This is a genomic window from Streptomyces fuscichromogenes (genome assembly GCF_014645815.1).
Taxonomy (GTDB): Bacteria; Actinomycetota; Actinomycetes; order Streptomycetales; family Streptomycetaceae; genus Streptomyces; species Streptomyces fuscichromogenes.
Genome location: NZ_BMML01000018.1, coordinates 1 through 57671, shown reverse-complemented (window position 1 = coordinate 57671; position 57671 = coordinate 1). Strand labels below are relative to the sequence as shown.

Genomic DNA, 57671 nt, shown 5'->3' with positions numbered 1-57671 from the left:
GCGATCACCTCCAAGGCGGTGAAGGACGGCGACGAGTACGTCCTGAACGGCCAGAAGATGTGGCTGACGAACGGCGGCACGTCGTCCCTCGTGGCCGTCCTCGTACGAAGTGACGAAGGACACCCCGAGGGCACGGCCCCCCACAAGTCGATGACGACCTTCCTGGTCGAGAAGGAGCCCGGCTTCGGAGAGGTCCGCCCCGGCCTCACCATCCCCGGCAAGATCGACAAGATGGGCTACAAGGGCGTCGACACCACCGAGCTGATCATGGACGGGCTGCGGATCCCGGCCGATCGGGTGCTCGGCGGGGTCACCGGCCGAGGTTTTTACCAAATGATGGACGGAGTCGAGGTCGGCCGGGTCAACGTGGCGGCCCGCGGCTGCGGCGTCGCCCAGCGCGCGTTCGAGCTCGGTGTCCGGTACGCCCAGCAGCGTCACACTTTCGGCAAGGCGATCGCCCAGCACCAGGCCATCCAGTTCAAGCTGGCGGAGATGGCCACCAAGGTCGAGGCCGCCCATGCCATGATGGTCAACGCCGCACGCAAAAAGGACTCCGGGGAGCGAAACGACCTGGAGGCGGGGATGGCCAAGTATCTCGCCTCCGAGTACTGCAAGGAGGTCGTGGAAGACGCCTTCCGCATCCACGGCGGCTACGGCTTCTCCAAGGAGTACGAGATCGAACGTCTCTACCGTGAGGCGCCCATGTTGCTGATCGGCGAAGGCACCGCCGAGATCCAGAAAATGATCATCGGGCGCAGGCTGCTCGAAGAGTATCGGTTCCAGGGCTGATTGTCCCGGTACGGGGTGTTTTCTTCGAGAAGAAGATCACACCCCGTCAACGGTCTTCGGCCGCCGACTCGTCTTCCTGGCTTGCCCAGTTGTGGCCCCCGACCGGTACGATCCCGGAAAGCCGCCGTCCCCGTATCCTGCGCGGCATCATCCGCTACGAAGGTCATCCATGCCCCACAGCCAAACCTCTGCACATCGAGACAGCCTGGCCGGCGTACGCCTCGCGCGCGGAGCATCGCCGTGGCTTCTCCCGACCGTCGCCACCGCAGCAGTCAGCCTGCTCCGCGCCCGCCGCTCGGGCGCCGCCAAGGCCGTCGCCGTGCCCGCCACCGCGCTCGCGGCGGGCATGCTGTGGTTCTTCCGCGACCCCGAGCGTGAGATCGCCCAGGGCCGTGTCATCTCGCCCGCCGACGGTGTGGTGCAGAGCATCATGCCGTGGAAGGACGGACGCACCCGCGTCGCCATCTTCATGAGCCCGCTCAACGTCCACGTCAACCGCGCGCCCCTGTCGGGCCAGGTGACGTCGGTGGAGCACATCCCCGGTGGCTTCGTTCCCGCCTTCAACAAGGAGAGCGAGAACAACGAGCGCGTAGTCTGGCACTTCGACACCGAACTCGGCGACATCGAGATGATCCAGATCGCCGGCGCGGTGGCCCGCCGTATCGTCCCCTACGTCCCGCAGGGCACGAAGGTCGAGCAGGGCGACCGCATCGGGCTGATCCGCTTCGGCTCGCGCGTCGACATCTACCTGCCCGAGGGCGTGGAGGTCGCGGTCGAGGTCGGCCAGAAGACCGTGGCTGGGGTGACTCGCATTGACCGTGATTGATCCTGAGACCCAGGCGGGCTGGGTGCCCGAGGCCGACGAGATCGGCGAGGACGAGGAGGAGATGCCCCTCTCTCTGCGCCTCTCGATAGCGGACACCCTCACACTCGGCAACGCCACGTGCGGCTTCATGGCGGTGTACTTCACCACCACCGGCATCCTGATCCCGCACCTCACCGGGGACGACCAGTCGGCGGGCATGGCCCGCCACAGCGCCGCGACCGCGGTCATCCTCATGCTGTGCGCGGCCGTCTTCGACCTGTTCGACGGCCTGGTGGCACGGAAGCTGCGCTCCTCCCCCATGGGCGCGGAGCTGGACAACCTCTCCGACCTGATCAGCTTCGGCCTCGCGCCGGCGTACTTCGTGCTCGTCTACGGCATGGTCGCCGACGACGCGTACCAGAAGGTGGCCGCCGTCGGGGCGGTCGTCGTGCTGCTCGCGGTGGTGCTGAGACTCGCGCGCTTCTCGTGCGTGACGCCGCGGAACGGCATGTTCCAGGGCATGCCGAGCCCCTTCGGGGCGCTGACCGTCGTCTCCATCGTCCTGCTGGAGCTGCCGTTCTTCGCGACGCTCCTGGCGATCCTCGGCACCGCGTGGCTGATGGTGAGCCGGGTCGAGTACCCGAAGCCGCGCGGCCGCCTCGCCGGGGCGATGCTGGCCTGGATCGTCCTCTCCATGGGCCTCCTGGCGGCCTGGGCCTTCGACGCCCCCGGCGGCCAGCTGCTCCTCCAGACCGGCTGCGCGCTGCAGCTGGTGATGGGCGCGGTCATCCCGCTGTTCGCCACGGCCCGCCGGGTGAACAACTTCCGCGACAACCGGCGCGAGGCACGGGCGCAGCTGCCCTGACCCTCGTGACGATCTCAAACGGGTGTGGCCCGAGCCTCGCAGGCTCGGGCCGCACCCGTTTCGGGTTCAAGGGCATACGGCGTTGGCCTTTGACCGGTCAACCACCCCTGGCAGGGGCCGAGTTGCAGTGGGCGACGCAAGGGAGGACGGTGGAATTGGGTTGAATTTTACGGGGATTTGTCCCCATTCGGGGATGGGGATTACCCCCCTCTTACGGATCGGAGGACAGTCATGCCCGCACCCATCGCCAAGGACTACTCGGTCCCGCACATCTCGAAGCTTCCGGCGAACGAGGGCGACACCGTCAACCTCTTCGTCCGGGAGTACGACGGCACGCAGGGCAACCAGCCCCACGAGGTGGTGCTGATGCTCCACGGCAGGAGCGTGCCGGTTCTCGCCGGGTACGACCTGACGGTTCCCGGGTCCGCCATCGACTACAACTGGGCCCAGGACCTCGCCAAGCACCACTTCGACGTCTTCCTGATGGATCTCCAGGGCAACGGACGGTCGCCCCGCCCGAAGATGGACGAGCCCCGCAACGCCAACCCGGCGCAGCGCGGCGTCCTGTCGCCCAATCCGCTGTCGCCCCCGTACACCGGCCTGCCCCTGTACCCGCACCAGCTGGGCAACACGGAGAGCGAGTGCGCGGAGCTGGCCACCGTGGTCGACTTCATCAGGGCGCTGCCCCAGCGGGACAAGCCCATGGACTTCATCGGCTGGTCCGCCGCGGCACCGTCCATGGGGCCGTACACCCTCCAGCACCCCGAGGACGTCAAGAGCCTGTTCCTGCTCGCCCCGATCTTCCCGCCCGACGGACGGTGGTCGGGCGACCTCGCGGACCCCTTCGCCCTTCCGGTGGGCACCTTGCTGCCGGTCTCCACCCCGCCCACCCTGTACGGCTTCCCCATGTTCGTCAGCGACAAGAAGAGCTTCGTGAACGCCTGGAACAACGAGCAGGGCACCCCGCCGCAACGCGAGCCCGGCATGGAGGACAGGGCATGGGCCGCCATGATGGCGAACGACCCCGTCGGCAGCACCTGGGGGCGGGAGCTGTCACCCGGCGTGTACGAGGGCATCCACCGGTTCCGGAACTCCTACTTCTGGGGCTGGGCCGACCAGACGGTGCCCTACCAGGACGCGCTGGGCAACTACATCCTCGGTGACCGGGTGCCCGTCGCCATCGTCTACGGAGAGCTGGACAAGACGGCCAACACCGCACCGAACGTCCCCGTCCCGCCGCCGCTGCGCTTCTCCGTGCCGGCCCTCTACAGGGCCATCGGCGGCCCCGAGAAGCTGATGTTCGAGCTGGAGGGTGCGGGACACTCCGTGGTCTGGGAGCGCCCCGCCGAGATCGTGCACGACATCGCCTTCCAGTGGCTCCACAACAAGCACAAGGTGTGGGGCCTCACGAGCGGCAGCTACTACCGCGACTCGACGGGCGTGCTGACGCCGAACTAGGGGCCGCCCTCAGCGGAGAAAGTCCCGCGCGATCTGCTCGGCGACCCGTTCCAGGATCGGTCCGGCGTCCGCGATGCACTTCACCACGTCGGGTTCGAGCTCGGTCAGCGGGTAGGCACGGCGGATCCCGGCCCGGCCGAGCGCCGCGGGCGGCAGGGCCAGGCGGCCGCACACCGCCACGACCTCCTTGTCCGCGGCGCGCGCCGCGGCCGCCACTCCGGCCGGCGCCTTCCCGTGCAGGGTCTGCTCGTCCAGCGAGCCCTCGCCGGTGATCACCAGCGACGCCCGCTCCAGCGCGGGCGTGAAGCCCAGGACGTCGAGCATGATCTCGATACCGGGCCGGAAACGGGCGCCGAGCAGCAGGGCACCGTACCCGATGCCCCCGGCGGCCCCGGCGCCCGGCGCGGTCGCGTACCCGGCGGCGCGCGGGCCGGCCTCGGCCTCCACCACCTTGGCGAAGTGGCTCAGCGCCTCGTCCAGGGCCGCCACGTCGTCCGGCGAGGCCCCCTTCTGCGGGCCGTACACGGCGGGCGCGCCCTTGGGGCCGGTGAGCGGGTTGTCGACGTCACTGGCGAGGATCAGGTCGACGGCGGCCAGCCGCGGGTCCAGGCCGGACAGGTCCGCGCGGGCCAGGCCGGCGAGGCCGCCGCCGCCCGGCGGCACCGGTTCGCCGTCCTCGTCCAGGAACCGTGCCCCGAGCGCCGACAGCATCCCGGCACCGCCGTCGGTCGTGGCGCTCCCCCCGACACCGAAGACGATCGTGCGCGCACCGGCGTCCAGCGCGGCCCGCAGCAGCTCTCCGGAGCCGTACGTGGAGGCCGTCAGGGGCGCGAAGACGCCCCGGGGCAGCCGCTGGAGACCGCTCGCCTCGGCCATCTCCACGACCGCGGTGTCGTCGCGCAGCGCGAACGCGGCGGTGACCTCCTGCCCCAGCGGGCCGGCGACCTCCCGCTCGTGCCGCTCGAATCCGGCCGCGACGGCCGCGGCCACCGTGCCGTCCCCGCCGTCCGCGACGGGCAGCGCCTCGACGTCGAGGCCGGGCACGATCCGCCTGAGCCCCGCCGTGACCCGCTCGGCGACCTGTACGGCCGTCAGCGAGCCCTTGAACTTGTCCGCGGCGATGAGCACGCGCTGTGTCACCTGTATCCCCTTGCTCTACGGGCCTCGCGCACGTCAAGGCCGGTCGCGCCGCTGTGACCTTAACCGGAGGACACCCTCCCCGTCATGCTCCGCCCGAACCCTGGGCAGAAGCCGTCAACCGCCTGGGAGGCAAGGCCGGAAAGCGGGTAGAGCACAGCCATGAGCAGTCCGGGGCAGGAGTTCGCCGACCGCGTGCTCGGCGGCTGGCTCGGCCGGATCGCGGGCAACATGCTCGGCAAGCCGGTCGAACGGGGCGATCTGTGGACCCGTGAGCGCATCGACGGCTATCTGCGGCGGGCCGCCGCCCTGCCGCTCGACGACTACCTTCCCGAGCCCGCCGACGAGAGCGACGCCCTCGCCCTGCGCCCCGAGTGGCGGCAGTGCGTGCGCGGCCGCGTCCACGGCAGCTGCCGCGACGACGACATCGACTACGCGATCCTCGGCCTGCACCTCCTGGAGACCCACGGCTTCGGCTTCGGCACCGAGCAGGTCGGCGAGCTGTGGCTGCAGAGGCTGCCCTACCTCCAGACGTTCACGGCGGAACGGGCCGCCTACCGCAACCTCGTCAACGGGCTGAAACCGCCGCTCACCGCCACCTACGACAACCCCTGCCATGAGTGGATCGGCGCACTGATCCGGGCCGACGTCTTCGGCTGGACCTGCCCCGGCGCCCCGCACCGGGCCGCCGCCCTGGCCCGCCGCGACGCCGTGCTCTCCCATTCGGGGAACGGGGTGTACGGGGCGATGTGGGCCGCCGCACTGATCTCCGCGGCGTTCACCGCGCCGACGGTGCGGCAGGCGGTCGACGCCGCGCTCACCGTCGTACCGGCGAGCTGCCGCCTGGCCAGGACCGTGCGCCGGGTCGTCTCCCTCCACGAGACGCGGCTGAGCTGGGAGGACACCCTCGGCACGGTCTCCCGCGAGACCTCCGGCCTCGGCTGGATCCATGTCGTCCCGAACGTGGCCGTCCTCACCGCCGGGCTGCTCTACGGCGACGGCGACTTCACCCGGACCATCGCCCTCACCGTGCGCGGCGGCCTGGACACCGACTCCAACGGGGCGACGGCGGGTTCGGTGGCCGGGGTGCTGACCGGCGCGGCGGCCGTCCCGGACCGCTGGAAGACCCCGCTCGAGGACACGGTCCGCAGCGCCGTCCTCGGCTTCGACGGGGCCCGTGTCAGCGACCTGGCGGAGCGCACCGTGCGCCTCGCCCGGACGAACACGGCCTGCGCACTGGCTACGCTTCCCGAGTGACCACGACTGACGCCTACGCCGCGTACATCGCGAGCCTCCCCCGGATCCTCGCCGGGGCCGCCGCGCTCTTCCGGGACGCCGAGGGACGGGTGCTGCTCGTCGAGCCCAACTACCGGGACGGCTGGGCCCTGCCGGGCGGAACCGTCGAGTCCGACGACGGTGAGACCCCGCGCCAGGGTGCCCGGCGGGAGACCCTGGAGGAGATCGGTCTGGATCGCGAGATGGGGCGGCTGCTCGCGGTGGACTGGGTGCACGGCACCGGCCGACCGCCGATCGTCGCCTATCTGTACGACGGTGGCGTGCTCTCCGACGCCGACCTCAAGGCGATCCGCCTCCAGGAGGAGGAGCTGCTGTCCTGGCGCCTGGTCCCGCACACGGAACTGCCCGCCCTCCTGCCGGGCTCACTGGGCCGCCGCGTACTGGCCGCACTGGACGTACTGACCGAGGGCTCCGGCACCGCCGAACTGGAGAACGGCGACCGGGTGGGCTGAGCGGACGGGGTGACATCCACTCGTGGTCCGCGGTGGAGGGGACCGGGGCGTGGGCAGTCCCTCGTACGGGGGCGGTGGGGCGTGGGCAGGGATATTGCGCTGTCGCCTGCGAGTTGGGACGTGCGACCACCACAGGAGTAGGGGTGCCTGCCGGAAGACGCCCAAGGCTGGGGCGCCTTGTGGGTCCCGACGCGCTCGCGGTGCCGATGCAGGAGCCGGGCCAGGTGCCCGGCGGTCGCTCTGTGGGCATCGAGACAGCCGTGCGGTGATCGCGTAGGTCACGTGGAGCCTCCGGTCGCGGTACGTAACGTGAGGAGCGTCGCGTTGCCGAGAAGACTTCACTCCGGCCGCCTTGCCGGCTCCCTTTGAGCGACAGATATCGCGCGAGTCGCACCTCGTCACCGCCGCAGACGAGCAACGACGAAGACACCGGGGTCGCATTTCGAAATTTTATGCGCGCCCTTTTAATCTCACACGCCGGCACCTGACCCATCCTCCAGGGTTGACCATTCTTGTAAGGTCGGAGGATTGGATGATCTCAAAGGAAACAATCAGAGATTGCCGTTAGTAATTCACGCCCTCACGGAGGCAGTGATCGCATGTCACCTCGGTTCATCAAGTGGGCAGGCGGGATGTTGGCAGCCGGTGCGACCGCAAGCGTGATCTTTTGCTTCGCGAGGGTCGGCTTGTCCAGGGCTCGACGTTGCGGCGTTCTCCTTCAATGCCGTCGGCTGGGCTCCCGCGGGTCCGGACTGGTCACCTCCCGCAGGCGATCCATGGTCCGCTTCTGGGGGTCCCCAGGGATTTGGTCTGCTTGCTGCAGGAATTGCATTGACGTAGGTGAGCGCACCCATATCAGGGTGGAGCGAGGACAAGCAGGACACGACGCTCAGGCATCAACAGTCATCATAAGGCCTTCAGGGAAAACATCGGGGACGAAAGCGAATGCATCTGAAGGCGGCCGATCGGTTCGCTCGTCAGGAGAGGCCTGAGCCGTCGCACAGGGTCTTCGGGTGACAGTCCCTCGGCGGGCGGCGGAGTACGACCTTCGAGGGCTCGGAACCTTGCGCCTTGGTCGGTGCTGTCCGCGTGGTGCTCTGGAGTCCCCCTCCCCCATGCGCGCGACGGCGGGCCACCCCGTGCACCACTGGCATGGGCTCGGATTAGCAACTTTCTTTCCAGTTCGATCAGTTGATGGCTAGCATGCGGGCTGACCAGTGCCAGACGGGGAAGGCCAGACATGCAGGCGCTCAAGTTCTTCCAGTTCAACCGGAGCCGGGCGGTGGCGATCGTCTCGGTGCTCGCGATCGCCGGGATCGCTAGTCCCACCCCGGCCTACGCCGGCCCGAACTGCAGCATCGCCGGATGCTCGTCCACGTACAACGACACAGGGGCGACCGCGACCGCACTCTTCAACTGGTGCACCTCCAGCGGTTCCACCGGAGACGCCACCACCACGCGGCCGAGTTGCAGCAGCGACGGCGTGGCTCAGAAGCAGTATCTGTTGCTGGGCCACGAGCACACTCCGGAGAATCAGGACTGGGACGTCCTGCAGATCGACGCCGGCTGGTGCTACAAGGTCTACTTCGACAGCATCACCAACTTCACCCGCACGTACGACCGCCGCGGCAAGACCACGGAGTGGGTGAAAATCGCGGACTACGCGGACGCCCACATCCAGGGTCAGTCGAACACCACCTGCCCGTGACAGTGCGGTGGCGCTTCGCTGTCGGGTCGACCCCGATGAACTCGGTTCCGGCAGCTTCTGCGCGGTGCGCCCGCCCAGGCGGTGGGGGCACGTCTGCCATGACGCTGATACCGCGTGCCCCTCGGTCCCTGATATCCGTTCGCCACTCTCCGCGCAGGCGTCCTAGTCTCGGCCCATGAACAAGCCTCTCGTCGCCATCCTGAGTGGCGCAGGCATCTCCACCGATTCCGGGATCCCTGACTATCGCGGGCCCGACGGGCTGTGGCGGAAGGATCCCGGGGCCGAGAAGCTCGTGACGTACGAGTACTACATGAACGACCCGGAGATCCGGCGCCGGTCCTGGCAGATGCGCCGCAGGAACCGCACGCTCCAGGCCGAGCCGAACGCCGCGCACCGGGCGGTGGCCGAGTTGGAGTGGTCCGGCGTGCCGGTCAGAGTGATCACGCAGAACGTCGACGGACTACATCAGCTCGGTGGTATGCCCGCCCGCAAGGTGCTGGAACTGCACGGCAGCGCGCGGAGTGTCGTGTGCACGAAGTGTCAGGCGCGGGGTCCGATGGAGGACGCCCTCGCCCGGGTCGCGGCCGGCGAGGAGGATCCGCCGTGTCTGGAGTGCGGCGGAATCCTGAAATCGGCGACGGTGATGTTCGGGGAGCAGCTGGATCCGGCCGTACTCGGTGAGGCCCTCGTCATCAGCAAGGCCTGCACGGTGTTCATCGCGGTCGGCAGCAGCCTCCAGGTGCAGCCCGCCGCCGGCCTCGCCGGTGTCGCCGCCGACCACGGGGCCCGGCTGATCATCGTCAACGCCGAGCCGACACCGTACGACGACCGCGCCGACGAAATCGTCCGAGAACCCATCGGCACCGCGCTGCCGAAGCTGACACGACGGCTGAGCACGGAGAACGGCTCCTAGGCTCCGACGATGCCCACCTGCACCACGGCCACACCCGCTTCTTCCAACGCCGTCCGGACAGCGGTGCCGGAAGGCGCGTTGGTCACGACGACATCCAGGTCCTCCGGACCGCAGATCCTGACCATGCCGGTTCCGGGGAACTTAGTGTCGTCCACAAGGAGAGCCACCCTGTCGCTGGCGGCGATCATGGCCCGTCTGGCCGGCACTTCGGCGACCGTGGTGTCCATGACCTGGGCGCCCGCGCGGACGCCGCACGCTCCCATGAAGAGCCAGTCGGCGTGCACCTGACGCAGGTTGTCCTCCGCCATGAAGCCGTCCAGCATGCGCGACTCTCGTACTACCATGCCGCCGAGCAGCATGAGTTCGACGCTCTCGTCCCGGACGAGTTCCTCGTACACCGCCAGGTTGTTGGTGATCACGGTGATCCGGCGCCCGTGCAACCGGCGGGCCAGACGGTAGACGGTCGATCCGGAGTCAAGGATGACCGACTGACCGTCCTCGATCATCGTGGCCGCCTGGGCGGCTATGGCGTCCTTCGCATCCGGCTGGGCTTCGGCGGCCTCGGTGAACGGCGCGGGATCCTCCTCGACGACCGCCCCGCCGTGGACTCGCGTGAGCAACCCGTCCTCCTCCAGCTTGAGGAGATCACGACGGACGGTCGCGGCACTGGCTTCCAGACGATCCGCAAGTTCGGTCACGGTGACGGTGCCACCGGATCTCAACGCCTGCAGGATGAGTTGATGTCGTTGTTCAGCCAGCACACGACAGGACATTACACGGCCTCTGCTGAACAACTCCCATGCCCTCGAGCCACTTTGAGCCGAAGTGGCGCCGGCGCCGATACCGGTTCGGCACAGACTCGGACCTCGTCGTGTCACAGACGCCCACACCTTGAGACGCCGGTATTCGACAGCAATCGGAATCTTCCAGTACAAAAGTGTTATGCGTCGCGGGCAGCCAGGGAACGCGCATCGGAAGCCTCGGCGTGAGCTCCGGCGGTCTCGAAGGCCGACGCTGCCCGGTTCCAGGCGGCACGCGCTGAAACCACGTCATCCACAGCGTGCAGTCCGCATGCCAGATCGCGTAATATTTCACCCAGGTAGAAGAAGTCTTCCAAGCTGGTGGCGATCTCGGCGGCCTCTTCGTACGCTGCGCAGGCTTCCTCCATTTGACCGCACGCAACCAGATCTAGACCCAAGTTGTGGCGAGCTCTGCACTTGCCCAGGTCATTGTAAATTGAATTACATATTTCGTAGGCCCGATGATGAGCCGCTTTCGCTTCGACGGTCCTGCCTTTCATTCGCAGCGACACTCCGAGATTATCCCAGGTTCCCGCCTCCCCTATACTCATTCCTTGATCATGGAACTGGTCTCGCGCACGCTCGTGAGCCGCTATAGATGAATCCAGCTGCCCAGCCTCTCGAAATGCGACACCCAGATTGTTCAGCGCACTTGCCTCTCCAATGCCATTCGGCATCGCCCGGAGAATGTCGCGCGCACGGCTATGGGCATCAATGGCTTTCTGCACGTGCCCAAGCTCCAGAAAAGCACATCCCAGGTTGTTCCACGCCTTGGCCTCGCCATCCACGTCTCCCACGCGGCTGGCGGCCTGCTGGGCGGCGGAGCTCACCGTCGCATAGTCCTCAAAGTACCGACGAAAAACCAGGTAACGCCACATCCTGAGAGCCATATGAACGACTTTTTCCGAATGAACGATATTACCGGACAGCTCGGTCGCCGACACCAATCCTGTACGCTCACGATCCAGCCACTCCAAAGCCTGGGCTCGGCTGTTGAATATAACGGGAATCGCATCCGTAGGGAGGGGTCGAACATACGAAACGGCTTCACACATACATCGGTCATAATAATCCAGTATGCGCCCCTCCGCCTCTTCGCGCTCGGCTTCCGATATCAACTCGGAGCCATACTCTCGAACCAGGTCATGCATGCGCCAACGCCCGGGGCGTAAGCCTGTTTCAACCAGATGCGCACGATGCAGGGCGGCCAGGACCGGACGGACCGACTTCTGCCCGCCGAGAAGTGATGCAATGCCATCCATACCGATGTCCACGCCGGGAGCGATCGACAGGATCCGAAAAAGGTGTGCTTGCTCGGGTTGCAACCGGTGGTACGAGAGGGAAAAAGTGGCCCGAACGCTGCGGCTTCCGTCTTCGAGTCGATCGAGGGAAATCTCCTCAGCCAATTCCCGAACGCTCATTCTCGCATCCATTGCGAGGAGCGCGACAGCAATCTGAAGGGCCAGCGGGAGGGAACCGCAGGCCTCGATCAACTGCATAGCAGCAGCTGAATCGTCGGCGATCCGCGTATCATTTTCGGACGTAGCGACACGTAAAGCTCGATCGAGCAGCGAATTCGCCGCATCGTCTTCGAGTGCCCCAAGAGGGACAAGTCGCGCTCCGACTTGTGGAATTCTGTGCCGAGATGTGATCAATACCCGATGCCTGGCGGACTCAGGAAGGACAGGCATAATCTGCTCAGGATGTGAAACGTTGTCCAGAAGCAGAAGCATCGGTTCTTCTTTTTTGTTGAGCAGAGTTCGGAGCAGGGCATAGCGAGCCATTGTGCTGTTCGGAAGCTCTAGGTCTCGGATTCCAAGCGCTTCAAGAAGTGCAAGAGCGACCTGATCCGGACCCGCCGGGGCTTCGTCATACCCTCGAAGATCCATGAATATTACCCCGCCGGGGAACCATCCCTCACGCACGGCGCGCCGGGCCGCGACCACCGCCAAGGCCGTTTTTCCGATGCCGCCGAGGCCTGAAACGGCAGAGACGAGGACAGCGGGTTCGCGACCACCGCCTTCGTTGGGACGTAATAAGCGCAGGATTTCGTCAAGTTCATCCAGGCGCCCCGAGAAGCTATTCGATACGGGCGGCAAGGAAGCCTCCGCCATGGGCACAGGGCCTCGATAGTAGTGGTTTTCCACCTTTCCTATCGCTTCGCCGAAAGTGCCGCTGGATCCGAATTCTATGTGGTCTCCGCCCACGGCCTTCACATGCATACTCGCCTATTCGCTGTTCCACGACGAGAAGAATTCCAGTGCAGGGCGCCAAGCATCCTGGGTGAAGACCAGCAACGCGACGCTCGGACACTTCGAGTCACACACCCACGTCTTCCCGGAGAGCAAGGCCACTTCACAACAGTTGGCCTCTTCGAATGCGCTGTAGCTGCTCCTGCGCCAGAAAACCTCGTCCCGGTCGTCAGCCATGGCTGCCCCCTCACCCATCGACGTCCTGCCCCACAGTCGGCCCGCCCTCGGACCAACTCACTCTGTAACGCTCCAGGCTACGTCAACCAAAGGCTCAGGATGGGAGACTTTATGCATGTATGAGAATCTGTCCACTGCGCGGGCCGTTCACTTGGTCACTGCGAACCGCTCACCGCGAAACAGACACACGCGTAACAGTGGACGCGGTCCTGGGCGATGCCGGGCGAACACGGCGGCGTCGCGATCGACCGGCAGGCCGCCGACGTCCGTCTGAGCAGGGTGCTGGGCGACCGGTGCCGTCAGAAGAGCCCCGCACCCCGTTCGAAGTCCAGCAGCCGCTGCTTGCGGGGCAGGCCGCCGCCGTAGCCGGTGAGACCGCCGCCCGCGCCGATGACGCGATGGCAGGGGACGATGATGCCGATCGGGTTCTTCCCGTTGGCGAGGCCGACCGCGCGCGAGGCCCGCGGATTGCCGAGGGCTTCGGCCAGTTCGCCGTACGACCGGGTCTCTCCGTAGGGGATCAGGCGCAGCTGTTCCCAGACGCTGCGCTGGAACGGGGTCCCGGTCAGGCGCAGTTCGAGGGTGAACTCCTTCAACTCGCCGTGGAAGTAGGCGGCCAGTTGTTCCTCGGTCTCGGTGAAGAGGTCGTCGTCGCGGTCGCCGAAGGTCTCCTCGGGCGGGCGGTGACGTTGGTCCTCCATGTAGAGGCCGCAGAGGCTGCCGTCCTCGGCCACCAGGGTGAGGGGGCCGTAGGGGCTGTCGGTCACGGTGTGGTTCTTCACAGCAACGTCCTTATACGGGGAGGAAGTTGATCGGGTGGCTGTCGGTCGCCCACAGGTACTGGACGGCATAGGCCCGCCAGGGACGCCAGGCGGCCGCACGTGCGGTGAGGGCGGCCGGGGTGCCGGGCAGGCCCAGCTCCTGGGCGGCGCGCCGGATGCCGAGGTCGGTGGGGAGGAAGGCGTCCGGGTCGCCGAGGGCGCGCATGGCGATGACGTCGACGGTCCAGGGTCCGAAGCCGGGGAGGGCGAGCAGCTTGGCGCGCGCCTCCGCCCAGTCGCTCTCGACGCCCAGCTGGATGGTGCCGTCCGCGAGTCGGCCGACCAGTGTGGTGAAGGTGGTGCGGCGGCTGCGGGGCATCGCCAGCGAGTCCGGGGGCACGTCCGCGAGCGCCTCGGGGGACGGGAAGAGGTGGGTGAGGCCGCCCTCGGGGTCGTCCACCGGGGTGCCGTGGGCGGTCACCAGGCGGGCCGCGTGGGTGCGGGCGGCAGCCGTGGACACCTGCTGGCCGAGCACGGCGCGGACGGCGAACTCCGCCTCGTCGACCGTGCGCGGCACCCGTCGTCCCGGCGCCTTGTCGACCAGCGGTGCCAGGAAGGGGTCCATGCGCAGCCGGCCGTCGACGGCGACCGGGTCGGCGTCCAGGTCGAGCATCCGCCGGCAGCGGCTGATGGCGACGGGCAGGTCGCGCAGGTCGCTCAGGGTGAGCCGGCAGGCGATGTGGTCGGGCTGCGGGGCGAGGGCGGCGATGCCGTGGCCGTACGGCAGCCGCAGGGTGCGCCGGTAGGCACCGTCCCGCCACTCCTCGACGCCGGGTACGGCGGTGGCCGCGAGGTGGCCGAAGAGGTTGTCGGGGTTGAGGGGGGCGCGGAAGGGCAGCCGGAGGGTGAGCGCGCCCGGGGCGTGCCGCGCCGACCTGGGGCGGCGGGCGCGCAGCTCGCTCGGGGACAGGGCGAAGACCTCGCGGACGGTGTCGTTGAACGTGCGGATCGAGGAGAAGCCGGCCGCGAAGGCGATCTCCGCCATCGGCAGCGGGGTCGTCTCGATCAACAGGCGGGCGGTCTGGGCGCGTTGGGCGCGGGCGAGGGCCAGCGGGCCGGCGCCGAGTTCGGCGAGCAGTTGGCGTTCCACCTGCCGGGGGCTGTAGCCGAGGCGGGCGGCGAGGCCGGGGACGCCCTCGCGGTCCACGACCCCGTCGGCGATCAGCCGCATGGCACGGGCGACCAGGTCGGCACGCTGGTTCCATTCCGGGGAGCCGGGGCTGGTGTCGGGACGGCAGCGCTTGCAGGCCCGGAACCCGGCCTGCTGGCAGGCGGCCGCGCTCGGGTAGAACGTCATGTTCTGGGGTTTGGGCGGTACCACCGGGCAGCTGGGCCGGCAGTAGATACGGGTGGTCAGGACGGCCGTGAAGAACCAGCCGTCGAACCGCGCGTCCTTCGACTGCACGGCTCGTACACAGTGCTCGCGGTCGAGGTGCATCCCTTTCTGCATGCGTCCAGCATCGGCCACCGGGGGTGGCCGATGCTGGCGGGAATCCGACACGAAGGTGGGCTGACCTGAGCCCGCGGCAGACTCAGCCGAAGTAGTGGTCCTGGTCCAGGTCGGCCAGCAGTCCCGGCTGCGCGGGCCGCCAGTCGTACCGCTCGCGGGTCGCGGCGCCGGACGTCGGGTTGTCGTTGCCGACGAAGGCCGCCATCCAGCCGAAGTGGTCGGCCGCGTCCTCCCCGGTGAGGGACACGACCGGCAGGCCGAGGCGGCGGCCGATGACCTCGGTGACGGCGCGGAGCGGGACGCCCTCGTCGGCGACCGCGTGCAGCACGGCTCCGGCCGGGGCCGCCTCCAGGGCCTTGCGGTACAGGGTGGCGGCGTCGAGGCGGTGCACCGACGACCAGCGGTTGGTGCCGTCACCCAGGTAGGCGGCGACGCCCTTGGTGCGGGCGGTGCCGATCAGCAGCGGGACGAAGGCGTGGTCACCGGCTCCGTGCACCTGGGGGAGCCGGATCGCCGACACCCGCACCCCGCGGTCGGCCAGGGCCAGCGCGGCGCGCTCCGCCTCGGCCCGGTGGGCACCGGGGCCCGCCGGGTCGGGCGTGTCCGCCTCGGTGCCGAGGCGACCGGGGGTGAGGAGACCGGTCACGGAGGTGACGACGAGGGGCCGGCCGGACTCTGCGAGCGCGTCGCCGAAGGCCTTCAGCGCGCCGAGTTCGATGCGGAGGGCACCCGGCATGTCGGAGAAGTCGTGGTGGTAGCCCGTGTGGATCACCCCGTCCGTCGCCTCCGCGGCGGCCCGCAGGCCGTCGATGTCGGTCAGGTCGCCGCGGTGCACCTGCGCCCCCGCCTCCTTCAGGGCCGTCCCGGCCGCGTCCGAGCGGGCCAGGCCGAGCACCTGGTGGCCGGCGCCGAGCAGTTCGCGGACGACCGCGCTGCCGATGAACCCGGTGGCACCGGTGACGAACACACGCATGACAGATCACCTCACGGAGAGTGAATGGCTGGGATGACTCCAGCCTGCGCCGGACCCCGGCCCCCGGTCCAAGACCCGTTCCGCACCCGGTGATGCCCGTCCGGTCATGACCGCAGCTCACGGCGGCGGGAGTACAGTCGAGGCGTGCCCGACTCCTTCGTACCGCAGGTGGACCTGGAGCTGCGCCTGGTGCGCTACTTCACCGTGGTCGCCGAGGAACTGCACTTCGGCCGCGCGGCCGACGCGCTGCATCTCGCGCAGCCGTCGCTGAGCCGTCAGATCCGGCGCCTGGAGCGGGAGTTGGGCGTCCGGCTGCTCGACCGCACGCCGCGCGGCACCCGGCTCACCGAGGCCGGGGAGACCTTCCTGCCGCAGGCCAGGGAGCTGCTGCGGAGCGCCGCGCGGGCCGCCGCGAGCGCCCGGTCGGCGGCCGGGCACGGCCCGTTCACCGTCGGTTACACCACCCACCAGATCGTCACCCCGGCCGTGCGCGAACTGCGCCACCGCCATCCGGAGGCCGACGTCCGCACCCTGCACGTGGACTGGAACGAACCCCGCGGCGCGCTGCTGGACCACCGGGTCGACGTGGTGGTGACCCGGTTCCTGTTCTCCGCGGACGGCCTGGACATCACGGTCCTCTACGACGAACCGCGCGTCCTGCTGGTGCCGCTCGGCCACCGGCTGGCCGGCAGGGCGTCGGTCACCCTCGCGGACTTCGCCGACGAGCCGCTCCCCCGCTTCACCGGCGCCGACCGGATCGGGGCCAATCCCCCCGGCCACACCAACCTGGGCGCCCTGGTGGACACGCTGGAGGACAAGCTGGAGCTGGTCGCGAGCGGTGAGGTGGTGTCCCTGGCGCCGGCCGGCTTCCGCGGCAACCTGCGGCCGGACATCGTCGTCGTCCCGATCGAGGACGCGACCCCCCTCCAGGTGGTCGTCGCCGCCCGGAGCGGCGACCCGCACCCCCTGTTCCCGGCGTTCCGCCGCGCGGCACGAACCCATCTGGTGCCGACGCCGGCGCGCGACATCGTGCGGGACTCGGCATGAGCGGAGTCCCGCACGCGGGGCGCGGACAGCGGCCGGGCCGTCAGCCCAGGTCCGTGCCCGTGCCGGTGTCCGCCGAGTCGTCGCCCCGCACCACGCACAGGGCCCAGATGATGAACCCGGACAGCGCGATCATCACGACGGACCAGACCGGGTAGTACGGCAGGGACAGGAAGTTGGCGATGATCACCAGCGCGGCGATCGCCACACCGGCGCCCCGGGCCCACGCGGCCGGCTGGAAGAGGCCGATGCTGACGACCACGGCGATCACGCCCAGGACCAGGTGGATCCAGCCCCAGCTGGTGAGGTCGAACTTGAACACGTAGTTGGGTGTCGTGACGAAGACGTCGTCCTGGGCGATCGCCATGATGCCCCGGAACACGGCGAGCAGTCCGGCGATCAGGAGCATGACGCCGGCGAAGGCGGTCAGTCCTCCGGCCCAGGCCATCTTGGCGGTGTGCTGGTGCGGGTGGTGCGCGGGATGTGTCGCGGTCATTCGGCTGCCTCGATTCGTTCTCGGAGGGGGTGCTCAGCGCCCGTGGGCGGTGGGCACCGAGCCGGAGCGCTCGGCCGAGCCGGTGCGCTCGGCCGGCCCGGAGCCGCCCAGGACCAGTGCCTTGGCCTTGCGGAACTCCTCGTCGGAGATGTCACCGCGGGACTTCATCTCGGAGAGCCTGGCCAGTTCGTCGACGCTGCTGCTCTGCGCGGAGCCGCCCTGGGCGGTCTGCCGGATGTACGACTCGAACGCCTTCTGCTGGTCGCGGGCCTGGGAGATCTCCCGCTGTCCCATGCCCTTGCCGCGGGCGATCACATAGACCAGGACGCCCAGGAAGGGGACCACGATGCAGAGGGCCAGCCAGCCGGCCTTGGCCCAGCCGCCCATCGAGTCGTCGCGGAAGATGTCCACGATGACCCGGAACAGCAGGACGAGCCACATGATCCACAGGAAGAGCCAGAGCATCGTCCAGAAGGCGCTCAGCAGCGGATAGTCGTATGCGAGGTAGGTCTGCGCACTCATGTACGTCCTCCGTCCACGGCGCCGGCCGGTCGGCCGCGCCCTGCCGTCCCAGCGTGCGCACGGCGGGCGCCGGGGTTCCTCACCCGGGGCGGGTGATCGTGCGCCGCTCCGCCGTGCCGGCGGCCCTGTCACTCCGGCAGGCGCCGCATCTCCACGACCCGCAGTCCGAGCGACAGACAGCGGTTGAGCAGGCCGTACAGATGCGCCTCGTCGACGACGGGGCCGAACAGGACCGTCTGGCCGGACATCGTCACGTGTTCCATCTCCGGGAAGGCCCGGGTCAGCGTCTCCGACATGGTCCCTTCGACGCGGATCTCGTAGCGCATGAACCGTCTCCCGCCGCGGGTCTGCTGCGGTCTGTTCCGTGATCCTGCTCCCCGCGGCCGCCCGCCGGCCTCACCCGGCGCAGGTGAACCGGGTCCGGGGCGGGCGGAGGTCACAGCAGTCCGCGCTCGCGGGCCCGGCGCACCGCGTCGCCCCGCCGGCCCACGCCGAGTTTCCGGTAGACGCTCTTGAGGTGCGTCTTGACCGTGTTCACGGAGACGTACAGATCGGCGGCGATCTCCTGGGTGGACATCATCTGCGCCAGCCGGGCGAGCACCTCGCGCTCCCGGCCGCTCAGCTCCTCGACGAGCAGCGGCGGGGCATCGGCGCCGGGGCCGTCGCCGTGCAGCCAGCCCGCGGCCAGGCCGTGCAGCGGCGGGGTGTCCAGGAGACGGCGGATTCCCGGCCCGGCGTCGAGGAACGGGCGTCGCAGCCGGTCCCGGCGCGCCTCCAGGAGGGCTCGGGCGAGCAGCTTGCGGGCGGTGTCGGTGTCGCCCGCCTCGGCCGCGGCGCGGGCCCGCACCAGGGTGGCCCGGACCGTGACCCCGGGGCCGGTCCGGCCTTCCGTCTCCGTGCACAGCCGGTCGGCCGCCCCCACGGCTTCCTCGCGGCGGCCGGCGGCGAGCTGCGCCCACGCGACGTCCGCGGCGCACACCGGTCCGCCGGGCCGGCCGATCCCGGCCAGCACCTCGGCGGCCGGGCCGGGACGGCCGTCGGCGAGCAGGACCGCCGCCACGGCCAGGGCCGCGTCGGCTCGGGCCCAGGGCGAGGTCACCTCGGCCCGTACGGCGGGATCGGCCGCGTTCGCGGCGGTCCGGGCGTCGCCGAGGGCGCGGTGCAGCCGTCCCGTCACCAGGGCCCGGCACGCCTCGGTGACCGGGTCGGGCACACCGGGGCCGGGACCGGACTCGGCTGCCTCGTCCAGCAGGGACCGGGCCCGGCAGAGTTCGTCGCGGTCGACGGCCACGGCGGCCAGCACCAGCTGCCCGAGCCCGGCGCCGGGGAACGGGCGTCCGCCGCAGTGCCGTGTCGCGTCGGTCGCGGCCAGGGCCCGGCGCTCCGCCAGGTCGAGCCAGCCGTCGAAGTAGTCGATCAGGGCCAGGTGCCCGAGACAGTCCTCCCGGGGCAGTTCGGTCAGGGCGCCGCCGGGGAGGTCGGCCACCTCGGTCAGGGCGGCGCGCGCCGCGTCGAAGTGCCCGGCCCACACCCGGGCCGAGCCCAGGTGGCTGAGGAGCAGGGCGGTGAGTTCGGGGTGCTTGGCGAGGAGGTGGGCGGGCACCTCGCGGCGCAGTGGCGCGGCGTCCGCCATCGCCCGCTCGGCCCGGTCCGGGCAACCGGTCAGCCTGGCCGCGAGGGACTCCAGGAGGACACAGCTCAGCCGGCCCGCGGCGGCGGCCGCTCCGGTGGCCAGGCTCTGCTCGGCGCGGCCGAGGTGGGCCAGGCCGTGGTCGAGATCGTGCTCGGACAGCTCGCGGGCCGCCCGCACCAGGTCCACGGCCGGTCCGCCGGCCTCCGGGCCCATCCCGGAGAACAGTTCGGTGAGGTCGTCGGCGCGCAGGCCGGTGAGGAGCCGGCCGATCGCCAGGTCGTCGACGAGGGCGCCCGCGGTGCACTCCCAGTCGGCCGCCGCCGCGCCGTGGGCCAGCGCCTCGGGCACGGCGCCGTGGGCCCGCAGCCACCACGCGGCGCGCCGGTGCAGTTCGGGTTCGAGCCCCGGGTCGCGGGCCCGCAGATGGACCCGGAGGATCTCCCCGAACAGCGGACGCAGCCGGTACCAGGAGTGTCCGAGGTCCTCGACGAAGGCGTTCTGCCGGCACAGCCCGGCCAGCAGCGGCCCGGCGTCGGGGCGGCCGGTCAGGGCCTCCGCCAGCTCGGGGCCGAACCGGTCCAGGACGCTGACGCGCAGCAGCAGGTCCTGCGTCTCGGGCGGCTGCCGTCCGACCACCTCGGCGAGGAGGAAGTCGGCGATGGTGCTGTGGCCGGCCTCGAACTCCTTGAGGTACGTCTCCGGGTCCGTGCTCTGCTGGGCGGCCAGGGCGCTCAGGCGCAGTCCGGCCGCCCAGCCCCCGGTGCGTTCCACCAGGGCGCGGGCGGCTTCGGCGGGCAGCCGCAGGCCGTGCCGCGCCAGCAGGTCGGCGGCCTCCTCGGGGGTGAAGGCCAGCTCGTGGTTCCTGATCTCGGTCATGGCCGCCGCCGCCCGGTAGCGGTGCAGGGGCAGCAGGGGTTCGGTGCGGGTGACGAGGACCAGCCGCAGACCCTGGCCGGCGTGGTGGAGGACGAACTCCAGTTGCTCGGCCGTCTCCGGGGCGGCCAGCCGGTCGAACTCGTCGAGGACGAGGATCGCGGGCCGGTCGCGGCCGTTCAGTTCGTCGGCGAGGCGGGCCAGCAGCCGGTGGTCCACCATGCGGAGGTCCCCGGGGGAGCCGCCGACTCCGGCGGACAGCGGTGTTCCGGCGGTGTGCAGGGCGTGCAGCGCATAGGCCCAGAACTTGCCGGGGTCCTGGTCGCCCGCCTCGTTGGTGAGCCAGGCGACCGGTTGTCCGAGCCGGGCGGCCCAGTCGGCGACGAGGAGGGTCTTCCCGGCGCCGGCCGCGCCGTTGACCATGGTCAGCGGGGTGTCGAGGGCCTGGTCGAGGTGTGCGGTCAGCCTGGGTCTGCGCACGAAGGTGGCGGGTCTGGCCGGCACCGCGAACCGGGTGCGCAGGAACGGCTCCCCCAGCGGGTCGGCGTACCCGACGGCCGGTCCCCGTGCGCTGTCGTCCCTCGCGGCCACGGAGATCACCTCCCGGTTCCGGTCGGCCGTGGTCGGCGCTCCACCCCATCAGGATCCCAGTCCTGCGGCCGGCGCGCAGGGCGCACGGGGCCGCGGCCCGGCGTCAGGACGGGCGCGGGTCCCGGTCCTCGCGGGGCGGTGGGCTGCCCAGGCGGGTGGCGAGGAACGGTTCCTGGGCCAGGACGGCTCCGGTGCTGACGCTGACGGTGGCGGTCAGGCAGACCACGATCAGCCAGGACAGCAGCACGAACACCGAGCCGACCGAGCCGTACTCGGCCACGGTGCGGTCCAGCGTGCGCGGCAGGTAGAGCCGGGCGATCGCGGTCAGGGCGGTGAGGGCGGCCGCCGTGATCAGGGCACCGGGCAGCAGGGGCCGCCAGCCGATCCGGCCGCCGAGGAGCAGGTGCTGGGTCCACCACCACAGGCCGGTCTGGCAGAGGAGGGTGACCGGGATGCCCAGCCAGACGCCGAGGCCGAGGCCGTTGTGCAGGGTGCCCTGCACGAGCAGGGCGCCGATCCACAGGGCGAGCCAGGCCACCCAGCGCCAGGGGGCGACCCGGATGCCGCCCCGGGGGATCTCCCAGGCGCGTTTGCACAGCCGCTGTACGGCCCGGCTGACGGCGGTCGCCGAGATCAGCACCATGAGTACGCCGATCACGCCGGTGGTCTGCCGCAGGCTCTCGTTCGGGGGCTGCATCAGCTGCTGGACCCCGGTGTCGACCGGGCCGTCCAGTCCGAACACCGAGCGCATGGCGCGGAGCAGCTGCTCCCGGACCACCGGTGGGGCGTAGGCGGCGAACACGAAGAGCAGCGGGACGGCGGTCAGGAAGCACTGGGCGGCCAGGCGGGTGGCGGTGTCGAAGATGTTCACGGACACCATGCGATCGGCCAGGTGCGTGACGACGGGGAACCTGGTCTCCGCCCGCCGGTGGGCGGTCTTCGCGGCGGCGACCAGGCGTGCGGTCCGCTCACGCCACCGGGACACGCCGAACCGGGACCCGCCGGGCGGGGACGCACCGAGCCGGGACGCACCGTGCGGGGACGCACCGGGCCGGGACGCACCGGGTCCGGACCCGTGGCGCCGCGGTCGCCCCCTGGTCGGCATGGCGTGCTCCTTTCCCTGCCGTCCAGGGTGCGGGGCGGGCGGTGCGACGGCACCCCGTGCCGTGTGCCGTGTGCCGTCAGGGCAGCTGCCGGGCGAACGCCTCGTAGGCCTGCTCGTCGAAGAGCACGAACCGCACCTCCTCGACGGCGGTGTCCGCGTCCCGGACCGTCTCGACGGCGATCCGGGCGCCGTCGTCCATCGGCCAGCCGTAGATCCCGGTGGAGATGGCGGGGAACGCGACCGTGCGGGCACCGAGTTCGTCGGCGCGCCTGAGGGACTCGCGGTAGCAGGAGGCCAGCAGCTCGGAGCGGTCCAGGCTCTGCGAGTGGACGGGGCCGACGGTGTGGATGACCCACCGGGCGTCGAGGTCGCCGGCCGTGGTGGCGACGGCCTGTCCGGTGGGCAGGCCCTTGCCGTAGTGGGAGGCGCGCAGCCTGCGGCAGTCCGCGAGGATGGCGGGGCCGCCGCGGCGGTGGATGGCGCCGTCGACGCCTCCGCCGCCGAGCAGGGACGAGTTGGCCGCGTTGACGATGGCGTCGACGCTCTGCCGGGTGATGTCGCCCTGGGCGAGAGTGATACGGGTCATGACTGGCGCAGCCTCCTCCACACGGCCTTCGCCGCGTTGTGCCCCGACATGCCGTGCACACCCGGGCCGGGTGGGGTGGCCGACGAGCAGATGAAGACGGCGGGGTGCGGGGTGCCGTACGGGGACAGGGACAGCTTGGGGCGGAGCATGATCTGGAGGCCGGAGACCGCGCCGGTGCCGATGTCGCCGCCGACGTAGTTGGCGTTGCGGGCGGCGAGTTCGGCGGGTCCGGCGGTGGCGCGGGCCAGTACGCGGTCGCGGAACCCCGGGGCGAAGCGCTCCAGTTGACGCTCCATCACCTCGGTGAGGTCGCCGGTCCAGCCGCTCGGCACATGGGCGTACGCCCAGAAGACCTGCTTGCCCTCGGGGGCGCGGCCCGGGTCCACGACGCTCGGCTGCACCGTGATCATGAAGGGGCGGTCGGGGGCGCGGCCCTCGCGGGCGGCGGCGCGCAGGGCGGTGCCGATCTCCGTGCTGTCCGCGGCGATCTGCACGGTCCCGGCGCGGCGGGCCTCCGGTGCCGTCCAGGGCACCGGCCCGTCCAGCGCGTAGTCGATCTTGAAGACGCCGGGGCCGTAGCGGTAGCCCTGGTAGTAGGTGCCGAATCCGGCGATGCGGGCCAGGGCGGTGGGCGAGGTGTCGAAGATGTACGACCGGGCGGGCGGCAGGTCGTCGAGGCGCTTGACCTCGTAGTCGGTGTGGATCGCGCCGCCGAGGTCCTTGAGGTAGGCGGCGAGGGCGTCGGAGATGGCCTGGGAGCCGCCCCGGGCCACCGGCCAGCCGCGGGCGTGCGCGGCGAGCGCGAAGACCAGGCCGACGGCGCCGGTCGCGAAGCCGCTGAGCGGGGCCATGACATGGGCGACGAGGCCGGCGAGGAGGGTGCGGGCCCGCTCGTCGTGGAAGCGGCGCAGCAGCAGGGTGGCGGGCGGCAGCCCGGCCAGGCCGAACCGGGCGAGGGTGACCGGGTCGCGCGGCAGCGCGGTGGACGGCAGTGACATGAAGTCCCGGACCAGGGTGTCCCACTTGGGCAGGAACGGCTCGACCAGCCTGCGGTAGGTGCCCGCGTCACGCGGTCCGAAGGAGGCCGCGGTCTCCGCGACGGAGCGGGCCAGCACGGCCGCGCGGCCGTCGGGGAACGGGTGCGCCATCGGCAGGTCCGCGTGCAGCCACTCCAGGCCGTACCGCTCCAGGGGCAGGGCGCGGAAGGCCGGCGAGTTGATGCCGAGCGGGTGGGCCGCCGAGCACGGGTCGTGCCGGAAGCCGGGGAGTGTGAGCTCCTCGGTACGGGCGCCGCCGCCCACGGTGTCCCGCGCCTCGAAGAGCGCCACGGAGAAACCGCGCCGGGCCAGCTCCACGGCGGCCGTCAGGCCGTTCGGCCCCGCCCCCACCACGACCGCATCGAGCATCGACGGCACCTTCGGACCCCTTCGTCAGCCGATGGCCACTCGGGTTCAGGATATGCCGGAGGACTGACACTTCCCTCGCTCGGGTTACCAGTGCGGGTTGCGCAGCAGGTCCACGATCCGGTGGGCGGTGGCCGTGTCGCGGGCCGCGGTGAACGGCAGGGTGTTGCCGCCGGTGATCCGGAACGGCTCGCCGGCGAGCGTGCGGTGGGCGCCGCCCGCCTCCTCGACCAGCAGCAGCCCCGCGGCGTGGTCCCAGGCGGCCTCCCAGGAGAACGCGGTGGCATCCAACTCGCCCCGGGCGACGGCGAGATACTCCAGACCCGCGGAGCCGCAGGGGCGCGGGGCGACGCCGTCGACCCACAGGGCGTGCAGCGCGCGCTTCTGCGTGTCGGTCGTGTAGTCCGGGTGCGAGGTGGCTATCCGGAGGTCCCGGCCCGCCTCGGGCGCGCCGGCGAACAGCCGCTCGCCGTCCAGGAAGGCGCCCTTGCCCCTTACCGCCGTGGCGAGTTGCTCGCGGGCCGGGGCGTAGGTCCAGGAGGCCAGCAGGACGCCGCGGTGGGCGAGCGCCACCAGCGTGCAGAAGCCGTCCTCACCGCGCACGAACTGGCGGGTGCCGTCGACGGGGTCGACGATCCACACCGGCGCGTCGCCCTGGAGCGCGTCGTAGGTCTCCGGGTCGGCGTGCACCGCCTCCTCGCCGACCACGACGGAGCCGGGCAGGAGGGGGGCGAGCGTCGCGGTGAGATAGCGCTCGGCGAGCCGGTCCGCGTCCGTCACCAGGTCGTGCGGGCCGCTCTTCTGGTCGACCTCGTGGTCGGCGAGCCTGCGCCAGCGGGGCAGGATCTCGGTCCGGGCGGCCTTGCGGATGGCGTCCTCGACGTCACCGGCGTGCTGGAGGAGAAACTCGTCGATGGTCTCCGTTGCTTCGATCATGCCTCCATGAGAGCACGCGGCACTGACAATCCCCGCCCGTTGGATGTACGTCACATGGAAAGCGGGCGAACAACCGGTGCCGCCGACGGGTGGACCGCGATCAGCGCCCCACCGCGTAGCCCTGCATCCCGCGCGGGTTGGCCGCCGCCGACAGCACTCCTGTCTCCGGGTTCCGGGCCACCGCGCACAGCCGGCCCTCCGACCAGCCCGGCCCGACCGTCACGTCGTGGCCGCGCCGCCGCAGTTCCGCCACGGTCTCCGGGTCCGTGCGCGATTCCACGGTCAGGCTCCCGGGGCGCCGGTCGCGCGGGTAGAAGGAGCTGGGGAAGCTGTCGTTGTGCCAGTTCGGGGCGTCGATCGCGCCCTGGAGGTCGAGGCCGCCGCGGACCTCGCCGCGCAGCGCGACGGCGAGGAAGAAGTGCAGCTGCCACTGGTCCTGCTGGTCGCCGCCCGGCGTGCCGAAGGCCAGCACCGGGACGCCGTCGCGCAGGGCGATCGACGGGCTGAGGGTGGTGCGCGGCCGGCGGCCGGGCGTGAGGGAGTTCGGCAGGCCCTCCTCCAGCCAGGCCATCTGGAGCCGGGTGCCCAGCGGGAAGCCCAGCTCGGGGACGACGGGGTTGGACTGGAGCCAGCCGCCGCTCGGGGTGGCCGCGACCAGGTTGCCCCAGCGGTCGACGACGTCCAGGTGGCAGGTGTCGCCCCGGGTGCCGCCGTCGGCGGCGACCTGCGCGACGGTCGGCTCACCGGCACCCATCGGGTCGAAGGCGCTGCTCCGCCCCGTCTCCACGCGCGCGTAGCCGGTCAGCCGGGGCACCCGGCCGCCGGGACTGCCCGGCCGCAGCTCGTGGGAGGCCTTGGCGCCGATCAGGTCCCGTCGCCCCGCGTTGTACGGCTCCGAGAGCAGGTCGGCGAGCGGCACCTCCGCCGCGTCGCCGTACCAGGCCTCGCGGTCGGCCATGGCGAGCTTGCAGCCCTCGACGAGGAGGTGGACGTAGTCGGCCGACCCGTACGCGGGCAGTTCGGGCGGCAGCAGGGCGAGCTGCTGGAGGAGGGCCGGACCCTGGCTCCAGGGGCCCGCCTTGCACACGGTCCAGCCGTTCCAGTCGTACGACGCCGGGCTCTCGTAGCCGGCGGACCAGCCGGCCAGGTCGGCGGCGGTGAGGGTGCCGGTGTGCCGGGTGCCGCTGGTGTCCATGGTGGGGCGGGCGGCCTGCCGTACCAGCGCGTCGGCGATGAAGCCGGTGCGCCAGACCTCGCGGGCCGCGTCGATCCGGGCCTCGCGGTCCCCGGCGCCCGCGGTCTCGGCGAGCAGCCGCCTCCAGGTGGCGGCGAGGGCGGGGTTGCGGAAGAGCTCCCCGGTGCGGGGTGCCCGGCCGCCGGGCAGGTAGATCCCGGCCGACGACGTCCACTCGGTCTCGAACAGCTTGCGGACGCTCTCCACCGTCGCACCGACGTTCTCCACGGGCGGGTGTCCGTGCTCGGCGTACCCGATGGCGTACCGGAGGATCTCGTCCAGCGGCTTGGTGCCGTGATCGCGCAGCAGGAGCAGCCAGGCGTCGAAGGCGCCGGGGACGGCCGCGGCCAGCGGGCCGGTGCCGGGGACGAGGTCCAGGCCGAGCCCGCGGTAGTGGGCGACGGTGGCGCCGGCCGGGGCCACGCCCTGCCCGCACAGCACCCGCACCTCGCCGCCGGCCGGGGCGAGCAGGATCGGCACCTCGCCGGCGGGTCCGTTGAGGTGCGGTTCGACCACGTGCAGGACGAAGGCGCCGGCGACGGCCGCGTCGTAGGCGTTGCCGCCGTTCTCCAGGACCGCCATCGCCGACTGGGAGGCCAGCCAGTGCGTGGACGAGACCATCCCGAAGGTTCCCTGGAGCGTCGGTCGGGTGCTGAACCGCATCTGTCACCTCGGCGTTCGCGTGCGTCAGTCAGCCTCGGAAGGACCGATCGGACAGCAGCCTACCGATCCGGGCAGGCACCCCGGGTACGGCGACGTCGATCCCGTCCCCGCTCACCGCGCGTTCCAGGGGGTGTCGCGGTGCGCCGGCGGCAGCTCGGCGGGTGGACTCCGCTGCCGGTCGCCGCCGTTGCGGGTCCCGGCCGTCGGTGGGCCACGACCGGCTCGCCGGATGCGTGCCGGTCGCTCTCCGTCACTTGTCGGAGTCGGGCTTGCTGGTCGCCGCCGCGTACGCCTGGGCCGGTGTCATGGGGATCCCGTTGAGGCTGACGGTCTTGTACTGGCTGACCTTGGCGCAGGTCTTGGAGTCGTCGGCGGTGGAGGCGTTGGCGTTGGAGACGGCCGCCTTGGTGTCACCGGAACTGGCCGGGTAGGAGGTGCCGGTGGTCCAGTCGCTGCCGATCACCAGGATCACGCCGGTCCCGGTGCCCGCCTTGAGGTGCGAGCTCGGCACGTCGAGGGCCTTGGCGACGGTCTGTGCCTCGGCCTTGTCACCGCTGCCGTAGGTCAGGGTGGTCGTGGTCGCGGAGGTCGGGGCGTTGGCCGTGCTCGTGCCGGTGCTGAAGCCCTGGGAGATCAGGGAGTTCGCGATGGCGGAGGCGCGGCCCGTGACGGTGGTGCCGTTCTCGACGGTCACGGCGATCTGGGCCGCCGGGACGGTCGCGGTGGCCGTCGGCTTCGCGCTCGCGGTCGCCGAGGCGGCGGCGGACTTCTTGCCCGAACCGGTGGTCAGCGACTGGTCGTTGGCCATGGTGGCGAACAGGTCCTTGGCACCCGCGCCCACCACCACCCGGTTGCTGTTCTGCGGATCGGGCGCGGTCTGCATGGTGGTGAACGTCATCCGCTTGGTGGGGACCTTGTTCACGTCGGCCGCCAGCGAGATCAGCTTCTTGACCGTGCCGAGCTCGTCGTCGACGGTCAGCGCCTTGGTGGCGGCGTCCGCGAGGCTGTACACCGCCGCGGGGTCGGTGAGCGTGCCCGCGCTCTTGAACTTGCGGATCATCGCGCTCAGGAAGATGTGCTGGGAGACGGTACGGCCGAGGTCGCTGCCGTCGCCGAAGCCGTGCCGGGAGCGGACGAACTCCAGCGCGGCCTGCCCCTTGAGGGTGTGGCTGCCCTTGGACAGCTTCAGGTGCGAGTAGGTGTCGTACACGTTGCTGTTGACGCAGACGGAGACGCCGCCGACCGCGTCGGACATCTTGACCACGCCGGAGAAGTCCAGCTTCACGAAGTGGTCGATGGGGATGCCGGTGAGCTGGTGGACGGTGGCGACCTGGCAGGCGGCGCCGTACTGGAGGGCGCTGTTGACCTGGCCGTAGTAGCCGGAGGTGGACTGGCCGCTCGAACTGTCCTTGCAGGCGGGGACGTCGACCATGGTGTCGCGGGGGATGCTCATGACCGTCGCGTTGGAGCGGTCCGCGGATATGTGGACGACCATCTCCACGTCCGCGTTGCCGTTACCGGTCTGCACCCCGGTCTGGGAGCAGCCGCCGCCGAGCTTGCAGTCGGTCTTGCTGGTCCGCGCGTCCGAGCCGATCACCAGGATGTTGATCGGGGTCCGGCCGAACGCGTCGGCCTTCTCGGTGCCGCCCTTGCCGTCCAGGGAGACGCTGTTGATGTTGCCGTTGAGGTGCTGGTAGAACCACCAGCCGGCGCCGGCCGTGACCAGGACCAGGAGGGCCGTGCACAGGCCGATGATCTTCAGGACCCGCTTGCCGCGGCCCGCCGGTCTGGCACGCCGGGAACTTCTGTTACCGCGGGTCTTGGCCGCCTGCCGGGCGGCGGCACGGCCACCGGTCGGCCGCGTCCCGTCGGGCAGGGCGCCACGCTGTCCGGGCACCCGGTCGGTGCGGCTGCGCGTGGCCTGGCCCCCCGGGCCGTCCCACGGGTCGGTCATCTTCCACTCCCATGAACGGTCGGGTCCGTCTGCGGGCACGGTCGGGCACGAGGTGGGCCCGTTCGGGTTGCGTGATTGCGCAATCTAACAAATCCATAGCCCCCGCAGCACAGACCCCACTCCAATTCACAGGTGAGGGATCTCATGAAACCTCACGGACACATCTGCCGTCGCACCCCGCGCTCCGGCCCGGGTCCGAGCGGTCAGGCGCCCGCCTCGTACAACCGCCGCACCGGCGCCGGGACCTGGTGCGAGCGCGCGGTCAGCTGTCCGACGGTGACCCGTACCACGGTCACGATGTCCGGATCGTCCACGTAGTAGACCTGTCGCCGGCCCTCCCGCCGGGACCGCACCAGGCCGGCCAGCTTGAGCTTGGCCAGGTGCTGGCTGACCGCCGGCAGGGCACCCCCGACCCGGTCCGCGAGGCACGTCACATCGCTCTCGCCCTGGGAGAGCGCCCACATGATGTGCAGCCTGGCCGGTGATGCGAGCAGCCCGAACACCGCGGCCGCCTCCGACAGCACCCCGTCGGACGGGTCCGTGAAGCCCCCGATGTCCTCCCCCACAGCCCGTTCCCTCCCCTCACTGTCTCCGCACTGTCGCCCACTCAGTGTAGCCGTGCGATCACGGCCCCCACACGACCTCTCCACAACGCCCTTCACATATCCCCCGCATTGTCATGAGCGGGTGACAGATCATCGACGGCTCGACGCCGGGCGTCGCCGACGGCCGCCGTCGTTCATAAGCTTGCGCAACAACGCAATTCAGCGGAGCGGTACCCGTTCCGCGGCATTCGTACTGGAGGACAGCGAACGTGGGCATCATCGGCTGGATAGTCCTGGGTCTCCTCGCCGGCGGGATCGCCAAGGTCCTGCTGCCCGGCCGCGACCCGGGCGGCCTGATCGGCACCACCCTCATCGGGGTCGCGGGCGCCTTCGTGGGCGGCTGGCTCTCCGCCCGCTTCCTCGACCGCCCGGTCGAGAACCACTTCTTCGACCTCTACACCTGGGGCGCGGCGATCGGCGGCTCCCTGGTCCTGCTGATCGGCTACCGGCTGCTGTTCGGCAACTCACGGCGCGCCTGAGCCACCGGACCGGCGTGACGGTGACTCCGGTCACCCTCGAAGGCCGGCCGCAGTCACGACATTCCGGATGTGCAGGGACCCCGGACGCACGACATTCCGGATGTAGGGGGACGGCCCCCGGCCGCCGTCAACAGGGCGCCGGGCCCGGCCCACAGGGAAGGCATCGATTCCACTTCCGCCCCACAGGGACTCGTGTGAAACTGGCGTCCCGTCCGCAGTGTGGACTCCTCCGCACACCGTCCCCCAGCGAGAAGTGCGACTTGCGTTCTCTTCCACTGCCGCTCGCCCTCACCGCGCGCCTGACGCCGGTCGCCGTACTCGCCTGTGCGGGCTGGGTGATGGCGTCGGGCCCGGACACGACGACGTCCACCAGCGCCTCCGGTGACACCTCTGCCCAGCAGACGGCCGGCGGGTCGGGGAGCGACGCCCCGTCCACGTCGTCCGCCTCGACGGCCGCCGCCAAGACGTACTCGGCCGCCCCCGCTCCCTGCGGCAGTATCCCCGTGGCCACCGTCAAGTCACTGGTGCCGGGCGCGAAGACGGCCGGCAAGGAGATCCCCTCCACCGACACCAAGCTGCGCCGTACCTGCTCCTGGAACGCGCTCAAGGGGTACGACTACCGCTGGCTCGACGTCTCCTTCGAGATCATGGACACGGACGCGGCGGCCGCCAAGGAGTACAAGGACCGGGTCACCGAGAAGAGCGGCGGCGGGGCCGTGCCGGGCCTCGGCGACAACGGCTACTCGGTCGTGAACCTCACCACCGAGGACAAGCAGCAGACCCGTGAGGGCGTGGTGATGGCCCAGGTCTCCAACGCCCTGGTGGTCGTCACCTACAACGGCAGCGACTTCGAGTCCAAGAAGGCACCCGGCACGGACGTGATCAACAAGGGTGCCATCCAGGCGGCGAAGGCCGCGGTGACCGCGCTGAAGGGCAGCCGGTAGCCGTACCGGCTGCCCTTCGTACGCGCGCCGCGCCTCCCGCTCACGCCTCCTTGGGCCGTACCAGCCTCGTCAGCACCAGGTACAGCGCCATGGACGTGCCGAGGCCCACCGCCCAGCCGTAGTCGGCGAGCGAGGACAGGGCCGGGATCGGACGGCCGTCGATCAGCGGCTTGAAGCTGGCGCCGCCGATCGCGAGGACGCCGCCGACGAGGAAGGCGGCGACCGCCCGCCAGTTCCAGCCGCCGTCGTACCAGTAACGGCCGCCCGTGCGGTACAGGTCGGTCAGGTCGAGGCGGGTGCGGCGCAGGATCCAGTAGTCGGCGATGAGGATGCCGGCGACGGTGCCGAGCAGACCGCCGACCAGGCCGAGCCAGGTGAAGATGTAGCCCTGCGGGTCGGAGTAGAGCTTCCACGGGAAGATCAGCACGCCGAGTACGCAGGTCACCAGGGCGCCGGTACGGAAACTGATCTTCCGGGGCGCGATGTTGGAGAAGTCGAAGGCGGGCGAGACCAGGTTGGCCGCGATGTTCACGGAGAGCGTCGCGACGAGAACGGTGACCAGGGCGTAGAGCAGGCCGACCACGTTGTCCGTCTTGGCGGCGAGCTGGACCGGGTCCCAGACGGGCTGCCCGTAGACGGCCTGCGAGCCGGAGGTCACCAGGACGGAGAGGAAGGCGAAGAGCGTCATGGTGGTCGGCAGGCCGAGCGCCTGCCCCCGTGTCTGGGCCTTCTGGCTCTTCCCGTACCGGGTGAAGTCGGGGATGTTCAGCGAGAGCGTCGACCAGAAGCCGATCATGCCCATCAGGGACGGCCAGAAGATCTTCCAGAAGCCGCCGCCCCAGCCGAGCTTGGAGGGCTGGTCGAAGAGCGGGCCGAGGCCGCCCGCCTTGTTGCTCATCCAGATCAGCATCACGACGGCGCCGACGATCACGAAGGGCGCGGCCCAGTTCTCGAAGCGGCGGATCGTCTCCATGCCCCGGTAGATGATCGCGACCTGGAGCACCCAGAAGAGCGCGAACGACAGCCACATCGTCCAGGCGTAGCCGCCGACGTGCGAGGCGTTCGCCCAGCTGTCGCCGATCAGCTTGCCGGCGAGGAAGAAGATCGCCTCACCGCCGATCCAGGTCTGGATGCCGAACCAGCCGCAGGCCACCAGCGCCCGTACGACGGCGGGCAGGTTGGCGCCGCGCACGCCGAAGGAGGCGCGGGCGAAGACCGGGAAGGGAATGCCGTACTTGGGTCCGGCGTGCCCGGTGAGCAGCATCGGGACGAGGACGATCAGGTTGGCCAGGGCGATGGTGAGCACGGCCTGTTTCCAGTCCATGCCGACCGCGATCAGCCCGGAGGCCAGGGTCCAGGAGGCCGTGTTGTGGGCCATGCCGACCCAGAGTGCGGAGAAGTTGTACGTGGTCCAGGTGCGCTTGGCGACGGGGACCGGCAGCAGGTCCTCGTTGGCGTACGGACCGCTCGGCGGCGGGGAGCCCGGGGTGAGCTCGACGCGCCCGTCGGGGAGGTCGACTTGACCGGACAGGGGTATGGCTGAGGGAGCGGTGTCGGTCATGGGCAGGCCAATCGGGGTGAGGTGGGACGGGAGAGGCCGTGCGGGCGGGGCGGGGGGGTACGCGTGTGGGGTGCGCCCTGACCCCCTTCCCGGGACGGCGGGAAGGGGGAGACCAACTGCCAGGAGTGGACTAGCCGTTGACGGCCGGGATGACCTTCGTCCCGTAGGCGTCGATGGTGGCCTCCTGGGCGTCGTGCATGTCGTAGACGGCGAACTGGTCGACGCCCAGCTCGCGCAGGGCGTTCAGCTTCTCGATGTGCTTGTCCGCCGAGCCGATGACGCAGAACCGGTCGACGATCTCGTCGGGTACGAACTCGGTGTCGGGGTTGCCGCTGCGCCCGTGGTGCGAGTAGTCGTACCCCTGGCGGGCCTTGATGTATTCGGTGAGTTCGTCGGGTACGGCGGCGGAGTGCTCGCCGTACTTGGCGACCAGGTCGGCGACGTGGTTGCCGACCATGCCGCCGAACCAGCGGCACTGGTCGCGGGCGTGGGCGAGGGCCTCGGGCGAGTCGTCCTCGGTGACGTAGGCGGGGGCGGCGACGCAGATCCTGACCTCGGAGGGGTCGCGTCCGGCGGCGACGGCCGCCTCCTTCACCGCCTTGACCATGTACTCGGTGAGGTAGAGGTCGGAGAGCTGGAGGATGAACCCGTCGGCCTCCTCACCGGTCATCTTCAGGGCCTTGGGGCCGTACGCGGCCATCCAGACGGGGAGTTCGGCGCCGGGCTTGACCCAGGGGAACTTGATGACGGTTCCGCCGAGATCGGCCTCGCCGCCGCTGCCGAGGGCCCGGATCACCTTCATGGCCTCGCTGATCCGGGCGAGGGTGTTGGGCTTGCGGCCGGCCACCCGCATCGCGGAGTCACCACGGCCGATGCCGCAGACCGTGCGGTTGCCGAACATGTCGTTGAGGGTGGCGAAGGTGGAGGCGGTGACCTCCCAGGTGCGGGTGCCCGGGTTGGTGACCATCGGCCCGACCGTCAACTTCGTGGTGTTGGCCAGGATCTGACTGTAGATCACGAACGGCTCCTGCCAGAGCACGGCGGAGTCGAAGGTCCAGCCGTAGCGGAAGCCGTTGCGTTCGGCCCGCTTCATCAGGCTGACGACCCGGGAGGCCGGCGGGTCGGTCTGCAGGACGAGTCCGAAGTCCATGGGCGCGTCTCCTAGTTGAGGTACTGACAGGTGGAGCGCGGGGTGTAGACGCCGTGACCGGCGCGTCCGGTGTACTCCCGCTCGGTGATGACGGGTACGCCCCGCGAGAGGACCGTCTCGACCCGACCGGTGAGGCGTCTGCCCTCGTACGCCGAGTAGTCGACGTTCATGTGGTGGGTCACGGCGGAGACGACCTGCTCGGCGTGCGGGTCGTAGATGACGACGTCCGCGTCGGCGCCCGGGGTGATGGTGCCCTTCTTCGGATACATGCCGAACATCCGGGCCGGGGTGGCACAGGCGATCTCGATCCAGCGGCGGCGCGAGATGTGCCCGTCGACGACGGCCTGGTGGAGCAGGTCCATCCGGTTCTCGACGCCGGGCAGGCCGTTGGGGATCTTCGAGAAGTCGCCCCGGCCCAGCTCCTTCTGGCCGACGAAGCAGAAGGGGCAGTGGTCGGTGGAGACGACCTGGAGGTCGTTGGTCCTGAGGCCCTGCCAGAGCTTGGCCTGGTGCTCCTTAGGGCGCAGGGGTGTGCTGCACACGTACTTCGAGCCCTCGAAGTCGGGCTCGGCGAGGTTGTCGGTGGACAGGAAGAGGTACTGCGGGCAGGTCTCGCCGAAGACGGGGAGGCCCTCGTCACGGGCCCGCGCGAGTTCGGCGACCGCCTCCATCGCCGAGACGTGCACGACGTAGAGGGGGGCGCCGGCGACCTGGGCGAGCCTGATGGCGCGGTGGGTGGCCTCGGCTTCCAGGAGCGCCTTGCGGACCTCCCCGTGGTAGCGGGGGTCGGTCTCCCCGCGCGCCAGCGCCTGTTCCACCAGCACGTCGATGGCGATGCCGTTCTCGGCGTGCATCATGATCAGGCCGCCGTTCTCGGCGGAGCGCTGCATGGCGCGCAGGATCTGGCCGTCGTCGGAGTAGAAGACGCCGGGGTAGGCCATGAACTGCTTGAAGGAGGTCACCCCCTCCTCGACCAGCAGGTCCATCTCCTTGAGCGTCTCCTGGTGCACATCGGAGACGATCATGTGGAAGCCGTAGTCGATGGCGCAGTTGCCCTCGGCCTTGGCGTGCCAGGTGTCCAGGCCCTCGCGCAGACTGTGGCCGACGCTCTGCACGGCGAAGTCGACGATGGTCGTCGTACCGCCCCAGGCGGCGGCCCGGGTGCCGGTCTCGAAGGTGTCGGAGGCGAAGGTGCCGCCGAACGGCAGCTCCATGTGGGTGTGGGCGTCGACGCCGCCCGGGATGACGTACTTGCCGGTGGCGTCGATGGTGCGTTCGGCGGTGAAGGCCTCGGCGGCGGGGGTGCCGGTCGCCGCGAGGGCGGCGATGCGGCCGTCCTCGATCAGGACGTCGGCGTGGATCTCGTCGGACGCGGTGATGACGAGTCCGCCACGGATGAGAGTGCGGCCGACCATGGGTTCACGCTCCGTTCGGTTGTCGGGAAAGTGCCGGTCGTCTGTGGCTGGTCGCGCAGTTCCCCGCGCCCCTTGCGGGGCGCGGTCGACGTGGGTTCTACGGCGCGGTGATGGGGCCGTACGCGTCCGGGCGGCGGTCCCGGAAGAACTGCCAGCGGTCGCGGACCTCGCGGAGCTTGGCCAGGTCCAGGTCGCGCACGACCAGTTCGGTCTCCTTGTCGGAGGCCACCTCGCCGACGAACTGGCCCTCCGGGTCCACGAAGTAGGACGTCCCGTAGAAGTCGTTGTCGCCCAGGTCCTCCACACCGACCCGGTTGATCGCGCCGACGAAGTACTCGTTGGCCACGGCAGCCGCCGGCTGCTCCAACTGCCAGAGGTAGCGGGAGAGTCCCCGCGAGGTGGCCGACGGGTTGAAGACGATCTCGGCTCCGCCGAGGCCCAACGCCCGCCAGCCCTCGGGGAAGTGGCGGTCGTAGCAGATGTAGACGCCGATCTTCCCGACGGCCGTGTCGAAGACCGGCCAGCCGGCGTTGCCCGGACGGAAGTAGAACTTCTCCCAGAATCCGGGGACCTGGGGGATGTGGTGCTTGCGGTACTTGCCGAGGTAGGAGCCGTCGGCGTCGATCACGGCGGCGGTGTTGTAGAGGACGCCGGGCTGCTCCTCCTCGTACACCGGCAGGATCAGGACCAGGCCCAGTTCGCGGGCGAGGGCCTGGAAGCGCTGGACGATCGGGCCGTCCGGGACCTGCTCCGCGTACTCGTAGAAGGCCTTGTCCTGGACCTGGCAGAAGTAGGGTCCGTAGAACAGCTCCTGGAAGCACAGGACCTGGGCGCCCTGCGCGGCCGCGTCGCGGGCCGCCTGCTCGTGGACCTGGATCATCGATTCCTTGTCGCCGGTCCAGGCGGTCTGGAAGAGGGCGGCACGAATCACTCGGCTCATCGGGACCTCCGGTCGCTCGGGCGTGTGTCGCTCGATGTGCGAGGAGCCTAGAAAGTCCGAAAGCGAGCTCTGAGTGCCAACGTGTCACGTCTGCGAGCGCCCGGCGTGCCACCGTGTCACGCTGCCGCTGGCCCATGTTTCACCGCCGTTTTCCCAGGTCGTCACAGGTTTCACTGTTGTTGCGCGTCGTGCGCGAGGAGTGCGATGTGCACGGAGGCCGCCTGCTCGAAGTCGTCGAGGTCGACGCCGAGCCGGGTCTGTATCGCCTCCAGCCTGCGGTACAGCGCGGGCCGGGAGACGTGGTGGAGCTGGGCGGTGCGGGACTTGTTGCGGCCGGTGGCGAGGTAGGTCCGCAACACGCCGAGCAGGTCCTGGTCGGTGCCGTTCCCGCACAGCAGTCCGTCCAGCTCGCGCTCGGCGAAGGACTGGACGTGCGGGTCGTCCCGCAGCAGCCGGACCAGGCCGCGCAGGTGGACGTCCTTGAGGCGTACGACGGTGGGGAGGTCGAGGGCGGCGGCGGTGTCGGCGACCGCGTCCGCGACGTGCTGGGCCTCGCGCAGGCCCACGGGCACGTCGTCCCAGACGGTCCGGGCGCCCGCGGCGGCGACCACCGTCCGGGGCCCCGCCGACTCGTCGTGCAGCCGGGCCGCGAAGTGCGCGGCGAGCGCGGCGGCGTCCTGGTCACGGGCGAGGCTGAGGAGGACCGCGGTGGTGCGCTCGGTGAGTTCGGCGACGAGTCCGGGCAGGCCCAGCAGGCGCAGGATCCGCTCCAGTTGGGCCGGTTCGGCATCCCGTACGACGAGCGGGACGAAGGTCCGCCGGTTGACGGGGAGTCCGGCCGCCCGCGCCCTGGGCAGCAGTTGGCGGGCCGGTACGACCCCGGAGACCAGGTCGGTCAACAGGCTCTGTGCGGACTGCTCCTCCCAGGTGTGGGCGGAGCCGCCGCCGAGCATGCGGTGCAGCACGAGAGCTTCGGCGGCGCGGTCGGCGAGCAGCCGGCCGGTGGCGGTGTCGCCGCGGTGGCCGCAGAGCATGATCTGGCCCCAGCGCTCTCCTCGGCCGCCCAGTTCGGCGCGGATCCAGCCGTCGCCCGCGCTGCCGCCGGCCTGGCGCGCGATGCGCTCCCAGTCGCGGAGCACGTCGTCCACCGCCGAGCGCTCCCCCGCGGTGGCGAGGACCCGGTGTGCGAGGTTGGTGACGACGACGGGGCAGCCGCTGTGCACGGCGACTTCGTCGAGGAGCCGTTGCAGAGGGGCGCCGGCCGTGATCAGGCCGGTGAGGGCGGTACGGACCGACTCGGAGAGGCTGACGGCGGCGAACTTCCGCCGGACCAGGCGGGACTGGACCTCCTCGGTCAGTTCGGCGAAGGGGAAGGGGCGGTGCAGGACCACCAACGGGAGGCCGCAGCGGTCCGCTGCGCGGCGCATGGCGTCGGGGGGAGCGGGGAAGGCGCGGCCGAGGCCGAGGACGACCGCGGCGGCCTCGGCCCGGTGCAGGGACTGGATGTACTCGGCCTGCTTGTGCTCGTCGCCGGCGAGCAGGACGCCGGTGGTGAGGACCATCTCCCCGCCGGTGAGCATGACGCCGACGTCGGGGGCCTCCGCGACATGCACCCAGCGGACGGGGCGGTCGAGGTGGGCGGAGCCGGCGACCACCTCGGGGTCGCCGGCGAGGACCCTTTCCAGGGCGAGGATCTGACGGACCGACAGTATGGGGTCTGTGGTGTTCGGGGGATCCCAAGTGGCGGTCATCTTGCGTGGTCCCTTGGTCGGGTTCGGTGCGTTCGGAGACTGCGGGCCGGTGGGGGCTGGTCGCGCAGTGCCCCGCGCCCCTGAAAGCCAGGGGGCTGCACCAGCGCCCCGTCAGGGGCGCGGGGAACTGCGCGACCAGCCACGACGGCGCCGCAGTCGACACACGGCAGAGCGCCTAGTAGGCGCTCCGCAGCGCCTGTTCGAGAATCGCCGCGCCCTCCTCCGCCTCCGCCACCGTCAGGGACAGTGGCGGGGCGATGCGCAGGGCGCTGGTGTTGTGGCCGCCGCCCTTGCCGATCAGGAGGCCGCCTTCCCGGGCCGCCTCCAGGACGGCCGAGGCGGACTTGGGGTCGGCCTCGTCGGTGCCGGGCTTGACCAGCTCGATGCCGATCATCAGACCGCGGCCGCGCACCTCGCGGACGCCGGGCAGTTGGGCGGCGACCGCGCGGAGGCGTTCGATGAGGAGGCCGCCGACGCGGCGGGCGTTGCCCTGGAGGTCGTGTTCCAGGAGGTACGACAGGTTGGCGAGGCCCGCGGCCATGGTGATCTGGGTGCCGCCGAACGTCGAGATGCTGTTGGAGTCCAGGCAGTTCATGATCTCGGAGCGGGCCACCACACCGCCGATGGAACTGCCGTTGCCGATACCCTTGGCGAAGGTGAGGATGTCCGGCGGGCCGCTCTGGCCGTGTGCCTGCCAGCCCCAGAAGTGCTCGCCGGTGCGGCCCCAGCCGGTCTGCACCTCGTCGGCGATCCAGAGGATGCCCTGCTCCTGGAGGACCTTGCGGAAGGCCGCGTACAGGCCGTCGGGCGGGGAGGTGAAGCCGCCGACGCCCTGGATGGGCTCGGCGATCAGCGCGGCCGGCGCCCGGGTGTGGCCGAGGAGGTCGCGCAGGTCGTCGACGCAGGCCGCGATGAAGTCGCGGTCGTTCAGCTCGGCGAACGGGCCGCGGGTGCGGACGCCGCCGTGCACGTACAGCGTCTGCAGCGGGGACAGGGAGGTCGGGGACCAGCCCTTGTTGCCGGTGATGCCGACCGAGCTGAAGGAGCGGCCGTGGTAGCTGTTGCGCATCGCCAGGATCGTGTTGGTCCGGCGGTAGGTCGTGGCGAGCAGCAGCGCGGTGTCGTTGGCCTCGGTGCCGGAGGTGGTGAAGAAGACCCGGGCGTCCGGGATGCCGCTCAACTGTGCGATGCGCTCGGCGAGTTCGACCATGGGGCGGTTGAGGTAGAGCGTGGAGGAGTGGATGATCCGGCCGGCCTGCTCGCTCACCGCCTTCGTCACCTCGGGCAGCGCGTGCGCGGTCATCGTGGTGAGGATGCCGCCGAAGAAGTCCAGGTAGCGGTTGCCGTCGGCGTCCCAGACGTGCCGGCCCTCGCCGTGCGTGATCTCCAGCGGCTCGTCGTAGTAGAGCGCAAGCCAGTCGGGCAGGACCTGGCGGTGGCGGGCGAAGAGGTCGTTCACGGCTGTACCAGCCCTTCGTAGGCGTCGGGACGGCGGTCGCGGTAGAAGGCCCACTGCTGCCGCACCTCGTCGATCAGATCGAAGTCGAGGTCCCGGACGACGAGTTCCTCGCCCTTGTCGCTCGCGACCTCCCCCACGAACTGCCCACGTGGATCGACGAAATAGCTCGTCCCGTAGAAATCGTTGTCCCCGTACTCCTCCTGGCCCACCCGGTTGATGGCGGCGACGAAGTACTCGTTGGCGACGGCGGCGGCCGGCTGCTCCAGCTGCCAGAGGTAGGCCGACAGACCGCGCGAGGTGGCCGACGGGTTGTAGACCAACTGTGCTCCGTTGAGCCCGAGTTGCCGCCAGCCCTCCGGGAAGTGCCGGTCGTAGCAGATGTACACGCCGACCTTGCCGACGGCGGTGTCGAAGACCGGCCAGCCGGCGTTCCCGGGCTTGAAGTAGTACTTCTCCCAGAAGCCCTTGACCTGCGGGATGTGGTGCTTGCGGTACTTGCCGAGGAAGGCGCCGTCGGCGTCGATCACGGCGGCGGTGTTGTAGTAGAAGCCGGACTGCTCGACCTCGAAGACCGGGACGACGATCACCATGCCGGTCTCGCGCGCCAGTTCCTGCATACGGCTGACCGTCGGGCCGTCCGGGACCGGCTCGGCCCAGCGGTAGTGCTCGGGTTCCTGGACCTGGCAGAAGTAGGGGGCGTTGAAGACCTCCTGAAATCCGATGATCTTCGCACCCTGACGGGCCGCCTCGCGGGCGTACACCTCGTGTTTCGCCACCATGGACTCGGTGTCGCCGGTCCAGGTGGCCTGGACCAGAGCGGCGCGTACGACGTTGGCCATGAGCTGCTCCTTCTACGCCCGTAGAGGGTCGAAAGTAAGCCTCCTCGGAGTCCTTGCCAAGACCATCGTCGTTAAGCCGCCGAGTCGATCGCGTTTCTTACCTGGCTGGCGGATGCGGGGGCCGACCCGGAAGCGCCGTCTCAGCTCGGTGCCGTTCCGGACCCCAGGTGCCTGGGGGCTGGTCGCGCCGTTCCCCGCGCCCCTTTGGGGCGCCTCGGTCGCGCCCCTCAGGAAGCGAGGCCCGCCACCCTCAGCGCGTGGAGCAGGTCCCACTGGCGTTGGTCGGAGATCGCCTGCGCCGACCTGAGCAGCAGGGGCACCAGGCGCTGGGGATCCGGCTCCGCGCTGTGGGCCGCCTCCTCCGGGGTGCGGACCTGGACATAGGTGTCCAGCAGGGCCCGGACCTCGCGGTGGCGGCCCTCCGTGTCCAGGGCCAGGACGGCCTCGCCGATCTCGGTGGCGGGGCGGACGACGCCCTGGCGCAGGATCTGCCGGCCGTCGTCGGTCCGGCCCGCTGCCGTGAGGGCGTCGGCGGCGGCGACGAGCCGGGCGGGCGGCAGCGAGGCCGTCTCCCAGAGCAGCGTGGCCCAGTCCGCGCCGAGCCCGGACCGCTGGAGGGCGTCCGCGAGCAGCGGGAACCGGGCGGCGCCCCAGTGCGCGACCTCGGCCAGGAGTGCGTGCGCCTCCCCGGTGCGGCCCTCCGCCCGCAGCCGTACGAGCCGCTCCACTGCCGCTGCCACGGCCTGCCCCGCCTCCTTGTCGGGCTGCGCCACCGCCGGTTCCGGCCGCACCGGCACCTCGGTGGCCCCGGCGAACCGGGCCCCGCGCGGGGTACGGCGGCCGGTGGTGGCGGGCCCGGACGACGCCTCCGGCGCCTGTGGTACGAGGGTGGGCACGGCCTCGTCCTCGGCCAGGCCGGCGAACCGGGCGCTGCCCCGCCGCCGCTTGCGCTGCTTGGCGGGGACGGGGTCCGGAACCGGGGCGAGAGCGGGGGCGGGGGCCGGCTCGGGAGTGACGGCCGGGGTCCATGCCGTCGCACCGTCGTCGGGCGTGGGTCCGTGCAGGTGGCCGGGGATCGCGGGGCCGTTCGCGGGCGCGGCGACGGCACCGTTCGCCGACGACGGATCGGCCGGGCCCGGCGCGGAGCGTCCGGCCGGCGCCGAGGCCTTCCCCGCCGGGCCGTCCGGGCGTCCGCCGCCCGCCCCGGTGGCCGAGGCCGCCGGACCGCCCGCCGCGCCCGCCGCGCCCGCCTCGGCCGTCGAGAACGCGCCGCCCGCGCGGAACAGCGCCCCGCCGCCCCCGTGCTCCGTCGTCCGTGCGCTCCGCAGGCGGTCGGCGAGTTCGGCCCGGTGCTCCAACCGTCCTATCCGGGACCGGAGTTCGGCGCACCGGGCGGTCGCCCGTTCATGGTCGTCGCGGGCCCAGGCGAGGTCGACGTTCAGGGCCTCGGCCGCCTCCCGGGAGTGCGCGGCGTCGAGGGCGCGGCCGAGCTGGGCCAGCCGTTCGGTGGCGTACCGCTGTTCGCGGAGCGTGACGTCGAGGCGGTCCCCCAGGTCCTCGCGGGCACCCGGTCGGGAGTCGTAGGCGGCGAGCGCGTCCTCGTGCAGGAACCGGGCCCGCTCGGTCTCGCGGGCGACGGCCTGGGGGCCGTAGCGGGTCGCCAGGTCCTGGAGCAGCGCCTCCACGACGTCCCAGGGCGGCACCTCGCGCCCGCCGAGACAGGCCTGCATACCGTCGGGGTCGCGTTGCCAGAAGACGGCGCACCAGCCGGCGCCCTGGTCCAGGCGCGCCAGCAGGCCGTTCAGGTAGTTCGCGAACTCCCGCACCCGGCTGGGGAGTTGATCCACAGTCATCGCTCGACTCCCGCCAGACCGGAACACTCCGGCTCCGTAGGCAACACCAGTTGTGTTACGGGGTTGCTACGGGGAGTTTTCAGCGGGTGCGCAGACCCCTCATTGCCCGATCTTGACCGATGCGCGTCACACCGGGACCAGGGCGCAGCGCTCCACCAGGTCGTCCATCGACAGGCCGAGCGCGCGGGCCAGCGCGGCGACGGTGAAGAAGGCGGGGGTCGGCGCCCGCCCGGTCTCGATCTTGCGGAGGGTCTCGGCCGAGATGCCCGCCACGGCGGCCACCTCGGTCATGCTGCGGCCGCCGCGCGCCTCGCGCAGCAACCGCCCGAGCCGCTCGCCGCGTTCGCGCTCTTCCGGGGTGAGAGGGGTACGCACCATGCCGTCATTCTAACCCGGTCGAGAAAGCCGGTATATTAATTGGCATGGTGGAACTGAAGACAGACACATCGCTGGATGCCATGTACGCGGCGGGGCAGGTCGTCGGGCGGGCCCTGACGGCCGTCCGGGACGCCGCCGGCATCGGCGTCTCCCTCCTCGAACTGGACGAGGTGGCCCGGGAGGTGCTGCGCGAGGCCGGGGCCGGCTCCCCCTTCCTCGGCTACCGGCCCTCGTTCGCGCCCACCCCGTTCCCCGCCGTGATCTGCGCGTCCGTGAACGACGCGATCGTGCACGGCATCCCGTCCGGCTACCGACTGCGCGACGGCGACCTGGTCTCCATCGACTGCGGCGCCGAGCTGGACGGCTGGGCCGGTGACTCGGCGATCAGCTTCACGGTCGGCGAGCCGCGCCCGGCGGACCTGCGGCTCATCGAGACGGCGGAGCGGGCGCTGGCGGCGGGCATCGCGGCGGCGGTGCCCGGCAACCGCACCGGCGACATCGCGCACGCGGTCGGGCGGGTGTGCCGGGAGGCCGGCTACGGCATCCCGCAGGGCTTCGGCGGGCACGGCATCGGCCGCCGTATGCACGAGGACCCGGAGGTGCCGAACGAGGGCCGCCCCGGGCGCGGCTTCCCGCTCCGGCACGGCATGGCCCTCGCGATCGAGCCGATGCTGATCAGCAGCGGCCGGGACGGCTACCACGAGGCTCCCGACGGCTGGACCCTGCGCACGAACGACGGCTCGCGGGCGGCCCACGTGGAGCACACGGTGGCGGTCACCGAGGCGGGGCCGCGGATTCTCACGGCCAGGAACCCGGAGAACTGACGCAGGCCCTTGCCGCACGGTCCTTCCCGCACATCTCCTGTCGCGGTACACGGACGGGTTGCCCGCGTACCGCGCCGCACCACGAGAGGAACGCGGATCGCCGCGGTGCCGCCCGGAGCCGTTCCGGCCCGGGGCGGCTGGACGTGCCCCCCTCCGGCGGGCGTGCGAAGGTGGTGTGACCGGGCCCTGCGGCGGGGGCACCCGTGTGGACCGGCACGTCGACCAGCGAGCGCGTCCCTCAAGGCGCCGGGACGCCGGAACGGAACGAACGCTCATGACCAGCGGCTACCCCGGACCGGACGACTACGGACAGGATCCCTTCGGGGAGTTCCTCGCACGCTTCTTCGGCGGCGGCGGTGCCCGCCAGGGGCCCCGGCAGATCGACATCGGCAGGCTGCTCAGCCAGCCGGCCAGGGAGCTGGTCAAGGGCGCCGCCCAGTACGCCGCCGAGCACGGCAGCCGGGACCTCGACACCGAGCACCTGCTGCGCGCGGCGCTCACGGCGGAGCCCACCCGCTCCCTGCTGAGCAGGTCCGGCGCCGATCCCGACTCGCTGGCGACGGAGATCGACGGCCGCGCGGGCCCGGTCCAGCACCCGCCCGGCGAGGCGCCCCCGCCGACCTCGCTCTCCCTCACCCCGGCCGTGAAGCGGGCCCTGCTTGACGCACACGACCTGGCCCGGGCCGGGGGTGCCGGGTACATCGGCCCCGAGCACGTGCTGGGCGCGCTCGCCGCCAACCCGGACTCGGCGGCCGGGCACATCCTGAACGCCGCCCGGTTCGCCGCCGCCGGCCTGCCGCCGGACACCACGGAGACCGACCGCTCGCTGCCCGGCCCGGACACCCGGCGCCGTACCAGCAGCACGCCGACCCTGGACAAGTACGGGCGCGATCTGACCGAGCTGGCCGGTGAGGGCCGGATCGACCCGGTCATCGGCCGCGACGACGAGATCGAGCAGACCATCGAGGTGCTCTCCCGGCGCGGCAAGAACAACCCCGTGCTGATCGGTGACGCCGGTGTCGGCAAGACGGCGATCGTCGAGGGCCTGGCCCAGCGGATCGCCGACGGGGACGTGCCGGACGTGCTGTCGTGCCGCCGGGTGATCGCCCTCGACCTGCCGGGCGTGGTCGCGGGCACCCGTTTCCGGGGCGACTTCGAGGAGCGTCTCAACAACATCGTGAACGAGATCCGCTCGCACTCCGACCAGCTGATCGTCTTCATCGACGAGCTGCACACCGTGGTCGGGGCCGGGGGCGGCGGCGAGGGCGGCGCGATGGACGCGGCCAACATCCTCAAGCCCGCGCTGGCCCGGGGCGAACTGCACGTCGTGGGCGCGACCACCCTGGAGGAGTTCCGCAAGATCGAGAAGGACGCGGCACTGGCCCGCCGCTTCCAGCCGATCCTGGTGCCCGAGCCGACGGTCCCGGACACCATCGAGATCCTGCGCGGCCTGCGCGACCGCTACGAGGCCCACCACCAGGTCCGCTACACCGACGAGGCCCTGGTCGCCGCCGTCGGGCTCTCCGACCGCTACCTCACCGACCGCAGGCTGCCGGACAAGGCGATCGACCTGATCGACCAGGCGGGCGCCCGGGTCCGCCTCGGCGCCCGCACCAAGGGCAGCGACGTACGGGTCATGGAGCGCGAGATAGAGCAGCTCATGCGGGACAAGGACCAGGCGGTCGCCGACGAGCAGTACGAGCGTGCCACGCAACTGCGGGACCGCGTGAGCGAGTTGAAGAGCCGCATCGGCGAACTCTCCGGGGAGGACCAGGCGGACGAGGGGCTGAACCTGGAGGTGACGGCCGAGGCGATCGCCGAGGTGGTCTCCCGGCAGACCGGCATCCCGGTCAGCAGTCTCACCCAGGAGGAGAAGGAACGGCTGCTGGGTCTGGAGGCGCATCTGCACCAGCGGGTCATCGGCCAGGACGAGGCGGTCGCCGCCGTCTCCGAGGCGGTCATGCGCTCCCGTGCCGGTCTCGCGAGCCCCCAGCGCCCGATCGGCAGCTTCCTCTTCCTCGGCCCGACCGGCGTCGGCAAGACCGAACTGGCCCGCGCGCTCGCCGAGGTGCTGTTCGGCAGCGAGGAGCGGATGGTCCGCCTGGACATGAGCGAGTACCAGGAGCGCCACACCGTCTCCCGTCTGGTGGGCGCCCCTCCGGGATACGTCGGCCACGAGGAGGCGGGCCAGCTGACCGAGGTGGTCCGCCGCCACCCGTACTCCCTGCTCCTGCTGGACGAGGTGGAGAAGGCGCACCCGGACGTCTTCAACATCCTGCTCCAGGTCCTGGACGACGGCCGCCTGACCGACTCCCAGGGCCGCACGGTGGACTTCACCAACACGGTCATCGTGATGACGAGCAACCTGGGCTCGGACGCGATCACCAGCCGCGGCGCCGGCATCGGCTTCGGCCCCGGCGGCGAGGAGGCGACCGAGGAGGCCCGTCGCGAACGGGTCCTGCGCCCGCTCCGGGACCACTTCCGCCCGGAGTTCCTCAACCGCATCGACGAGATCGTCGTCTTCCGCCAGCTCACCGGCGAGCAGCTGCGTCAGATCACCGAACTCCTGCTGGAACGCACCCGCCGCATGCTGCACGCCCAGGGCATCACGGCCCACTTCACGGACGCGGCGGTCAACTGGCTGGCGGAACACGGCTACCAGCCGGAGTACGGCGCCCGACCGCTGCGCCGCACCATCCAGAGAGAGGTCGACAACCAGCTCTCCCGGCTGCTTCTCGACGGCACGGTCGCGGAGGGCAGCGACCTGACGGTGGATGTCATCGACGGCCACTTGGAATTCCGGCCGGCCAGGGCACCCCTTTAGGGGCGCGGGACTGTATTCATGTGCGGCTCCGCCGCGTGGGCGCGACCAGCCCCCACGCCCCCGCGGCCCGCGAACTACGGCGCCGGATCCACCACCTGCGCGGACCCTCCACCGCGCCGCACCGTCTCCGCCGCCGCCAGCCACTTCCCACCGGGCAGCCGCTGCACACCCGTCGCCGCCCCGATCTCGGGGTTCAACGAGAACGAGTGCCCGATCGCCTCCAACTTCCCCCGCAGCTCGGCGTCGTTGTACAGCGCCGGCTCCAACTCGGTCTTCGCCGCGTTCCGCTGCGAAGCCCGCGGCGCGGCGATCGCGTCCACCAGCGGCAGATGCCGGTCGAGGAACTCGGTCAGCACCTGGAGCACGGTCGTGATGATGGTCGCGCCACCGGGCGAACCCACGGCGACCACGGGACGGTTCGCCTTGTCGAGCACGATCGTCGGCGAGATGGACGACCGCGGCCGCTTCCCGGGACCGGGCAGGTTCGGGTCGTGCACGGCGGGGTTCGCCGGCGTGAACGAGAAGTCGGTCAGCTCGTTGTTGAGCAGGAACCCCCGCCCCGGCACGGTGATCGCGCTGCCGCCGGTCTGCTCGATGGTCAGCGTGTAGGAGACGACGTTCCCCCACTTGTCGGCGACCGTGAGGTGCGTCGTGTTCTCGCCCTCGTACGTGGTGGGCGCCGCCGTACCCGTCGAACCGGGGTTGTTCGGGTCGCCCGGCGCGACCGGGCTGGTCAGCACCGCGTCGTCGCTGATCAGCTTCGCCCGCTCGTCGGCGTACCGCTGTGACAGCAGCCCCTTCGTCGGCACGTCCTCGAAGGCGGGGTCGCCGACCCAGCGCCCCCGGTCGGCGAACGCGATCCGGCTCGCCTCGATGTAGTGGTGCAGGTACTGCACCTCGCTCGCCTTGGAGAGGTCGGTGTTCTCCAGGATGTTGAGGGCCTCCCCGACCGTCGTGCCACCCGACGAGGACGGCGCGATGGAGTACACCTTCAGCCCGCGGTACCCCGTCTCGGTCGGCGCCTGCAACTTCGCCCGGTAGGCGGCCAGATCCTTCGCGGACAGCTTGCCCGCGCGCGCCTTCCACCCCGAAGCGGGGTCCACCGGCGGGTTGTCGACCGTCGAGACGATGTCCTTGCCGAGGTCGCCCTGGTAGATGTCAGCGATCCCCTTCTTCCCCAACTCCTTGTAGGTCCTGGCGAGTTCTGGGTTCCTGAAGGTGGATCCCACCACCGGCAGCTGCCCGCCCGGCAGGAACAGCTTCGCCGTGTCGGGGAAGTACCGGAACCGGGTCTCGTTCGCGGCGGTCTGCGTCCGGAACGTGTCGTCGACGACGAACCCGTCGCGCGCGATCCGCTCGGCCGGTTTCAGCACCGTACCGAGCCGCTCGGTCCCCCACTGGCTGAGCGCCGTCTGCCAGGTGGCCGGCGTCCCCGGGGTGCCGACGCTCAGTCCGCTGCTCACGGCGTCCGCGAAGGCCAGCGGCTGGCCGTTCTCCACGAACAGGTCGGAGTCGGCGGTCAGCGGCGCGGTCTCGCGCCCGTCGATGGTGTGCACGGTACGGGACTTGGCGTCGTAGTAGACGAAGTAGCCGCCGCCTCCGATGCCGGAGGAGTAGGGCTCGGTGACGCCGAGCGCGGCGGCGGTCGCGACGGCCGCGTCGACCGCGTTGCCGCCCTTGCGGAGCACCTCGATACCGGCCGCGGTGGCGTCCGCGTCGACGCTGGCGACCGCACCTCCGTAGCCGACGGCCACCGGGGTCTTCGCGGTGGTGGTGCCGGGGGCGGGCGGTGCCGCCGCCCCCACCGACACCACGGCGGCCGAGACCGCCAGGACCGTCAGTTTCCGCGCGACAGGGCGACGCATCCGCACCTCCAGTTCCGGAACGTCCGCGCAGCGTATCGACGGGGCCGCACCCCCGACAGCCACATTCAGGGCACGGTCATACGACCGCCACACTTCGAACACGGGTACGTTCCGGCCACCTGTGACCGCTAGCATGCGCGCCCATGAATGACGACCTGCGGAACATTATCCTCGGCGTGGTGGCGGCCGGCATCAGCGCGGCGCTGGGCTGGCTGGCCCGCACTTCCCTGTGGCGCCGCGCCCTGCGCCGCAAGCAGGCGTTCTTCGGGCTGCCGGAGAACTCGGAGTCGCTGCTGGTCGTCAACCGTGATCCGGCCACGTCCGAACCGGCGGTCCACCGTTTCGACGTGTTCGCCCTCCTGGAACTGGCCTCGCTGATCAAGGACTGCGGCGCGAACCTCCAGATGGTGACCCAGGACAACGTCCAGCAGGGCTTCGGCGAGCGGACCGAGTTCTGCGTCGGCGGGCCCGGATCGAATCGCCGCATGCTCGCCCACATGTCCGCGATGCTCCCCGGCGTCCGCGTCAACATCGACCCGGAGCCGGGCCCGGACCGCGGCGCCTTCCAGATCGGCACCGAGCGCTACCGGCTGGATCCGGGCATCACGGAGTACGTGCTGCTGGCCCGGCTCACCGCCGGTCAACGCCCGGACGCGCGCCCGGTGTTCCTCTTCTGCGGGCAGCGCGCGATCACCAACCAGGCGGCCACCCGCTACCTCGCCCGCAACCACGCGCGGCTCGCCCGCAAGCACGGCAACAACTCCTTCGTGCTGCTCCTCAAGGTCGTCAACTCGCAGGCGTACGGCCCTGACGTGGTCGAACTCGTCGAGGACGTCAGCCGGGCCGCCCAGGCGCCGCTGCCGCCCGCCGCGACCGACACCGCGCCCTCCTCGCACCGCGCCTCCTGAATACCTGCACCCTTCAACAATCGTTACTGGCACGTAACTTACCGGCGGGTTACTTACGGTAAGGGGTCGCGGTTACCGTCGGGTCACTTTGCATTGACACGTATGGGGAGTGACCTGTGGGAACCCATCGCAAGGCCCTGCGTACGACCGCCGTGGGCGCCGTCTCCGCGACCCTGATCGCCGGAGGCGTCCTCGGGTTCGCCCCCGCCGCCCAGGCCGCCACCGACGGTGTCCGGTTCGTCGACGTCACCGGCGACGGCGGCACGACGCTCAAGGCGAACGTCGTCATGCCCGCGGGCGCCGACGGCTCACACCGCTACCCCCTGCTCGTCATGCCCACGAGCTGGGGCTTTCCCCAGGTCCAGTACCTGGCCCAGGCCCAGAAGCTCGCCGACTCCGGCTATGTGGTGGTGGCCTACAACGTCCGGGGTTTCTGGCAGTCCGGCGGCGAGATCGAGGTGGCGGGTCCGTCCGATGTGGCCGACGCCTCCAGGGTGATCGACTGGGCGCTCGCCAACACCCCGTCCGACGCCGGGCACATCGGCATGGCGGGCGTGTCGTACGGCGCGGGCATCAGCCTGCTGGCCGCCGCACACGACCAGCGGATCAAGGCGGTCGCCTCGCTCAGCGGCTGGGCCGACCTGATCGACTCGATCTACTCGGGCCGTACGGAGCACGCTCAGGCGACCGCCGTCCTCGACGGCGTCGGCCTCGTCACCGGGCGCCCGAGCGCGGAGACCAGCCAGGCCCTCAAGGACTTCCTCGCCGCCGACCTCTCCAAGGAACAGGAGCTGATCGACTGGGGGCGGAAACGTTCCGCCGCGACCTATGTCGACCAGATCAACAAGAACGGCGCGGCGATCATGCTCGCCAACGCCTGGGGCGACACCATCTTCCCGCCCAACCAGATCGCCGACTTCTACTCCAGGCTGACCGGCCCCAAGCGGCTCGAACTGCGTCCAGGCGACCACGCCACCGCCGAACTGACCGGACTGTTCGGACTGCCCAACGACGTGTGGACGGACACCGAGCGCTGGTTCGACCACTATCTCAAGGGCGAGGACAACGGGATCGACCGCGAGCAGCCCGTGGAGCTCAAGTCCCGTTCCACCGGCGGCTACGAGGGCTACCCGGACTGGAAGTCGGTCGGCGCCACCCGGCGGAAGATCGACCTGGCCGGCACGGCCACCGTGCACGCGAACGTCGACTCGGGCGCGGACGGCGGGACCGTCTTCCTGTCCAGCATCCTCGACCAGGTCGCCCAGCTGCCCCCGGTCGCGTCGATCCCGCTGCTGCCCCGCCGCTGGGCCGCCGTCTGGCAGTCCGAGCGGTACGGCAGCGCCCAGCAGGTACGCGGCACCGCCCGGTTGCACACCACCCTCACCCCGACCGCGGAGAGCGGCACCCTCATCGCCTACCTGTACGACGTGGGGCCGCTCGGCCTCGGCAAGCTGGTCACCAACGCGCCGTACACCTGGCACGGCCGGACGCCCGGCAAGGCGTTCGACGTGGACCTGGACCTGTTCTCCACGGCCTACGACGTGCCCGCCGGGCATCGGCTCGCGCTGGTGGTGGACACCGTGGACCCGCTCTACATCGAGCACAACCCGTCCGGCGCGCAGCTGACCTTCTCCTCGCCGGTGGACGACCCGTCGTACGTGTCCGTCCCGCTGCGCGAGCAGTGATCTCCGGCTGCCGCCGGCCGGGCCTGGCCCTGGCTGCTGCCCCCTACGGCAGCAGCGTCCCCGGTTCGGCCGGTGCCGCCTCGGCGGCCCCGCTCCTGGGACTGTGCCGCTCCCGCCTGGCCACCCAGCCGGCGAACCACGAGAGCGACATGCACATCCCGATGTAGATCGGCGAGATCACCATCACCACAGGGATGAAGGGCAAATCGTAGTCGAGGTTCGACGCGATCAGTTTCCCGGCATGGAGGAACTCCTCGTAGGTGATGAGATAGCCGAGCGAGGTGTCCTTCAGGGCCACCACGAGCTGGCTGATGATGGCCGGCAGCATGGCCCGGACGGCCTGGGGCACCAGGACGTACGTCATGACCTGGGTCTTGCGCATGCCGAGCGCGAACGCGGCCTCCCGCTGGCCGCGTTCGACGCTGTTCACCCCGGAGCGGAACACCTCGGCGAGCACGGAGCCGTTGTAGAGGGTGAGTCCGGCGACCAGGGCGGGCAGCGGATGCACCTTCAGCGCCACGAAGACGAAGAAGATCATCACCAGCACGGGCATGGCACGGAAGAACTCGACGACGACGGTGGCGAGCAGTCGCACCGGCCGGTGCTCGGAGAGCCGTCCGGTGGCCAGCAGCCCGCCCAGCGCGAGGGAGAGGACGGCTGCCGTCGCGAAGGCCCTGAGCGTGTTGCCGAGTCCTCGCAGGAGGAGTTCCTGGATTCCCTGGTAGGCGAAGGGCATCCACTTCGTGTACGTGAACTGGCCGGTGTCGAAGAGGAGATACAGGATCCAGCCGAGCAGGGCGAGGATGACGGCCGTCGCCAGGGCGCCGTAGGCCGTGTGCCGTCTCCTGGCCGCGGGGCCGGGGATGTCGTAGAGCGCGCTGGACTCGCTCATCGAGCGACTCCCCACGCGCGCTCCATCAGGTGGAACAGGGCGCTGATGGCGAGGGTGATGATCAGGTAGCCGACCGCGATCCAGACGAAGGTCCAGACGATGTTGTAGCCGAGCTCGCTCAGCGTCCGGTAGGTGCCGAGGAGTTCGGTGACACTGAAGGCGCCCGCGATCGCGGAGTTCTTGGCGAGCGCGATGAGGGTGGAGCCGACCGGTGGGATGACCGACCGGAACGCCTGGGGCAGGATCACCAGTTGGAGCGTCTGCCCGAAGGTCATGCCCAGGCTGCGGGCCGCCTCGCCCTGGCCCCTGGGCACGGTGTTGATGCCGGAGCGCAGCGCCTCGCAGACGAAGGCGGAGGTGTAGCAGCCGAGGGCGAGGACCGCGAACACCTTGAAGGGCAGAACCAGTCCGAACCGGGGCAGGCCCAGCAGCACCGCGAAGAACAGCAGGGTGAGCGGGGTGTTGCGGAGCACGGTGACCCAGGCGGTGCCGAAGATGCGCAGCGAACCGACGGGCGCGACCCGGAAGGACGCCATCAGGAAGCCGAGGACCAGGGCCAGCACCGAGGAGTAGACGGTCAGTTCGAGCGTGCCGAGGAAACCCTCGGCGTACGTGTGGAAGTTGTCTGTCAGTACGTTCATCCCGTCCTCGCTCAGCTCGCGGGATAGCGGTCGATCGGGGGCGGCTTCGGGGCGGGCACACCGGACAGGCCGAGCGTCGCCTCGTACGCCTTCTTCCAGTCGCCGTTCCTCTCACGTGCCTCCAGTGCGTCGTCCATCGCGAAGCGCAGGGCGGTGTCGCCGCGGGGGACGCCGATGCCGTACGGCTCCCTGGAGAAGGGCCTGCCCACGACCTTGAGTTCGCCGGGGGCCTTCGCCGCGTAGCCGATGAGGATGGCGTCGTCGGTGGTGACGGCGTCGACCTGGTAGGTGAGCAGGTTGTCGACGCAGACGGAGTAGGTGTCGTAGGCGATCAGGACCGCCTTCGGGTACTCGGCCCTGATCCGCTGGTACGGCGTGGAGCCGGCCGCCGAGCAGACGCGTTTGCCGGCGAGGTCCCGGGGGCCGTGGATGTCGGTCTCGTCGCGGCGGACGAGGAGGGACTGGCCCGCCAGGTAGTAGGGCCCGGCGAACCCCACGAGCTTCTTGCGGTTGTCGTTGATGGTGTAGGTGCCGACGTAGTAGTCGATCTGGCCGTTCTGGAGGGCGGTCTCGCGGTTGGCGGAGGCGATGGTCCGGAAGCGGATCGTCTTCGGGGCGAGGCCGAGGGAGGCGGACATCATCCTGGCGATCTCGATGTCGAAGCCCGAGTAGACGCCGGTGGCCGGGTCCCGTTCACCGAGGTAGGGCTGGTCCTCCTTGGCGCCGACGACGAAGTAGCCGCGCTTCTTCGCCCGGGTCCAGGTGGGGGAAGCGGGCAGTCGGAAGCCCTGCGCGACCTGGTACACGGGGAGCCGGTCGGCCGCGGGGCCCTTCCGCGGCGGGCTGCCCGCCCTGCCGCAGCCGACCAGGCCGAATCCGGCGCCGACGCCGGTGACCAGCGCGGCGAGCAGGGCCAGGGCGGCGCGCACCCGGCGGACAGGCGCACCGGGGACGGACGCACGGGGAACAGGCACACGGAGGACGGGCACACGGGTGGTACGGATCATCGCAGGTGCCCCCGCTCAGTGCTTGAGGATCTTGGACAGGAAGTCCCTGGCCCGGTCGCTGCGCGGGGCGGTGAAGAACTCCTCCGGGGCGCGGTCCTCGACGATGCGGCCGTCGGCCATGAAGACCACCCGGTTCGCGGCCGAGCGGGCGAAGCCCATCTCATGGGTGACGACGACCATGGTCATGCCGTCCCGGGCCAGCTGCCGCATGACCTCAAGCACCTCGTTGATCATCTCGGGGTCGAGGGCGGAGGTGGGCTCGTCGAAGAGAAGGGCCTTGGGTTCCATGGCGAGGGCGCGGGCGATGGCCACCCGCTGCTGCTGGCCGCCGGAGAGCTGAGCGGGGTACTTCCCGGCCTGCGCCGACAGGCCCACTCGGTCGAGGAGTTCACGTGAGCGCCGGTCGGCCTGGTCCTTCCTGCGCCCGCGCACCTTGATCTGGGCGAGGGAGACGTTCTGGAGGACCGTCTTGTGGGCGAACAGGTTGAAGGACTGGAAGACCATGCCGACCTCGGCGCGGAGCTTCGCGAGGGCCCTGCCCTCCTGGGGCAGCGGCTGTCCGTCGAGGGTGATCGTGCCGGACTCGATGGTCTCCAGGCGGTTGATCGTCCGGCACAGCGTCGACTTTCCCGACCCCGAGGGGCCGATGACCACGACCACTTCCCCCTTGCCGACGGTGAGATCGACGTCCTGGAGGACATGGAGCTCGCCGTAGTACTTGTTGACGTCCCGCAGTTCGATCAGAGGATCGACGGCCATACGCAGCCCTACCCACTCTCAGCCGTGCCGTGGTCGCCGCAAACTATCCAGCCGCGGAAGGACTCAACGCACGACACGCACTTTTCGGGTATTAGCCGTATTTACACCGTCTTTATAGCCGGGCGGCCGCCGTTCAGACCTCGGCGACCTCCGCGTAGAGCTGCGAGAGTTCGGGCACCCCGCTCGCGGCCCAGTCGTGACCGGACCCGACGACCTCGAACTCCCGCCCGGACGCGAGCCGGACGACCGGCTCCCCGTCCGCCCGGATCTCCCACTCGGCGCCGGGCACCGTCCGGGTCAGGACGGTGCCCAGGTACAGGCCGGCGTCGGTGCCGAGCCAGGTCAGGGTCTCCTCGTCGTCCCGCCAGCGCGGGAGCAGCTGGTCGAGGGCCTCCAACGAGGCCGGGGTGTCGTCGAGCGCGACGCCCTCCTCGGCCGCCTGGGCGCGCAGCAGCTCGCACTCGGCGAGCAGATCGGGGTCGGCGGTGTGCGGGACGTCAACGGTCTGGCCGTGCCTGTTACCCAGGAAGGGGATGTTCATGGTTCCAGGTTGACACTCAGACCTCCAGGTCCACCACTACCGGAGCATGATCGGACGCGCCCTTGCCCTTGCGCTCCTCGCGGTCGACGTAGGCGTCCGAGACGGCCTTGGCGAACGGCTCGTTGCCGTACACCAGGTCGATGCGCATGCCGCGGTTCTTGGGGAAGCCGAGCTGGCGGTAGTCCCAGTAGGTGAACGGGTGGTCGTACTTGAGCGGGCGCGGGACGACGTCGGAGAGGCCGGCCTCGCGCAGGGAGGCGAGGGCCGCGCGCTCGGCCGGGGTGACATGGGTGAGGCCCTCGAAGGCGGCCGTGTCGAAGACGTCGTCGTCGGTCGGCGCCACGTTGTAGTCACCGAGGACGGCGAACGGGCGACCGCCGCCCGCGTCCCCGGCCACGGCCGCCTTCAACGCCTCGAACCACTGGAGCTTGTAGGCGTAGTGCGGGTGGTCCACCTCGCGGCCGTTGGGCACGTACACCGACCAGACCCGGACCGGGCCGCAGGTCGCCGAGACCGCGCGCGGCTCCACACCGCCGTCGTAGCCGGGGTCGCCGGGCAGCCCCTTGACGACGTCCGCCAGGCCGACCTTCGACAGCACCGCCACGCCGTTCCACCGGCCGGTCGCGTTCACCGCCGCCTCGTAGCCCAGCTCGCGCAGTTGCTCGAACGGGAACTGCTCCTCGGCGACCTTGGCCTCCTGGAGGCAGAGCACGTCGGTGCCGCTGCTCTCCAGCCAGGCGAGAAGCCTCGGCAGGCGGGCGGTGATCGAGTTCACGTTCCAGGTCGCGATGCGCATGCCCCACAACCTACCGGGCCCCTCTGACAACCGGCCTCAGACGTCCGCCGAGGCCCCCGGCGCCAGCCGCTGGTGGTCCGCACCGCCGAGGGCGCCGATCTGGCGGTCGTAGATCGGCCGGGCCAGGTCGGTCAGCAGCGCGTCGTGGATGTCGTAGGCGCGCTGTGGCTTCACCTCGCGGACGTAGTCGATGACCTCGGAGATCTTGTTCCAGGGAGCCATCACGGGAAGCATCAGGGTCTCGACGGGGTGGTCCGGGACGGTGAGGGCGTCGCCCGGGTGGAAGACCCTGCCGCCGTCGATCAGGTAGCCGACGTTGGTGATGCGCGGGATGTCCGGGTGGATCACCGCGTGCAGTTCGCCGTGCACCTGGACGTCGAAACCGGCGGCGGTGAAGGTGTCGCCGTGGCCGACGGTGTGCACCCGGCCCGGGAAGGCCGCGGCGAGCTGGTCGGCGACGGACTTCAGCGTCCAGATCTCGGCGGCCGGGTCGGCGTCCAGCGCGGCCCGCAGCCGGTCCTCGTCGAAGTGGTCGGGGTGCTCGTGGGTGATCAGGATCGCCTGGGCGCCGACGGCCGCGTCCTCCTCGCTGAACCCGCCGGGGTCGAGGACGAGCACACGCCCGTCCTTCTCCAGGCGCACACACGCATGGGACTTCTTGGTGAGCTTCATGACCACCATCCTGCCCCCGAACCGCCCCCGGCCTCCGACGTCCCCCGGATCGCCGACGCTCCTCAGGGGCCTCGGCGGTCCTCCGGTCGTCGGTGTTCCCAGGGGCTCGTCGGCATTCCCGGGGGCTCCGGCGGTGCCCCCGGGTTCCCGGCGGTCCCCTGTCGTCGGTGTTCCCGGGTCCTCGGCGGTCCCCCGGTCGTCGGCGTTCCCAGGGTCCCTGGCGGTCCCCAGGTCCCTGGCGGTCCTCCGGCCCCCGGCAGCCCCTCCAGCCCCCGGCAGCCCCTCCGGCCCTCGGCCGCCCCTGCGGCCGCGGGAGTCCCTCGCCTCTCGCAGTCCTTCAGCTCTCGGGAGTGGTCTCCTCGCGGATGACCTGCTGGGCCACCCGGAACGCGCTGTTCGCGGCCGGCACCCCGCAGTACACCGCCGCCTGGAGCAGCACTTCCTTGATCTCGTCCGGGGTGAGGCCGTTGCGCAGCGCCGCGCGGACGTGGAAGCCCAGCTCCTCCAGGTGGCCGCCGGCGACCAGCGCGGTGATCGTGACACAGCTGCGCGAGCGTCGGTCGAGTCCGGGCCGGTCCCAGATCTCGCCCCACGCGTAGCGGGTGACGAACTCCTGGAAGTCCCCGGAGAACTCGTCGGCCCGCGCCAGCGCCTGGTCCACATGGGCGTCCCCGAGCACTTCCCGGCGGACCTTCAGCCCCGCGTCGTACGGGTCGGGCCGCCCGAACGGCTGCGGCGGTACGACCGGCGGGGCGATCTCGGCGATCGGCATGACCTGGGGAGCGAACTGCGGCACGGCCTGCGGGGCGGCCGTCAGGACCGGCTTGACCGGGGCGGCCGGGATGGCCATCTGGCCGGTGGTGGAGTCGTAGGCGGGCTGCCAGGCGGTGGAGAAGTGCCGTACCAGCAGGTCGGTGACGGCGACGGGCTGTTCGACCGGGACCAGATGGGAGGCGCCGGGTACCACCGCGAGCCGGGCGTCCGGGATCCCGGCGACCAGGGTGCGGGCCTCGGCGGGGCCGGTGATCTGGTCGTCGGAGCCGACCAGCACGAGCGTGGGGACGCCGGTCCGGGCGAGTTCGTGCCGTACGTCGAAGCCCGCCAGCGCCTCGCAGGCGGCTATGTAGCAGCCGGGGTCGGTGGTGCGGACCATCTGGACGGCCCACTCGGTGATCGCGGGCTGGGCGGCGGCGAACCCGCTGGTGAACCAGCGCTCGGGCGAGGTCCGGGCGATCGGGTCGAGGCCGTTCGTCCGGACTATCACGCCCCGCTGCCGGAACTCGTCCGCCGTCCCGAACCGGGGCGAGGTGGCGACCAGCGCCAGCGAGGCGATCCGCTCCGGGTGCCGCAGGGCCAGCTCGACGCCGACGGCGCCGCCGAGCGCGCAGCCCGCGTAGCCGAAGCGCTGCACGCCGAAGGAGTCCAGCGTGGCCAGCAGCCGTGCGGTCAGCTCGGCCACGGAACCGACCGGGTGCGCCGGCGCACCACCGTGCCCGGGCAGGTCGTACCGGAAGATCCGCCACTGCTGGACCAGCTCCGGTATCTGCCGGTCCCACATGTGCCATGTGGTACCCAGGGAGGGACCCAGGATCAGGACCGGTGCGTCTTCTGGCCCGTCAAAGCGGTATTGCAGGGTGTTCGGTGGTGTCTCGCTCACCCGTCCGAGCCTCTCATCTGTCACGAGATGTCACATCGCCGGGGTGAATCTAGTGCTCTGACCGGGAAGGTTCGCCGGGGCGGCAGCTTCGCCTCGATAGTCTGCACGGCGTGATCGACTCATACGCGAGCTCCGACGATGCCGCAGTCGCGATAGCCGGGGCGCGGGCTGGCGCGGACGTGGTCCGCAGCATGTATGGCCAGCGGCTCAGCCGCATCGACAAGAGTGCCGGGGACTTTGCTACCGCCGCCGATGTGGAGGCAGAGAAGACGATCCTCGGCGTCATCCGT

General features: G+C 70.9%; 51 protein-coding genes and 1 pseudogene (1 of these 52 running past the window's edge). 16 read left to right on the top strand and 36 right to left on the bottom strand.

Annotated features, from left to right (window positions below; translation table 11 throughout):
- The 4 genes from IEZ11_RS32765 to IEZ11_RS32750 form a co-directional block, all read left to right on the top strand.
- Positions 1-789 carry the 3' portion of an acyl-CoA dehydrogenase family protein gene (locus IEZ11_RS32765; protein WP_093498139.1) on the top strand. It extends 417 nt beyond the left edge of the window, so only the last 789 of its 1206 coding nucleotides appear in the window; the start codon falls outside the window, past its left edge; its stop codon occupies positions 787-789.
- Positions 790-958: 169 nt separating this feature from the next.
- Positions 959-1615, top strand: a complete 657-nt coding sequence (locus tag IEZ11_RS32760) for a phosphatidylserine decarboxylase (protein WP_189266580.1) — start codon at positions 959-961, stop codon at positions 1613-1615.
- Positions 1616-1637: 22 nt separating this feature from the next.
- Entirely contained in the window at positions 1638-2459 is an 822-nt protein-coding gene (gene pssA, locus IEZ11_RS32755; RefSeq protein ID WP_189266699.1) for a CDP-diacylglycerol--serine O-phosphatidyltransferase, read from the top strand.
- A 231-nt stretch (positions 2460-2690) separates the two neighbouring features.
- Positions 2691-3917, top strand: a complete 1227-nt coding sequence (locus IEZ11_RS32750; protein ID WP_189266579.1) for an alpha/beta fold hydrolase — start codon at positions 2691-2693, stop codon at positions 3915-3917.
- A gap of 9 nt (positions 3918-3926) precedes the next feature.
- Here the strand turns inward: IEZ11_RS32750 and IEZ11_RS32745 are convergent, their stop codons facing one another.
- Positions 3927-5045: a glycerate kinase gene (locus tag IEZ11_RS32745; RefSeq protein WP_189266698.1), complete on the bottom strand. Its 1119-nt coding sequence runs from the start codon at positions 5043-5045 to the stop codon at positions 3927-3929.
- A 171-nt stretch (positions 5046-5216) separates the two neighbouring features.
- Between IEZ11_RS32745 and IEZ11_RS32740 the strand changes: the two genes are divergently transcribed.
- The 4 genes from IEZ11_RS32740 (at position 5217) to IEZ11_RS32725 (ending at position 9423) form a co-directional block, all read left to right on the top strand.
- Positions 5217-6311: an ADP-ribosylglycohydrolase family protein gene (locus IEZ11_RS32740; protein ID WP_189266578.1), complete on the top strand. Its 1095-nt coding sequence runs from the start codon at positions 5217-5219 to the stop codon at positions 6309-6311.
- A complete protein-coding gene (locus IEZ11_RS32735; protein WP_189266577.1) occupies positions 6308-6802 on the top strand; it encodes an NUDIX domain-containing protein in 495 nt (164 codons plus the stop codon). Before IEZ11_RS32740 ends, IEZ11_RS32735 begins: the two co-directional genes overlap by 4 nt.
- Positions 6803-8042: 1240 nt before the next feature.
- A complete protein-coding gene (locus tag IEZ11_RS32730) occupies positions 8043-8510 on the top strand; it encodes a hypothetical protein (RefSeq protein ID WP_189266576.1) in 468 nt (155 codons plus the stop codon).
- A 175-nt stretch (positions 8511-8685) separates the two neighbouring features.
- Positions 8686-9423, top strand: coding sequence for an SIR2 family NAD-dependent protein deacylase (locus tag IEZ11_RS32725; protein WP_189266575.1), 738 nt, complete (start codon positions 8686-8688; stop codon positions 9421-9423).
- Here IEZ11_RS32725 and IEZ11_RS32720 read toward each other — a convergent pair.
- The 6 genes from IEZ11_RS32720 to IEZ11_RS32695 form a co-directional block, all read right to left on the bottom strand.
- Entirely contained in the window at positions 9420-10184 is a 765-nt protein-coding gene (locus IEZ11_RS32720) for a DeoR/GlpR family DNA-binding transcription regulator (RefSeq protein ID WP_189266574.1), read from the bottom strand. The two genes, IEZ11_RS32725 and IEZ11_RS32720, sit on opposite strands and share 4 nt — an antisense overlap.
- 179 nt (positions 10185-10363) lie before the next feature.
- Positions 10364-12337, bottom strand: a complete 1974-nt coding sequence (locus IEZ11_RS32715; RefSeq protein ID WP_189266573.1) for a tetratricopeptide repeat protein — start codon at positions 12335-12337, stop codon at positions 10364-10366.
- A gap of 114 nt (positions 12338-12451) precedes the next feature.
- The gene (locus IEZ11_RS32710; RefSeq protein ID WP_229713499.1) at positions 12452-12652 is read right to left on the bottom strand and encodes a DUF397 domain-containing protein; all 201 of its coding nucleotides are present in this window, start codon (positions 12650-12652) and stop codon (positions 12452-12454) included.
- Positions 12653-12951: 299 nt separating this feature from the next.
- Positions 12952-13434, bottom strand: coding sequence for a methylated-DNA--[protein]-cysteine S-methyltransferase (locus tag IEZ11_RS32705; RefSeq protein WP_189266571.1), 483 nt, complete (start codon positions 13432-13434; stop codon positions 12952-12954).
- 10 nt (positions 13435-13444) lie between these two features.
- A complete protein-coding gene (locus IEZ11_RS32700; RefSeq protein WP_189266697.1) occupies positions 13445-14911 on the bottom strand; it encodes an AlkA N-terminal domain-containing protein in 1467 nt (488 codons plus the stop codon).
- Between the two features lie 94 nt (positions 14912-15005).
- On the bottom strand, positions 15006-15896 hold the full coding sequence (locus IEZ11_RS32695; protein WP_189266570.1) for an SDR family oxidoreductase: 891 nt from the start codon (positions 15894-15896) through the stop codon (positions 15006-15008).
- 144 nt (positions 15897-16040) lie between these two features.
- Between IEZ11_RS32695 and IEZ11_RS32690 the strand changes: the two genes are divergently transcribed.
- Positions 16041-16943 carry a LysR family transcriptional regulator gene (locus tag IEZ11_RS32690; protein ID WP_189266569.1) on the top strand — a complete coding sequence of 301 codons (903 nt, stop codon included), beginning with the start codon at positions 16041-16043 and terminating at the stop codon, positions 16941-16943.
- 40 nt (positions 16944-16983) lie between these two features.
- On the opposite strand, the gene IEZ11_RS32685 is transcribed toward IEZ11_RS32690, so the two are convergent.
- The 11 genes from IEZ11_RS32685 to IEZ11_RS32635 form a co-directional block, all read right to left on the bottom strand.
- A complete protein-coding gene (locus IEZ11_RS32685) occupies positions 16984-17436 on the bottom strand; it encodes a DUF7144 family membrane protein (RefSeq protein ID WP_189266568.1) in 453 nt (150 codons plus the stop codon).
- Between the two features lie 33 nt (positions 17437-17469).
- The gene (locus IEZ11_RS32680; protein ID WP_189266567.1) at positions 17470-17958 is read right to left on the bottom strand and encodes an SHOCT domain-containing protein; all 489 of its coding nucleotides are present in this window, start codon (positions 17956-17958) and stop codon (positions 17470-17472) included.
- 128 nt (positions 17959-18086) lie between these two features.
- Entirely contained in the window at positions 18087-18284 is a 198-nt protein-coding gene (locus IEZ11_RS32675) for a DUF8691 family protein (RefSeq protein WP_189266566.1), read from the bottom strand.
- Between the two features lie 110 nt (positions 18285-18394).
- Entirely contained in the window at positions 18395-21055 is a 2661-nt protein-coding gene (locus IEZ11_RS32670; protein ID WP_229713498.1) for a winged helix-turn-helix domain-containing protein, read from the bottom strand.
- A 103-nt stretch (positions 21056-21158) separates the two neighbouring features.
- Positions 21159-22040 carry a YhjD/YihY/BrkB family envelope integrity protein gene (locus IEZ11_RS32665; protein ID WP_229713497.1) on the bottom strand — a complete coding sequence of 294 codons (882 nt, stop codon included), beginning with the start codon at positions 22038-22040 and terminating at the stop codon, positions 21159-21161.
- A 196-nt stretch (positions 22041-22236) separates the two neighbouring features.
- Positions 22237-22746: an O-acetyl-ADP-ribose deacetylase gene (locus IEZ11_RS32660; protein WP_189266564.1), complete on the bottom strand. Its 510-nt coding sequence runs from the start codon at positions 22744-22746 to the stop codon at positions 22237-22239.
- Positions 22743-24152 (bottom strand): phytoene desaturase family protein, encoded by a 1410-nt coding sequence (locus IEZ11_RS32655; RefSeq protein ID WP_189266563.1) that lies wholly within the window; start codon positions 24150-24152, stop codon positions 22743-22745. Before IEZ11_RS32655 ends, IEZ11_RS32660 begins: the two co-directional genes overlap by 4 nt.
- A gap of 84 nt (positions 24153-24236) precedes the next feature.
- A complete protein-coding gene (locus IEZ11_RS32650) occupies positions 24237-25085 on the bottom strand; it encodes an inositol monophosphatase family protein (protein ID WP_189266562.1) in 849 nt (282 codons plus the stop codon).
- A 100-nt stretch (positions 25086-25185) separates the two neighbouring features.
- Positions 25186-26982 carry a gamma-glutamyltransferase family protein gene (locus IEZ11_RS32645; protein WP_189266561.1) on the bottom strand — a complete coding sequence of 599 codons (1797 nt, stop codon included), beginning with the start codon at positions 26980-26982 and terminating at the stop codon, positions 25186-25188.
- Positions 26983-27232: 250 nt separating this feature from the next.
- The gene (locus tag IEZ11_RS32640; RefSeq protein ID WP_189266560.1) at positions 27233-28936 is read right to left on the bottom strand and encodes an LCP family protein; all 1704 of its coding nucleotides are present in this window, start codon (positions 28934-28936) and stop codon (positions 27233-27235) included.
- 203 nt (positions 28937-29139) lie between these two features.
- Positions 29140-29502, bottom strand: a complete 363-nt coding sequence (locus IEZ11_RS32635) for an ArsR/SmtB family transcription factor (protein WP_189266559.1) — start codon at positions 29500-29502, stop codon at positions 29140-29142.
- 248 nt (positions 29503-29750) lie between these two features.
- On the opposite strand from IEZ11_RS32635, the gene IEZ11_RS32630 reads away from it, so the two are divergent.
- Positions 29751-30020 (top strand): GlsB/YeaQ/YmgE family stress response membrane protein, encoded by a 270-nt coding sequence (locus IEZ11_RS32630; RefSeq protein WP_189266558.1) that lies wholly within the window; start codon positions 29751-29753, stop codon positions 30018-30020.
- 260 nt (positions 30021-30280) lie between these two features.
- The gene (locus IEZ11_RS32625) at positions 30281-30964 is read left to right on the top strand and encodes a hypothetical protein (protein WP_189266557.1); all 684 of its coding nucleotides are present in this window, start codon (positions 30281-30283) and stop codon (positions 30962-30964) included.
- 40 nt (positions 30965-31004) lie between these two features.
- Here the strand turns inward: IEZ11_RS32625 and IEZ11_RS32620 are convergent, their stop codons facing one another.
- From IEZ11_RS32620 to IEZ11_RS32580, 9 genes are all read right to left on the bottom strand, one after another.
- Positions 31005-32525, bottom strand: a complete 1521-nt coding sequence (locus IEZ11_RS32620; protein ID WP_189266556.1) for an NCS1 family nucleobase:cation symporter-1 — start codon at positions 32523-32525, stop codon at positions 31005-31007.
- Positions 32526-32655: 130 nt separating this feature from the next.
- Positions 32656-33675: a TIGR03842 family LLM class F420-dependent oxidoreductase gene (locus tag IEZ11_RS32615; RefSeq protein WP_189266555.1), complete on the bottom strand. Its 1020-nt coding sequence runs from the start codon at positions 33673-33675 to the stop codon at positions 32656-32658.
- Positions 33676-33686: 11 nt separating this feature from the next.
- Entirely contained in the window at positions 33687-35090 is a 1404-nt protein-coding gene (hydA, locus tag IEZ11_RS32610) for a dihydropyrimidinase (RefSeq protein ID WP_189266554.1), read from the bottom strand.
- 97 nt (positions 35091-35187) lie between these two features.
- Positions 35188-36030, bottom strand: a complete 843-nt coding sequence (locus IEZ11_RS32605; RefSeq protein WP_189266553.1) for a nitrilase-related carbon-nitrogen hydrolase — start codon at positions 36028-36030, stop codon at positions 35188-35190.
- Between the two features lie 170 nt (positions 36031-36200).
- Positions 36201-37781 (bottom strand): PucR family transcriptional regulator, encoded by a 1581-nt coding sequence (locus tag IEZ11_RS32600; protein WP_189266552.1) that lies wholly within the window; start codon positions 37779-37781, stop codon positions 36201-36203.
- A 175-nt stretch (positions 37782-37956) separates the two neighbouring features.
- Positions 37957-39240, bottom strand: coding sequence for an aspartate aminotransferase family protein (locus tag IEZ11_RS32595; protein ID WP_189266551.1), 1284 nt, complete (start codon positions 39238-39240; stop codon positions 37957-37959).
- A complete protein-coding gene (locus IEZ11_RS32590) occupies positions 39237-40079 on the bottom strand; it encodes a nitrilase-related carbon-nitrogen hydrolase (protein WP_189266550.1) in 843 nt (280 codons plus the stop codon). The genes IEZ11_RS32595 and IEZ11_RS32590 overlap by 4 nt, the downstream gene beginning before the upstream one ends.
- 227 nt (positions 40080-40306) lie before the next feature.
- Entirely contained in the window at positions 40307-41932 is a 1626-nt protein-coding gene (locus IEZ11_RS32585; RefSeq protein WP_189266549.1) for a hypothetical protein, read from the bottom strand.
- 126 nt (positions 41933-42058) lie between these two features.
- A complete protein-coding gene (locus tag IEZ11_RS32580; RefSeq protein ID WP_189266548.1) occupies positions 42059-42310 on the bottom strand; it encodes a helix-turn-helix domain-containing protein in 252 nt (83 codons plus the stop codon).
- Positions 42311-42354: 44 nt separating this feature from the next.
- On the opposite strand from IEZ11_RS32580, the gene map reads away from it, so the two are divergent.
- A complete protein-coding gene (map, locus tag IEZ11_RS32575) occupies positions 42355-43134 on the top strand; it encodes a type I methionyl aminopeptidase (RefSeq protein WP_189266547.1) in 780 nt (259 codons plus the stop codon).
- Positions 43135-43408: 274 nt separating this feature from the next.
- Complete coding sequence (locus IEZ11_RS32570) at positions 43409-45958, top strand: ATP-dependent Clp protease ATP-binding subunit (RefSeq protein ID WP_189266546.1); 2550 nt, start codon at positions 43409-43411, stop codon at positions 45956-45958.
- A 74-nt stretch (positions 45959-46032) separates the two neighbouring features.
- Here the strand turns inward: IEZ11_RS32570 and ggt are convergent, their stop codons facing one another.
- The gene (gene ggt, locus IEZ11_RS32565) at positions 46033-47823 is read right to left on the bottom strand and encodes a gamma-glutamyltransferase (RefSeq protein ID WP_189266545.1); all 1791 of its coding nucleotides are present in this window, start codon (positions 47821-47823) and stop codon (positions 46033-46035) included.
- 143 nt (positions 47824-47966) lie between these two features.
- Between ggt and IEZ11_RS32560 the strand changes: the two genes are divergently transcribed.
- Positions 47967-48731: a hypothetical protein gene (locus IEZ11_RS32560; protein ID WP_189266544.1), complete on the top strand. Its 765-nt coding sequence runs from the start codon at positions 47967-47969 to the stop codon at positions 48729-48731.
- A 116-nt stretch (positions 48732-48847) separates the two neighbouring features.
- Entirely contained in the window at positions 48848-50416 is a 1569-nt protein-coding gene (locus IEZ11_RS32555) for a CocE/NonD family hydrolase (RefSeq protein ID WP_189266543.1), read from the top strand.
- Positions 50417-50459: 43 nt separating this feature from the next.
- Here the strand turns inward: IEZ11_RS32555 and IEZ11_RS32550 are convergent, their stop codons facing one another.
- The 8 genes from IEZ11_RS32550 to pcaDC form a co-directional block, all read right to left on the bottom strand.
- Positions 50460-51308: an amino acid ABC transporter permease gene (locus IEZ11_RS32550; RefSeq protein ID WP_189266542.1), complete on the bottom strand. Its 849-nt coding sequence runs from the start codon at positions 51306-51308 to the stop codon at positions 50460-50462.
- Positions 51305-51949, bottom strand: coding sequence for an amino acid ABC transporter permease (locus IEZ11_RS32545; RefSeq protein WP_189266541.1), 645 nt, complete (start codon positions 51947-51949; stop codon positions 51305-51307). The genes IEZ11_RS32550 and IEZ11_RS32545 overlap by 4 nt, the downstream gene beginning before the upstream one ends.
- 11 nt (positions 51950-51960) lie before the next feature.
- On the bottom strand, positions 51961-52866 hold the full coding sequence (locus IEZ11_RS32540) for a glutamate ABC transporter substrate-binding protein (protein WP_373295008.1): 906 nt from the start codon (positions 52864-52866) through the stop codon (positions 51961-51963).
- Between the two features lie 105 nt (positions 52867-52971).
- Complete coding sequence (locus IEZ11_RS32535; RefSeq protein ID WP_189266539.1) at positions 52972-53715, bottom strand: amino acid ABC transporter ATP-binding protein; 744 nt, start codon at positions 53713-53715, stop codon at positions 52972-52974.
- A gap of 133 nt (positions 53716-53848) precedes the next feature.
- On the bottom strand, positions 53849-54256 hold the full coding sequence (locus IEZ11_RS32530) for a DUF6278 family protein (RefSeq protein ID WP_189266538.1): 408 nt from the start codon (positions 54254-54256) through the stop codon (positions 53849-53851).
- A 16-nt stretch (positions 54257-54272) separates the two neighbouring features.
- Positions 54273-55052, bottom strand: coding sequence for an exodeoxyribonuclease III (locus IEZ11_RS32525; protein WP_189266537.1), 780 nt, complete (start codon positions 55050-55052; stop codon positions 54273-54275).
- 36 nt (positions 55053-55088) lie between these two features.
- Positions 55089-55724 carry an MBL fold metallo-hydrolase gene (locus tag IEZ11_RS32520; RefSeq protein ID WP_189266536.1) on the bottom strand — a complete coding sequence of 212 codons (636 nt, stop codon included), beginning with the start codon at positions 55722-55724 and terminating at the stop codon, positions 55089-55091.
- Positions 55725-56061: 337 nt separating this feature from the next.
- A complete protein-coding gene (pcaDC, locus tag IEZ11_RS32515) occupies positions 56062-57381 on the bottom strand; it encodes a bifunctional 3-oxoadipate enol-lactonase/4-carboxymuconolactone decarboxylase PcaDC (protein WP_189266535.1) in 1320 nt (439 codons plus the stop codon).
- A 110-nt stretch (positions 57382-57491) separates the two neighbouring features.
- Here pcaDC and IEZ11_RS32510 point away from each other — a divergent pair.
- Positions 57492-57671, top strand: a pseudogene (locus tag IEZ11_RS32510) (inositol monophosphatase family protein); the annotation flags it as partial.

Bases quoted from the DNA above. Each gene is read 5' to 3' on its own strand.
- IEZ11_RS32685 (WP_189266568.1), bottom strand. From the start codon at position 17,436: ATGACCGCGACACATCCCGCGCACCACCCGCACCAGCACACCGCCAAG.
- IEZ11_RS32660 (WP_189266564.1), bottom strand. From the start codon at position 22,746: ATGACCCGTATCACTCTCGCCCAGGGCGACATCACCCGGCAGAGCGTC.
- IEZ11_RS32700 (WP_189266697.1), bottom strand. From the start codon at position 14,911: ATGCACCTCGACCGCGAGCACTGTGTACGAGCCGTGCAGTCGAAGGAC.
- map (WP_189266547.1), top strand. From the start codon at position 42,355: ATGGTGGAACTGAAGACAGACACATCGCTGGATGCCATGTACGCGGCG.
- IEZ11_RS32725 (WP_189266575.1), top strand. From the start codon at position 8,686: ATGAACAAGCCTCTCGTCGCCATCCTGAGTGGCGCAGGCATCTCCACC.
- IEZ11_RS32655 (WP_189266563.1), bottom strand. From the start codon at position 24,152: ATGCTCGATGCGGTCGTGGTGGGGGCGGGGCCGAACGGCCTGACGGCC.
- IEZ11_RS32750 (WP_189266579.1), top strand. From the start codon at position 2,691: ATGCCCGCACCCATCGCCAAGGACTACTCGGTCCCGCACATCTCGAAG.
- IEZ11_RS32680 (WP_189266567.1), bottom strand. From the start codon at position 17,958: ATGAGTGCGCAGACCTACCTCGCATACGACTATCCGCTGCTGAGCGCC.
- IEZ11_RS32620 (WP_189266556.1), bottom strand. From the start codon at position 32,525: ATGACCGACACCGCTCCCTCAGCCATACCCCTGTCCGGTCAAGTCGAC.
- IEZ11_RS32550 (WP_189266542.1), bottom strand. From the start codon at position 51,308: ATGAGCGAGTCCAGCGCGCTCTACGACATCCCCGGCCCCGCGGCCAGG.
- IEZ11_RS32710 (WP_229713499.1), bottom strand. From the start codon at position 12,652: ATGGCTGACGACCGGGACGAGGTTTTCTGGCGCAGGAGCAGCTACAGC.
- IEZ11_RS32580 (WP_189266548.1), bottom strand. From the start codon at position 42,310: ATGGTGCGTACCCCTCTCACCCCGGAAGAGCGCGAACGCGGCGAGCGG.
- IEZ11_RS32715 (WP_189266573.1), bottom strand. From the start codon at position 12,337: ATGGCGGAGGCTTCCTTGCCGCCCGTATCGAATAGCTTCTCGGGGCGC.
- IEZ11_RS32545 (WP_189266541.1), bottom strand. From the start codon at position 51,949: ATGAACGTACTGACAGACAACTTCCACACGTACGCCGAGGGTTTCCTC.
- IEZ11_RS32585 (WP_189266549.1), bottom strand. From the start codon at position 41,932: ATGACTGTGGATCAACTCCCCAGCCGGGTGCGGGAGTTCGCGAACTAC.
- IEZ11_RS32675 (WP_189266566.1), bottom strand. From the start codon at position 18,284: ATGCGCTACGAGATCCGCGTCGAAGGGACCATGTCGGAGACGCTGACC.
- IEZ11_RS32520 (WP_189266536.1), bottom strand. From the start codon at position 55,724: ATGAAGCTCACCAAGAAGTCCCATGCGTGTGTGCGCCTGGAGAAGGAC.
- IEZ11_RS32605 (WP_189266553.1), bottom strand. From the start codon at position 36,030: ATGAGCCGAGTGATTCGTGCCGCCCTCTTCCAGACCGCCTGGACCGGC.
- IEZ11_RS32590 (WP_189266550.1), bottom strand. From the start codon at position 40,079: ATGGCCAACGTCGTACGCGCCGCTCTGGTCCAGGCCACCTGGACCGGC.
- IEZ11_RS32740 (WP_189266578.1), top strand. From the start codon at position 5,217: ATGAGCAGTCCGGGGCAGGAGTTCGCCGACCGCGTGCTCGGCGGCTGG.
- IEZ11_RS32695 (WP_189266570.1), bottom strand. From the start codon at position 15,896: ATGCGTGTGTTCGTCACCGGTGCCACCGGGTTCATCGGCAGCGCGGTC.
- IEZ11_RS32640 (WP_189266560.1), bottom strand. From the start codon at position 28,936: ATGACCGACCCGTGGGACGGCCCGGGGGGCCAGGCCACGCGCAGCCGC.
- IEZ11_RS32600 (WP_189266552.1), bottom strand. From the start codon at position 37,781: ATGACCGCCACTTGGGATCCCCCGAACACCACAGACCCCATACTGTCG.
- IEZ11_RS32530 (WP_189266538.1), bottom strand. From the start codon at position 54,256: ATGAACATCCCCTTCCTGGGTAACAGGCACGGCCAGACCGTTGACGTC.
- IEZ11_RS32525 (WP_189266537.1), bottom strand. From the start codon at position 55,052: ATGCGCATCGCGACCTGGAACGTGAACTCGATCACCGCCCGCCTGCCG.
- IEZ11_RS32615 (WP_189266555.1), bottom strand. From the start codon at position 33,675: ATGGACTTCGGACTCGTCCTGCAGACCGACCCGCCGGCCTCCCGGGTC.
- IEZ11_RS32535 (WP_189266539.1), bottom strand. From the start codon at position 53,715: ATGGCCGTCGATCCTCTGATCGAACTGCGGGACGTCAACAAGTACTAC.
- IEZ11_RS32645 (WP_189266561.1), bottom strand. From the start codon at position 26,982: ATGCGGTTCAGCACCCGACCGACGCTCCAGGGAACCTTCGGGATGGTC.
- IEZ11_RS32560 (WP_189266544.1), top strand. From the start codon at position 47,967: ATGAATGACGACCTGCGGAACATTATCCTCGGCGTGGTGGCGGCCGGC.
- ggt (WP_189266545.1), bottom strand. From the start codon at position 47,823: ATGCGTCGCCCTGTCGCGCGGAAACTGACGGTCCTGGCGGTCTCGGCC.
- IEZ11_RS32730 (WP_189266576.1), top strand. From the start codon at position 8,043: ATGCAGGCGCTCAAGTTCTTCCAGTTCAACCGGAGCCGGGCGGTGGCG.
- IEZ11_RS32570 (WP_189266546.1), top strand. From the start codon at position 43,409: ATGACCAGCGGCTACCCCGGACCGGACGACTACGGACAGGATCCCTTC.
- hydA (WP_189266554.1), bottom strand. From the start codon at position 35,090: ATGGTCGGCCGCACTCTCATCCGTGGCGGACTCGTCATCACCGCGTCC.
- IEZ11_RS32760 (WP_189266580.1), top strand. From the start codon at position 959: ATGCCCCACAGCCAAACCTCTGCACATCGAGACAGCCTGGCCGGCGTA.
- IEZ11_RS32650 (WP_189266562.1), bottom strand. From the start codon at position 25,085: ATGATCGAAGCAACGGAGACCATCGACGAGTTTCTCCTCCAGCACGCC.